The organism is Gordonia sp. DT219 (assembly GCF_049847065.1).
Taxonomy (GTDB): Bacteria; Actinomycetota; Actinomycetes; order Mycobacteriales; family Mycobacteriaceae; genus Gordonia.
The window spans coordinates 56,210-113,733 of the sequence record NZ_JBNCNR010000007.1; the positions used below are offsets into that span (position 1 = coordinate 56,210).

49 protein-coding genes (2 of these 49 running past the window's edge) are annotated in these 57,524 nt (G+C 68.6%); 26 read left to right on the forward strand and 23 right to left on the reverse strand.

Going from position 1 to position 57,524, the window contains the following annotated elements; genetic code table 11:
• The 3 genes from ACPXB3_RS11040 to ACPXB3_RS11050 all read right to left on the reverse strand — a co-directional run.
• On the reverse strand, positions 1-314 hold the 5' portion of the coding sequence (locus tag ACPXB3_RS11040; protein ID WP_425705625.1) for an ABC transporter permease. Its footprint begins 442 nt before the window's first position; the window shows 314 of its 756 coding nt (coding positions 1-314); it begins with the start codon at positions 312-314; its stop codon lies beyond the left edge, outside the window.
• Positions 311-1,177, reverse strand: coding sequence for an ABC transporter ATP-binding protein (locus ACPXB3_RS11045; RefSeq protein WP_425705624.1), 867 nt, complete (start codon positions 1,175-1,177; stop codon positions 311-313). The genes ACPXB3_RS11040 and ACPXB3_RS11045 overlap by 4 nt, the downstream gene beginning before the upstream one ends.
• Before the next feature lie 234 nt (positions 1,178-1,411).
• Complete coding sequence (locus tag ACPXB3_RS11050) at positions 1,412-1,939, reverse strand: DUF6611 family protein (RefSeq protein ID WP_425705623.1); 528 nt, start codon at positions 1,937-1,939, stop codon at positions 1,412-1,414.
• Between the two features lie 403 nt (positions 1,940-2,342).
• Between ACPXB3_RS11050 and kdpF the strand changes: the two genes are divergently transcribed.
• From kdpF to ACPXB3_RS11085, 7 genes are all read left to right on the forward strand, one after another.
• The gene (gene kdpF / locus ACPXB3_RS11055) at positions 2,343-2,441 is read left to right on the forward strand and encodes a K(+)-transporting ATPase subunit F (protein ID WP_425705622.1); all 99 of its coding nucleotides are present in this window, start codon (positions 2,343-2,345) and stop codon (positions 2,439-2,441) included.
• A 4-nt stretch (positions 2,442-2,445) separates the two neighbouring features.
• Positions 2,446-4,308: a potassium-transporting ATPase subunit KdpA gene (gene kdpA / locus ACPXB3_RS11060; protein WP_425727616.1), complete on the forward strand. Its 1,863-nt coding sequence runs from the start codon at positions 2,446-2,448 to the stop codon at positions 4,306-4,308.
• An 8-nt stretch (positions 4,309-4,316) separates the two neighbouring features.
• A complete protein-coding gene (gene kdpB / locus ACPXB3_RS11065) occupies positions 4,317-6,455 on the forward strand; it encodes a potassium-transporting ATPase subunit KdpB (protein WP_425727698.1) in 2,139 nt (712 codons plus the stop codon).
• Between the two features lie 8 nt (positions 6,456-6,463).
• Positions 6,464-7,090, forward strand: a complete 627-nt coding sequence (locus ACPXB3_RS11070; RefSeq protein WP_425705620.1) for a potassium-transporting ATPase subunit C — start codon at positions 6,464-6,466, stop codon at positions 7,088-7,090.
• A gap of 42 nt (positions 7,091-7,132) precedes the next feature.
• Entirely contained in the window at positions 7,133-9,685 is a 2,553-nt protein-coding gene (locus ACPXB3_RS11075; protein ID WP_425727617.1) for a DUF4118 domain-containing protein, read from the forward strand.
• Positions 9,642-10,376, forward strand: coding sequence for a response regulator (locus tag ACPXB3_RS11080; RefSeq protein ID WP_425727618.1), 735 nt, complete (start codon positions 9,642-9,644; stop codon positions 10,374-10,376). Before ACPXB3_RS11075 ends, ACPXB3_RS11080 begins: the two co-directional genes overlap by 44 nt.
• Before the next feature lie 71 nt (positions 10,377-10,447).
• Positions 10,448-11,197 carry a maleate cis-trans isomerase family protein gene (locus ACPXB3_RS11085; RefSeq protein WP_425727619.1) on the forward strand — a complete coding sequence of 250 codons (750 nt, stop codon included), beginning with the start codon at positions 10,448-10,450 and terminating at the stop codon, positions 11,195-11,197.
• Positions 11,198-11,201: 4 nt separating this feature from the next.
• Here the strand turns inward: ACPXB3_RS11085 and ACPXB3_RS11090 are convergent, their stop codons facing one another.
• On the reverse strand, positions 11,202-11,984 hold the full coding sequence (locus ACPXB3_RS11090) for a maleate cis-trans isomerase family protein (RefSeq protein WP_425727620.1): 783 nt from the start codon (positions 11,982-11,984) through the stop codon (positions 11,202-11,204).
• 58 nt (positions 11,985-12,042) lie between these two features.
• Between ACPXB3_RS11090 and ACPXB3_RS11095 the strand changes: the two genes are divergently transcribed.
• The 4 genes from ACPXB3_RS11095 to ACPXB3_RS11110 all read left to right on the forward strand — a co-directional run bounded on the left by ACPXB3_RS11095 (position 12,043) and on the right by ACPXB3_RS11110 (position 16,207).
• The gene (locus ACPXB3_RS11095; protein ID WP_425727621.1) at positions 12,043-13,485 is read left to right on the forward strand and encodes an amidase; all 1,443 of its coding nucleotides are present in this window, start codon (positions 12,043-12,045) and stop codon (positions 13,483-13,485) included.
• The gene (locus ACPXB3_RS11100; protein WP_425727622.1) at positions 13,482-13,985 is read left to right on the forward strand and encodes a DUF3830 family protein; all 504 of its coding nucleotides are present in this window, start codon (positions 13,482-13,484) and stop codon (positions 13,983-13,985) included. The genes ACPXB3_RS11095 and ACPXB3_RS11100 overlap by 4 nt, the downstream gene beginning before the upstream one ends.
• A 13-nt stretch (positions 13,986-13,998) precedes the next feature.
• Complete coding sequence (locus tag ACPXB3_RS11105; protein ID WP_425727623.1) at positions 13,999-14,745, forward strand: GntR family transcriptional regulator; 747 nt, start codon at positions 13,999-14,001, stop codon at positions 14,743-14,745.
• 64 nt (positions 14,746-14,809) lie between these two features.
• Positions 14,810-16,207 (forward strand): MFS transporter, encoded by a 1,398-nt coding sequence (locus ACPXB3_RS11110; protein WP_425705612.1) that lies wholly within the window; start codon positions 14,810-14,812, stop codon positions 16,205-16,207.
• Between the two features lie 152 nt (positions 16,208-16,359).
• Here the strand turns inward: ACPXB3_RS11110 and ACPXB3_RS11115 are convergent, their stop codons facing one another.
• The 8 genes from ACPXB3_RS11115 to ACPXB3_RS11150 form a co-directional block, all read right to left on the reverse strand.
• Positions 16,360-17,100 (reverse strand): hypothetical protein, encoded by a 741-nt coding sequence (locus ACPXB3_RS11115; protein ID WP_425705611.1) that lies wholly within the window; start codon positions 17,098-17,100, stop codon positions 16,360-16,362.
• A 123-nt stretch (positions 17,101-17,223) separates the two neighbouring features.
• Positions 17,224-18,414, reverse strand: coding sequence for a M20 family metallopeptidase (locus tag ACPXB3_RS11120; RefSeq protein ID WP_425727624.1), 1,191 nt, complete (start codon positions 18,412-18,414; stop codon positions 17,224-17,226).
• The gene (locus ACPXB3_RS11125) at positions 18,411-19,628 is read right to left on the reverse strand and encodes a PLP-dependent aminotransferase family protein (protein ID WP_425705609.1); all 1,218 of its coding nucleotides are present in this window, start codon (positions 19,626-19,628) and stop codon (positions 18,411-18,413) included. The genes ACPXB3_RS11120 and ACPXB3_RS11125 overlap by 4 nt, the downstream gene beginning before the upstream one ends.
• A 47-nt stretch (positions 19,629-19,675) precedes the next feature.
• Positions 19,676-20,869, reverse strand: coding sequence for a M24 family metallopeptidase (locus ACPXB3_RS11130; RefSeq protein WP_425727625.1), 1,194 nt, complete (start codon positions 20,867-20,869; stop codon positions 19,676-19,678).
• 29 nt (positions 20,870-20,898) lie between these two features.
• Complete coding sequence (locus tag ACPXB3_RS11135) at positions 20,899-22,392, reverse strand: NAD-dependent succinate-semialdehyde dehydrogenase (RefSeq protein ID WP_425727626.1); 1,494 nt, start codon at positions 22,390-22,392, stop codon at positions 20,899-20,901.
• Entirely contained in the window at positions 22,389-25,379 is a 2,991-nt protein-coding gene (locus ACPXB3_RS11140) for an FAD-binding and (Fe-S)-binding domain-containing protein (RefSeq protein WP_425727627.1), read from the reverse strand. Before ACPXB3_RS11140 ends, ACPXB3_RS11135 begins: the two co-directional genes overlap by 4 nt.
• Positions 25,380-25,386: 7 nt before the next feature.
• The gene (locus ACPXB3_RS11145) at positions 25,387-26,682 is read right to left on the reverse strand and encodes an aspartate aminotransferase family protein (protein WP_425727628.1); all 1,296 of its coding nucleotides are present in this window, start codon (positions 26,680-26,682) and stop codon (positions 25,387-25,389) included.
• Between the two features lie 194 nt (positions 26,683-26,876).
• Positions 26,877-27,437: a GtrA family protein gene (locus tag ACPXB3_RS11150; protein WP_425705604.1), complete on the reverse strand. Its 561-nt coding sequence runs from the start codon at positions 27,435-27,437 to the stop codon at positions 26,877-26,879.
• A 116-nt stretch (positions 27,438-27,553) separates the two neighbouring features.
• Here ACPXB3_RS11150 and ACPXB3_RS11155 point away from each other — a divergent pair, with 116 nt between their 5' ends.
• The 4 genes from ACPXB3_RS11155 to ACPXB3_RS11170 all read left to right on the forward strand — a co-directional run bounded on the left by ACPXB3_RS11155 (position 27,554) and on the right by ACPXB3_RS11170 (position 31,059).
• Positions 27,554-28,579: a D-2-hydroxyacid dehydrogenase gene (locus tag ACPXB3_RS11155; protein WP_425727629.1), complete on the forward strand. Its 1,026-nt coding sequence runs from the start codon at positions 27,554-27,556 to the stop codon at positions 28,577-28,579.
• Positions 28,580-28,595: 16 nt separating this feature from the next.
• Positions 28,596-29,714: a hypothetical protein gene (locus tag ACPXB3_RS11160; RefSeq protein WP_425727630.1), complete on the forward strand. Its 1,119-nt coding sequence runs from the start codon at positions 28,596-28,598 to the stop codon at positions 29,712-29,714.
• Between the two features lie 82 nt (positions 29,715-29,796).
• On the forward strand, positions 29,797-30,366 hold the full coding sequence (pyrE, locus tag ACPXB3_RS11165) for an orotate phosphoribosyltransferase (RefSeq protein ID WP_425705601.1): 570 nt from the start codon (positions 29,797-29,799) through the stop codon (positions 30,364-30,366).
• A 3-nt stretch (positions 30,367-30,369) separates the two neighbouring features.
• Positions 30,370-31,059: a TrmH family RNA methyltransferase gene (locus tag ACPXB3_RS11170; protein WP_425727631.1), complete on the forward strand. Its 690-nt coding sequence runs from the start codon at positions 30,370-30,372 to the stop codon at positions 31,057-31,059.
• Between the two features lie 27 nt (positions 31,060-31,086).
• Here the strand turns inward: ACPXB3_RS11170 and ACPXB3_RS11175 are convergent, their stop codons facing one another.
• Positions 31,087-31,830: a DedA family protein gene (locus ACPXB3_RS11175; protein WP_425727632.1), complete on the reverse strand. Its 744-nt coding sequence runs from the start codon at positions 31,828-31,830 to the stop codon at positions 31,087-31,089.
• A gap of 244 nt (positions 31,831-32,074) precedes the next feature.
• Between ACPXB3_RS11175 and fbaA the strand changes: the two genes are divergently transcribed.
• On the forward strand, positions 32,075-33,109 hold the full coding sequence (gene fbaA / locus ACPXB3_RS11180) for a class II fructose-bisphosphate aldolase (RefSeq protein WP_425705598.1): 1,035 nt from the start codon (positions 32,075-32,077) through the stop codon (positions 33,107-33,109).
• A gap of 626 nt (positions 33,110-33,735) precedes the next feature.
• Here fbaA and ACPXB3_RS11185 read toward each other — a convergent pair.
• Positions 33,736-35,829: a hypothetical protein gene (locus ACPXB3_RS11185; protein ID WP_425727633.1), complete on the reverse strand. Its 2,094-nt coding sequence runs from the start codon at positions 35,827-35,829 to the stop codon at positions 33,736-33,738.
• A 252-nt stretch (positions 35,830-36,081) separates the two neighbouring features.
• Here ACPXB3_RS11185 and ACPXB3_RS11190 point away from each other — a divergent pair, with 252 nt between their 5' ends.
• From ACPXB3_RS11190 to ACPXB3_RS11200, 3 genes are read left to right on the forward strand one after another with little or no spacing between them, the layout of a single operon-like run.
• On the forward strand, positions 36,082-36,525 hold the full coding sequence (locus ACPXB3_RS11190; RefSeq protein ID WP_425705596.1) for a DUF3151 domain-containing protein: 444 nt from the start codon (positions 36,082-36,084) through the stop codon (positions 36,523-36,525).
• 47 nt (positions 36,526-36,572) lie between these two features.
• Complete coding sequence (locus ACPXB3_RS11195) at positions 36,573-37,673, forward strand: FUSC family protein (protein ID WP_425727699.1); 1,101 nt, start codon at positions 36,573-36,575, stop codon at positions 37,671-37,673.
• Positions 37,674-37,725: 52 nt separating this feature from the next.
• Positions 37,726-38,649, forward strand: coding sequence for a cation diffusion facilitator family transporter (locus ACPXB3_RS11200; RefSeq protein ID WP_425705595.1), 924 nt, complete (start codon positions 37,726-37,728; stop codon positions 38,647-38,649).
• A 28-nt stretch (positions 38,650-38,677) separates the two neighbouring features.
• Here ACPXB3_RS11200 and ACPXB3_RS11205 read toward each other — a convergent pair whose 3' ends face one another.
• Entirely contained in the window at positions 38,678-39,523 is an 846-nt protein-coding gene (locus ACPXB3_RS11205) for a site-2 protease family protein (protein ID WP_425727634.1), read from the reverse strand.
• Complete coding sequence (locus tag ACPXB3_RS11210) at positions 39,520-40,221, reverse strand: hypothetical protein (protein WP_425727635.1); 702 nt, start codon at positions 40,219-40,221, stop codon at positions 39,520-39,522. Before ACPXB3_RS11210 ends, ACPXB3_RS11205 begins: the two co-directional genes overlap by 4 nt.
• 74 nt (positions 40,222-40,295) lie before the next feature.
• Here ACPXB3_RS11210 and ACPXB3_RS11215 point away from each other — a divergent pair, with 74 nt between their 5' ends.
• Both ACPXB3_RS11215 and ACPXB3_RS11220 read left to right on the forward strand, forming a co-directional pair.
• A complete protein-coding gene (locus ACPXB3_RS11215) occupies positions 40,296-41,582 on the forward strand; it encodes an adenylosuccinate synthase (RefSeq protein ID WP_425727636.1) in 1,287 nt (428 codons plus the stop codon).
• A 33-nt stretch (positions 41,583-41,615) separates the two neighbouring features.
• Entirely contained in the window at positions 41,616-42,959 is a 1,344-nt protein-coding gene (locus ACPXB3_RS11220) for an NAD-dependent succinate-semialdehyde dehydrogenase (protein WP_425727637.1), read from the forward strand.
• 34 nt (positions 42,960-42,993) lie between these two features.
• Here ACPXB3_RS11220 and ACPXB3_RS11225 read toward each other — a convergent pair whose 3' ends face one another.
• From ACPXB3_RS11225 to ACPXB3_RS11235, 3 genes are all read right to left on the reverse strand, one after another.
• Positions 42,994-44,391, reverse strand: coding sequence for a carotenoid oxygenase family protein (locus tag ACPXB3_RS11225; RefSeq protein ID WP_425727638.1), 1,398 nt, complete (start codon positions 44,389-44,391; stop codon positions 42,994-42,996).
• 63 nt (positions 44,392-44,454) lie between these two features.
• On the reverse strand, positions 44,455-45,069 hold the full coding sequence (locus ACPXB3_RS11230) for a hypothetical protein (RefSeq protein WP_425727639.1): 615 nt from the start codon (positions 45,067-45,069) through the stop codon (positions 44,455-44,457).
• A gap of 109 nt (positions 45,070-45,178) precedes the next feature.
• Positions 45,179-47,923, reverse strand: a complete 2,745-nt coding sequence (locus ACPXB3_RS11235; protein WP_425727640.1) for a LuxR C-terminal-related transcriptional regulator — start codon at positions 47,921-47,923, stop codon at positions 45,179-45,181.
• 59 nt (positions 47,924-47,982) lie between these two features.
• Between ACPXB3_RS11235 and ACPXB3_RS11240 the strand changes: the two genes are divergently transcribed.
• The gene (locus ACPXB3_RS11240) at positions 47,983-49,611 is read left to right on the forward strand and encodes an adenylate/guanylate cyclase domain-containing protein (protein ID WP_425727641.1); all 1,629 of its coding nucleotides are present in this window, start codon (positions 47,983-47,985) and stop codon (positions 49,609-49,611) included.
• Here ACPXB3_RS11240 and ACPXB3_RS11245 read toward each other — a convergent pair.
• Entirely contained in the window at positions 49,589-51,184 is a 1,596-nt protein-coding gene (locus tag ACPXB3_RS11245) for a Na+/H+ antiporter (RefSeq protein WP_425727642.1), read from the reverse strand. The two genes, ACPXB3_RS11240 and ACPXB3_RS11245, sit on opposite strands and share 23 nt — an antisense overlap.
• 47 nt (positions 51,185-51,231) lie before the next feature.
• On the opposite strand from ACPXB3_RS11245, the gene ACPXB3_RS11250 reads away from it, so the two are divergent.
• From ACPXB3_RS11250 to ACPXB3_RS11260, 3 genes are all read left to right on the forward strand, one after another.
• The gene (locus ACPXB3_RS11250; protein ID WP_425705584.1) at positions 51,232-51,588 is read left to right on the forward strand and encodes a UBP-type zinc finger domain-containing protein; all 357 of its coding nucleotides are present in this window, start codon (positions 51,232-51,234) and stop codon (positions 51,586-51,588) included.
• Between the two features lie 107 nt (positions 51,589-51,695).
• Positions 51,696-53,486 (forward strand): formate-dependent phosphoribosylglycinamide formyltransferase, encoded by a 1,791-nt coding sequence (purT, locus tag ACPXB3_RS11255; protein ID WP_425727643.1) that lies wholly within the window; start codon positions 51,696-51,698, stop codon positions 53,484-53,486.
• A 12-nt stretch (positions 53,487-53,498) separates the two neighbouring features.
• Positions 53,499-53,978, forward strand: a complete 480-nt coding sequence (locus ACPXB3_RS11260) for a DUF456 domain-containing protein (RefSeq protein WP_425705582.1) — start codon at positions 53,499-53,501, stop codon at positions 53,976-53,978.
• A 17-nt stretch (positions 53,979-53,995) separates the two neighbouring features.
• Here the strand turns inward: ACPXB3_RS11260 and ACPXB3_RS11265 are convergent, their stop codons facing one another.
• Genes ACPXB3_RS11265 through ACPXB3_RS11275 form a run of 3 tightly spaced genes read right to left on the reverse strand, consistent with a single transcriptional unit; the run spans position 53,996 to position 57,059 of the window.
• Positions 53,996-54,808, reverse strand: a complete 813-nt coding sequence (locus ACPXB3_RS11265) for an ABC transporter ATP-binding protein (protein WP_425727644.1) — start codon at positions 54,806-54,808, stop codon at positions 53,996-53,998.
• Entirely contained in the window at positions 54,805-56,028 is a 1,224-nt protein-coding gene (locus ACPXB3_RS11270; protein ID WP_425727645.1) for a FecCD family ABC transporter permease, read from the reverse strand. Before ACPXB3_RS11270 ends, ACPXB3_RS11265 begins: the two co-directional genes overlap by 4 nt.
• A complete protein-coding gene (locus tag ACPXB3_RS11275; RefSeq protein WP_425705579.1) occupies positions 56,025-57,059 on the reverse strand; it encodes a FecCD family ABC transporter permease in 1,035 nt (344 codons plus the stop codon). The genes ACPXB3_RS11270 and ACPXB3_RS11275 overlap by 4 nt, the downstream gene beginning before the upstream one ends.
• Before the next feature lie 256 nt (positions 57,060-57,315).
• Here ACPXB3_RS11275 and ACPXB3_RS11280 point away from each other — a divergent pair, with 256 nt between their 5' ends.
• A protein-coding gene (locus ACPXB3_RS11280) for a hypothetical protein (RefSeq protein WP_425705578.1) crosses the window boundary here: on the forward strand, positions 57,316-57,524 show its start. The gene runs 328 nt beyond the window's last position; 209 of the gene's 537 nt are visible here — the first part of the coding sequence; it begins with the start codon at positions 57,316-57,318; its stop codon lies off the right edge, out of view.

A 57,524-nucleotide genomic window follows, 5' to 3' on the forward strand; every position in this document is an offset into this window, starting at 1 on the left:
ATGGCGTTGAGAAGTGCTGCCAGACGGTCGAATCCGGGACGCAGGACCGGAATGATGAGGCCCAGTGCGGCTCCGATGACCGCGACGACCGCGCCCAGGACGAAGCCCTTGGCAGCGGAGGTCAGCGTGTCGATGGCGTTGCTGCGGATCAGTTTCCATCCCGGTTTCGAGAAGGCGTAGTCGACGATCTCCGACAGCGGCGGCCACGCCTTTCCTGCGACCTGTGTCTTCCCGACGATCTCGACCGCCGCCAGCAACAGCACACAGCCGGCGATGGAGTAGAGCAGCCGAATGGCAGATCTGCTCGCGATCACGCCGTGGTCGCCTTCACTTTTCCATGTGCTGGATCGACCGGGTCGCCGTCGAGCATCGTCGTCAATTCGTCGACGAGCTCATGGAATTCGGCGCTGCGGGTGATGGACTTGTCGCGCGGACGATCGAAGTCGATCTGTTGGATCGCCCGGATCGAGCCCGGCCGTTTGCTCATGACCACGATGCGGTCGGCGAGCAACAGGGCTTCGTCGACGTCGTGCGTGATGAGGACGGTGGTGATGCGTTCTTCGGCCCAGATCCGGGCCAGCTCGGCGTTCATGCGTCGGCGCGTGACCGCGTCGAGCGCGCCGAAGGGCTCGTCGAGGAGGAGCAGATCGGGGCTCAGGGCGAGTGCCCGGGCAATCGAGACCCGTTGGCGCATACCGCCGGAAAGCTGTTTGGGACGGGCCTTCTCGAAGCCTTCCAGGCCGACGAGTTCGATCAGCGAGTCGACGCGGGCGTCGTCGACCTTGCGGCCGGCGACCTTGTACGGCAGCGCGATGTTGCTGCGGACCGAAGCCCATGGCAGCAACGCATGCTCCTGGAAGGCGACTCCCAACCGATGTTGCGCCGCGAGTTTGCGTGGTTGTGCCCCGAAGATCTCGATTGTGCCGGCGGTGGGGGAATCCAGACCGGCCAACAGGCGCAGCAGGGTCGATTTGCCGCAGCCCGACGGGCCGATCACCGCGATGAATTCGCCCTTGGCAACACTGAGGTCGATGGGGGAGAGGGCCGACAGGGTTTTACCGCGACCCATCGAGAACGATTTCTCGACGCCGGTGATGGTGACCGCGCTGTCGCCGCCAGAGGCGGGAGGTACACAGTCGATCTCCGCCGACCGTGAAAAGTCAAGCGTAGTAGACATTGCCAACTCCATTTCGAGGGATGGTGGCCATTCGTCAACTGTCCACAGGGGCCGCGCTGCCACCCGAGTTGAACTAACCAGTTCAAAAGGTAGGGCCGTTGTGTTTCCAGCGCGTGACGCCATGGTGCAATGGCGTTACGTTCCATCCGCGGGAGGAGATCACCTATGTCGAACGCCGCCCGAATTGGCGAACGCCGCTGGTACACCAGCGGCGTTCACCAATTCAGGCAGCGTTTACCGGGTCGGCTGCCGACGCACGGGTCGGCGGAGTAGCTCGGCCATCTCGGCGTGACAGCCGGCCCAGATCACCTCGTAGCGCACCTCGTCGATGCGGCCGTCGTGCAGGTCGGCGTCGGCCTGGCGTAGCCGGCCGGAGATGCGTCGGATCATCGCGATGTTCGCCAGCGAGGCGGGGTCGGCGTCGGGGCCGGTCCAGCCCTCGGTCATGACCGACGCGTGCCGCACCCGGCGGGTGCGCTCGGCGACGACGACCGCCAGCGCCACCGAGAGGGCGATCGCCACCGCGAATGCGACGACGAGGGCCGAACCCAGGTAGCCGCCGACGAAGGCGGTGATCAAGAAGATCGCCGCCACCACCGCGGGCAGCCACCGCCACATGCGCATCCACCGGCGCTGCTCGAGCGAGGTGCCGGGTGGGTAGAGCACCATCCGGTCGCGCACCCACTGGCGTGCGTAGCCGACCTGTACATAGCCCCATCGATGCTCGCCCGCGACGATCCGCCGGGCCGGTGTGTTGATCATGACCTCGGTGTAGCCCCGGCGAGGCACCCGGCGTAAGGGGTTCTCACGCGATCTCGACGCCGCGACCGGCGATTTTGACGGGGCCTTGACGCGCCCATGACATGGACTTCTGCCTGGCCGCCGGAAGCTCACCGGCAAGCGGCGAGAAAGTCTCGTCAACATCGGCGCCTGCGGCGTATGGAACGCGTTAAGGAGCTTCGCAGGGGGCCCACATCGAGCGCAGAGTGGTTCTGCGCACCGGCTGCCGGCCGGTGTATGCCGGGGCGCCAACCGTATTGGCCGCCTTGGCCGAGGTTCTCGATGAGGAGTGAAGAGTGGCTGATTTCCTGTACGTCCTCGCGGTGCTCGTGGGGTTCGCCCTCTGCGTGCTCGCGGTGCGCGCGGTCGACGTGCGGACGCGGCGATGACCGCCGACGGGACGATCAACATCGTCCTGCTGGCGCTGGCGGTACTGACCGTCGGATATCTGATGTACGCGCTGATCTTCCCGGAAAGGTTCTGACTCGATGAACCCCGCCCTGGCGGCCACCCTGCAGGTGGCCCTCCTCCTCGTCGTCCTGGGCCTGGCGTACGTGCCGCTCGGCGACTACATGGCCGGCGTCTATCGCAGCGAACGCGACCTCGCGCCCGAACGCCTGCTGTACCGCATCGCCCGCATCGACCCCAAACGGCAGCAGACGTGGACCGGTTATGCGCTTGCGGTACTGGCCTTCTCGACGGTCAGCGTGCTGTTCCTCTACCTGCTGCAACGCATTCAGGGACTGCTGCCGTGGGCCGACCACAAACCGGGGATGAACCCGGCGACCGCGTTCAACACGGCGGTCTCCTTTGTCTCCAACACCAACTGGCAGTCGTACTCACCCGAGGCGGTGATCAGCAACCTCACCCAGATGCTCGGCCTCGCGGTGCAGAACTTCGCGTCGGCGGCCGTGGGTCTCGCGGTCGCGGTCGCCCTGATCCGCGGGCTGGTGAATCGCCGCGGCAACGGGCAGATCGGCAACTTCTGGGTGGATCTGATTCGTGGAAACCTGCGAATCCTGTTGCCGCTCAGCATTGTCGTCGGCATCATCCTGATCACCCAGGGCGCGGTCCAGTCGTTCCGGACCGGCTTCGACTTCACGACCCTCGGCGGTACATCGGCGCACAGCCCCGTCGGACCCTTCGCGTCGCAGGAGGCGATCAAGGAACTCGGCACCAACGGTGGTGGCACCCTCGCGGCCAACTCGGCGCATCCGTTCTCGAATCCGACGCCGCTGAGCAACATCGTGGAAATCATTGCGCTGCTGATCATCCCGGTCTGCCTGACCCGCACATACGGCACGCTGGTCGGCGACCGCCGACAGGGCTACACGCTGCTCGGCGTGATGGCGTCGCTGTGGGGCATCATCCTGGCCGTCACCTGGTACTTCGAGTCGCACACCAACGGAATCGCCGCGCAGGCGGCCGGCGCCATGATGGAGGGCAAGGAACAACGCTTCGGCATTCCGGCGTCGGTGCTGTTCGCGGTGTCCACGACGGGCACCTCGACCGGTGCGGTCAATGCCGCGCACGACAGCCTCTCCGCCGGCGGCGGCGGTGCGGTGCTGTGGAACATGCTGCTCGGCGAGGTCGCACCCGGCGGCGTCGGATCGGGGCTCTACGGCATCCTGATGATGGCCGTGGTGACCGTCTTCGTCGGCGGCCTGCTGGTCGGCCGGTCCCCGGAATTCCTGCGAAAGAAGATCGGGCAGAACGAGATCACCATGGCCGCCCTGTACGTGCTGGTGATGCCGGCGCTCGTGCTCATCGGCGCGGGTATCACGGTGATCCTTTCCTCGACACTCGACGCGCAGGGTAACAGCGGCCCCGCGGGCAGCGCCGGCTCCATCCACGGATTCAGCGAGGTGCTCTACGCCTTCGCATCGGCGGCCAACAACAACGGCAGTGCCTTCGGCGGACTCACCGTCACCAGCGACTGGTTCCAGACGGCACTGGGCTTCGCGATGCTCCTCGGCAGGTTCCTGCCGATCGTGTTCGTGCTGGCGCTCGCCGGCCTGCTGGCGCGGCAACGCCCGCGCGGCCTCACCGCCGACGACACCGCGCCGCTCGGTGACGTGGCATCGACGACGGCGGCCCTCGGGTCGGGACCGACACCGGCCCAAGGGGTCTCGGCGTCGACCGCGGGCGGCGGACGTACCGCGACCGCGGTGAAGGAGCCGGTGCGGGCTGATACCGGCGCGACAGACGCCGCACCGGCCGATACTGCCTCGACCCTGCCGACGCACGGACTTCTGTTCGGGGCGTTGCTGTTCGGAACCGTCCTGCTGGTCGCGGGACTCACCTTCTTCCCGGCGATGGCGCTGGGACCGATTGCGGAGGCTGCTCTGTGAGTGTGGACATGATCGACCGGACCGACGGGACACAGCAGCCCGCGCACGAGCCGGAGGAGACACCGGAACTGGTGTCGGGCGGCGCATTCGACGTACGCACCCTCCTCACCTCGCTGCCGCAGGCCGTGCGGAAACTGAATCCGCGCGATCAGGCCCGTAACCCGGTGATGTGCGTGGTGTTCGGCGGCGCGATCGTGACGACCGTCCTCGCGATCTGGCGGCCCTCGTGGTTCGCGTGGCTGATCGCCGCCTGGCTGTGGTTCACCGTCGTATTCGCGAACCTCGCCGAGGCTGTCGCCGAGGGCCGCGGCCGCGCGCAGGCCGACAGCCTGCGAAAGGTCAAGCGCGACACCATGGCCCGCCGGATCGAACCGGGCGGCTCGATCGTCGAGATACCCGGCGGCGACCTGAAGGTGGGCGACCGCATCGTCGTCGAGGCGGGTGAGGTGATCGCCGGTGACGGCGACGTCATCGAGGGTATCGCCACCGTCGACGAGTCGGCGATCACCGGCGAATCCGCCCCGGTGGTGCGCGAATCCGGCGGTGACCGGTGCGCGGTCACCGGGGGCACGGTGGTGCTCTCCGACCGCATCGTCGTCGGCATCACCACCGCACCGGGAGAGACCTTCGTCGACCGGATGATCGCCCTCGTCGAGGGCGCCGCCCGCAAGAAGACCCCCAACGAGATCGCACTGGACATCCTGCTCGCGAGCCTGACGGTGATCTTCCTGCTCGCGGTGGTCGCGGTCGGCCCGATGCAGCAGTACGCCGGGCAGACACCCGACCCGATCAAGCTGATCGCACTGCTGGTCTGCCTGATCCCGACAACCATCGGGGCGCTGTTGTCATCGATCGGCATCGCCGGAATGGACCGCCTCGTGCAGCGCAATGTGCTGGCCATGTCCGGGCGTGCCGTCGAGGCCGCCGGCGACATCGACACCCTGCTGATGGACAAGACCGGCACCATCACCTTCGGCAACCGCCGGGCCACCGAGATCTTCCCCGGCCCCGACACCACCACCGCCGAACTCGCGGTGGCCGCCTACCGGTGCAGCCTGGCCGACGACACCCCGGAGGGTCGCAGCATCGTGGACCTGTGCCGGACCGACCACCAGGTGGCGCCGATCGCCGCCGGCGACGCCACATCCGGTGATGCGCCGAGGTTCGACGACGCCGGCGCGCGCATCGAGGTGGTGCCGTTTACTGCCGAAACACGCATGAGCGGAATCGATCTCGACGAGGGCCCCACCCGCACCGCCTACCGCAAGGGCGCCGCCGACGCGGTCGCCCGCTGGGTCGCCGGACTGGGCGGCTCGGTACCGGAGATCGTCACCGCGCGCGTCGCCGAGATCTCGCAGGGCGGCGGCACGCCGTTGCTGGTCGCCGTCGACGACCGCGACGGCGCACGGGTGCTGGGCACCATCCAGCTCTCCGACGTCGTCAAACCCGGCATGAGCGCCCGGTTCGCGCAACTGCGTGCGATGGGCATCCGCACGGTGATGGTCACCGGCGACAACCCGCTGACCGCGCAGGCGATCGCCGCCGAGGCCGGTGTCGACGACTTCGTCGCCGAGGCCACCCCGGAGGACAAGCTGGCCTTGATCCGCTCCGAGCAGTCGGGCGGGCGGCTGGTCGCGATGACCGGCGACGGCACCAACGACGCCCCGGCGCTCGCCCAGGCCGACGTCGGCCTGGCGATGAACACCGGCACGTCGGCGGCCAAGGAGGCCGGCAACATGGTCGATCTGGATTCGGACCCGACCAAACTGATCGAGGTCGTCGCGATCGGCAAGCAACTGCTGATCACCCGCGGTGCGCTGACCACGTTCTCGCTGGCCAACGATCTCGCGAAGTATTTCGCGATCCTGCCGGCCATGTTCGCGGTCATCTACCCGCAGCTCGGCGTGCTCAACATCATGCACCTGCATTCGGCGCAGTCGGCGATCGTCTCCGCGATCGTCTTCAACGCCCTGATCATCGTCGCGCTCATCCCGTTGTCGTTGCGCGGCGTCAAATACCGGCCCAGCTCCGCGTCGCGGCTGCTCGGCCGCAACCTCCTGATCTACGGTGCCGGCGGCGTCATCGCGCCGTTCCTCGGCATCTGGCTGATCGATCTCGTGGTCCGTTTCCTTCCGGGAATGGGGTAAGGAATCCGATGAACACCGTCCTCTCCACCTTCGCGCGGCAATGCGTCGCCGCGATCGGTGTGCTCCTCGCGCTGACCGTGATACTCGGCGGCGCCTACCCGGCGGTCGTGTGGGCGGCCTCCCGCCTGGACACCCACGCCGCCGAGGGCACGCAGGCGATCGACCAGCGGGGCTGCGCGGCCGGGTCGTCGAATATTGGGATCGACCCGAAACCCGCGGCCGGACAGCCCGATTCGTTCCTGCACGCCCGCGTACTCGGCTCCGACGACGATCCGATGGCGCCCGGCGACCCGTCGGCGTCGGCGGCCTCGAATCAGGGGCCGGGCAGCGAGTCCCTGGCCACCGAGATCGACGCGCGCCGCAAGGTGATCGCTTCGCGCGAAGGGGTGGCGCCGGCGGCGGTGCCCGTCGACGCGGTCACCGGCTCCGGGTCGGGGCTCGACCCCGACATCAGTCCGGCGTACGCGCACCTGCAGGTGCCGCGCATCGCGGCCAACAGCGGCCGTACCCCCGCGCAGGTGCAGGCGGTCATCGACGAGCACACCGACGGGCGGCAGTGGGGTTTCCTCGGGCAGCCAAGGGTCAACGTGCTCGAGGTCAATCTCGCTCTGGGCCACACGGTGTGCCACTCGTGACGGTGCGCCGGGTGACCGGCACCGGCGGATAGACTCGGGTCCATGGTTTCTGCTGCCGACGCCCGGGGCACGCTCGAGGTCTTCCTCGGCTGCGCCCCGGGCGTGGGCAAGACCTATGAGATGCTCGCCCATGCGCACGATCTGGTCGCCGAGGGCGCCGACGTGGTGATCGCCGTGGTCGAGTCGCACGGGCGCAGCGCGACGGCAGGTCTGGTCGAGGGCATCGAGGAGATCCCGCGCCGGAGCGCGGTGCATCGCGGAACACACCTCGAGGAGATGGATCTCGACGCCGTCCTCGCCCGCCGCCCGCAGGTCGCGCTCGTCGACGAGCTGGCCCATTCCAACGTGCCGGGATCGCGGAATGCCAAGCGGTGGCAGGACATCGACGAGCTGCGCGACGCCGGGATCGACGTGCTCACCACCGTCAACATCCAGCATCTGGAGAGCCTCAACGACGTCGTCGCGCAGATCACCGGCGTCACCCAACGCGAGACCGTCCCCGACGCGGTGGTGCGCGCCGCCGATCAGATCGAGCTCGTCGACATCGCCCCGCAGGCGCTGCGGCAACGGTTGTCGGCGGGCAAGGTGTACCCCAGTGGCCGGATCGACGGGGCACTGTCGAACTACTTTCGCCAGGGCAACCTCACCGCACTGCGGGAACTGGCGTTGCTGTGGCTGGCCGACCGGGTGGACGACAGCCTCGCCGATTACCGTGCCGCACATGCCATCACCGCCACGTGGGAGGCACGCGAGCGGGTGGTGGTGGCGGTCACCGGCGGCCCCGAGTCGCCGACCCTGGTCCGGCGCGCCGGGCGGATTGCGTCGCGCTCGAGCGCCGAGCTGATCGTCGTACACGTGGTCCGCGGCGACGGGCTGGCCGATCGTTCGACCGGCGACCTCGGCGAACTCACCGAGCTCGCCGCAGGCATCGGCGCCCGGGTGCACACCGTCGTCGGCGACGACATCCCCGCCACGCTCCTGGAGTTCGCGCGCGGCGTCAACGCCACCCAACTGGTGCTCGGCACCTCCCGGCGCCCCCGCTGGAAGCGGATCTTCGACGAGGGCGTCGGCGCCACCGTGGTGGCCAGCAGCGGGCGCATCGACGTCCACATGGTCACCCATGAGGAGACCGCCAGACGCAACCGGCTCGACATCCGCGACACCCGCTTCCACCGGCCGCTGAGCTGGGTGCTGGCCGTCGTCGTGCCGCTCGTGGTGACCGGGATCCTCGCGATCCTCGACCGCTGGCTGGGCTTCGCCAGTGAGACGGCGCTGTTTTTTGTGACGGTGCTGGCGATCTCGATGCTCGGCGGTGTCGCACCGGCGGCGCTGTCAGCGGTGGTGTCGGGTCTGCTGCTGAACTACTTCTTCACCGCACCGCGCTTCACCCTGACCATCAACGAGCCGGACAATCTGATCACCATCCTCGTCATGCTGGTCATCGCGATAGCGGTTGCCGCGCTGGTCGATTCGGCCACCGTGCGGCGCGTGCAGGCGCAGCGGGCCACCCGGGAGGCGGAGCTGCTGGCGGTGTTCAGCGACGCCGTCCTCGGTGGCGCCGACGTGCCGGGCCTCCTCGGACGTGTGCTCGAGACCTACGATCAGCGCGCGGTGTCGGTGGTGCGACGGCACACCGATAGCACCGTCGAGGTGGCCGCAGCAGTGGGCGACGGGCCACCGCAACGCGATTCCGACGCCGACGCCGTGTTCCCGGCCCGCGGGGACGAATACGAGCTGCTGCTGATCGGGCCGCGGCCGCAGGCCCAGGACCGGCGGGTGCTCACCGCCGTCGCCACGCAGGCGGCCGCGGCCCTCGAACGCGCCGGCCTCGAGGCGGACGCGGCCGCCGCCCGCGCCCTTGCACAGACCGACGAACTGCGGCGCGCGTTGCTCTCGGCGGTCAGTCACGACCTGCGCACGCCCCTGGCCGCGGCCAAGGCGGCGGTGTCGAGTCTGCGCAGCGAGGAGGTCACGTTCTCACCGGAGGACACCGCCGAATTGCTCGCCACCATCGAGGAATCCGCCGATCAGCTCACTGCGCTCGTCGGTAACCTCCTGGACTCCTCGCGGCTCGAGGCCGGAGCGATCCGCCCCAACATGTCCCGCACCTACCTCGTCGAGGTGGTACATCGGGCGGCCAACCGCAGCGGTCCGGTCGCCGCGGAGATCGGGTTCCGCTTCGGGCACGTGTGGGCCTGGACCGACGGCGGACTGCTCGAGCGCGTGCTGGCCAACCTGATCGACAACGCCGTCCGCCACGGTGGCGGACAGGTCGAGGTCACCACCTCGCTCGACGAGACCGACCCGGCGACGCCACGTACGATCATCGAGGTGATCGACCACGGCCCCGGCATCCCGATCGCCCGACGCGAGCAGATCTTCGACGACTTCCGCCAGGGCTTCGACCGCAACGGCTCCGACGGCGGTGTGGGACTGGGTCTTTCGGTGGCGCGCGGATTCACCTCGACCCTCGGTGGGCACCTGGCCGTCGTCGACACCCCGGGCGGCGGCACGACGATGGTGGTCGATCTGCCGGCGGCCGAACCGGACGATGCGGCCCCGGCTCCGAGCGAGGAGGGGATGGCGCGTGGGTGAGCGGGCGCGGGTCCTCGTCGTCGACGACGAGCCACAACTGTTGCGCGCGTTGCGAATCAACCTGAAGGCACGGGGCTTCGAGGTCACCACCGCGGCGACCGGCGCCTCGGCGCTGGCCGCGGCCGCCAAGACCAATCCGCAAGCGGTGGTGCTGGATCTGGGGCTGCCCGACATCGACGGGTTCGAGGTTCTCGCCGGTCTGCGCGGCTGGACCAACGTGCCGGTGATCGTGCTCTCGGCGCGCGGCGAGGCCGTCGACAAGGTGGCCGCGCTCGACGCGGGCGCCGACGACTACGTGACCAAGCCCTTCGGGATGGAGGAATTCGTCGCCCGGCTGCGTGCGGCGATCCGGCGTGGCGCGGGATCGACCGGGGAGACGGCCGACAATCCGGTGATCGACGCGGGCGCGTTCACCGTCGACCTCGGCGCGAAGGAAGTCCTGCGCAACGGGCAGCGGGTGCACCTGACGCCCACCGAGTGGGGCGTGCTGGAGATGCTGGTGCGCAACGAGGGCAAACTGGTCGGCCAGCGGGAGATCCTCACCGGGGTGTGGGGACCGACGTACACCGCGCAGTCGAACTATCTGCGGGTGTACCTGGCCAGTCTGCGCCGCAAACTCGAAGAGGATCCGGCCCACCCGACGCATCTGATCACCGAGGCGGGGATGGGATATCGGTTTGTGCGGGACTGACCGGACCGTGTAACCCAAAAGTCACACGGCACCGGATTGTCGACAATCCAACAACGTGCCATCATGCCTGCATGACGGTGCAATTCTCCGTACCCGGCGAGGGACGAGCGGATCAGATCGGTATCGGGATGGTCTGCCCGTTCGACATGGCCCTCGACCGCGAACTGTGGCGCTGGATGCCCGATGCCGTCTCGCTGCATTTCACCCGCACCGGCTATCTCGACCGGCCCGTCGACGTGGACATGTGCCGACAACTCAACGACCACGAGCAGATCGCGTCGGCCGTCCGCTCGTTGTGCGCGATCCGCCCGGTCGCATTCGGATACGCCTGTGCCTCGGGCAGTTTCGTCGACGGAATCGGCGGCGCCGTGGCGTTGCGCGACTGCATGCTGGCCGCCGGCGCGCGCCGGGCGGTCACCACCTCGGAAGCACTGCTGCGCGCGCTGGACCTGATGTCGATCGGGCGCATCGCGGTCGCCACCCCGTACACCACCGACCTGACCGGACTGCTGTGCGCATTTCTCGCCGAGTCCGGACGGACGGTGGTCGCCCAGTCCGGTCTGGGCCGCGATCACGACATCTGGACCATCCCGTATTCGGTGACCCGCGAGCTGATCCGGGCCGCCGACCATCCCGACGCCGACGCGATCTTCGTCTCGTGCACCAACCTGTGGACCTACGAGATCCTCGCCGCGATGGAGGCCGAACTCGGCAAGCCGGTGCTCTCGGCGAATCAGGTCACCGCATGGGCGACGCTCGTCGACGCGGGCGTGCTCGCCGAGGGTGCGCCCGGGCAGTCGCTGTTCGCCAGGGCCGCTTGACCATTCAGGAGTGGACGGCCACACCCGTGAACAGGGAGCCGAGCGGCGCCGACGGGATCGGCACGCCGGCCAGCCGCAAGCCCTGCCATACGGTGACCTGATTGGCCGTGAGAACCGGTATCCCGCAATCGGTTTCGAGGTCGGCCAGCCACGCTGTGGTGTGCAGGGCGGTGTCGGGGACGAGGATCGCGTCGGCGTCGGGACGGACTCCGGCGCGCACCATGGCGAAGAGCTGATCGCCGTCGAGTTCACCGGCCTCGGTCGCGGTCTCGATGTGATGAGAACGCCACGCCGCCACCGTGATCCCGGCGTCGCCGAGGAAGTCGACGAAGCCCGCCGCCACCTCGGGCGGATAGGAGGCGACCACACTGACCGTCGTCGCGCCGAGATGTGCGCAGGCCGCGGCGAAGGCCAGCGACGTCGACGACGCCGGGACGCCGCAGGCCTGCGCGAGAGCGTCGGCCTGACGGTGCGCGCCCGCCCAGCCGTAGAGGAAGCTCCCCGAGGTGCAGGCCCACATCACCGCATCCGCCGACAACGCCGCGGCACGGCGTGCTCCCTGCGCCAGACGATCGGCCTCGCCGACGGCACGCATCGCCTCGACCGTGTGCTCGTCGGAGTCGATGTCGGTGATGATCACCGGTAGCCGTACCGTTGCGACGCTTGCTTCCTCGGCTGCCTGCCCGGTTGCGGTCATCCCGCCCAGGGCCGACTCGATGAGCGGATAGTCGTTCTCGGCGGCATGGCCCGGATAGAGCACGGCCACGGTGTGTGTTTCTGTTGTCACCACTGAACCTCCCAGGTAGATTGTCAACAATCTAACAATGTCTCGACCGGGAGGTGCGATGACGGATTCCGTGCGTTGGATGTCGGCGACCGATCTCGCATCGGCCTACGCCGACGGGACGTTGTCACCGGTGACGGTGGCCGACGAGTTGCTGGCGACGATCGGCGACGTGGACCGCCGGCTCAACGCGTTCTGCCTGATCGACGCGGATACGACGATGGCCGCCGCCCGCGCGTCGCAGGCGCGGCATCGGACCGGTAAAGCCCTCGGCCCGCTCGACGGGGTGCCGGTGACCATCAAGGACCTGCTGCTCACGGCCGGCTGGCCCACCCTGCGCGGCTCGTTGTCGATCGCTCCCGACTCGTCTGAGTGGACCGAGGACGCACCGGCCGTCGCTCGGCTACGGGAGGCCGGGGCGGTGCTGTTGGGCAAGGTCACCACCCCGGAGTTCGGCTGGAAGGGCGTCACCGACAGCCCGCGGACCGGGATCACCCGCAACCCGTGGGACACCGACCGCGCCGCCGGCGGATCGAGTGGTGGCGGGGCCGCGGCGGTGGCCGCCGGGCTGGGTCCGCTCTCGGTGGGCACCGACGGCGGCGGCTCCATCCGCATCCCGGCCGCCTTCTGTGGGATCGTCGGGTTCAAGCCGACACTCGGGCGGGTGCCGATGTATCCGGCGAGCCCGTTCGCGCCGGTGGCGCACGTCGGGCCGATGGCCCGCACCGTCGCCGACGTGGCCGCACTGCTCGACGTCATCGGCCGGCCCGACCCGCGGGACTGGGCCGCCCTGCCTGCCCCGACGGAGAGCTTCGCCGCCGCGGTCGCCGGCGCGCCGACGAGCTTGGCGGGGATTCGCGTCGCCTACAGTCCCGATCTGTCGTTCGCAGCCAATGACCCAGCGGTGCAATCGAATACCGACGCGTGTGCCGAGGTGCTGCGTGGTCTGGGGGCGGTGGTCGACAAGGTGGATCTCGGCTGGGACGACCCGGTGTGGGCGTATCACGTCATCTGGTTCGCCGGCGCGGCCAAGGTTGTCGGCGCGCTCGACCCGCCCGCCCGCGAGCGCGTCGATCCCGGGCTGCTGGCCGCGTTGGAGCGGCACCGGGACTTCAGCGCTGCCGACTACGTCGACGCCACGGCCCTGCGCATGGATCTGGGTCGGCAGATGGGCGTGCTGCACCAGGACTACGACGTGCTGCTGACACCGGCCATGCCGACCCCGGCGATCGAGGCCGGTGTCGACGTGCCGCGCGGCTCGGCGTCCCCGGACTGGGCATCCCAAGACTGGACATCATGGACGCCCTACACCTACCCGTTCAACCTGACCGGGCAGCCTGCGGTCACGGTGCCCAGTGGGCTCGCCGCCGACGACGGTGCGGTGTTGCCGACCGGGGTGCAGTTCGTCGGTGCCCGGCACGCCGATACGACCGTCCTGCAGGTGGCGGCGGCGTACGAGGCCGCCGCGGCATTCGAGGGACTCGACCAGAGGGGAATGCGGTGAGCGACCGATTCATCACGATCACGCTGCACAAACGCGGTGTCAGCGCCAGGGCGCGTCTGCTCGACGACGAGGCCCCGCGGACTGCCGAAGCGATCTGGGCTGCGCTGCCGTTGGGCGATCAGGTCTTTCACGGCAAGTTTGCACGCAACGAGATCTATACGCTGACCCCGGCGTTTGCCGAGGTGGAGCCCGGTCCGGAGAACACCACGGTCACACCCATTCCCGGTGATCTGTGTTACTTCACGTTCGACGGTATTCTCGACAACCCCGCCTACGGGTACGAGATGGATTCCGCGCCGGCGCAACACCGGCTGCTCATCGACCTCGCAGTCTTCTACGGGCGCAACAACCTGCTGGTCAACGGCGATGTGGGTTGGGTGCCCGGCAACGTGTTCGGGACGATCGTCGACGGACTCGACGAGTTCGCGGCGGCCTGTAACGACATCTGGATGGGCGGAGCGCGCGGTGAAAAGCTGACATTCACCCGTGCCGACGAGTAAGAAGGAGACCGATATGGTCGATGCACAACCGCGAACACCGGACGGGTCGGTGGCCGAACGCAAACGCGTGCTGGCTCCGATCGTGCAGGAATCGACACCTGCGATCATCGCCCGGAAGTTGCATCAGGCCATCGCCGACGGTAGTTTTCCGCCTGGTGCGCAGTTGACGGAATCGGGTTTGGCCGCCGACCTGGGGGTCAGCCGGGGTCCGTTGCGCGAGGCGATGCAACGTCTCACCGCGGAGGGTCTGCTGGTGAGTCATCGCAACCGAGGTCTGTTCGTCGTCCTGATGGCCGATGAGGACATCCGGGACATGTACATAGCGCGCACCGCGGTCGAGCGGGCGGCAATCGAGCAGATCATCGGCAACGATGACCCGGAATCGGTTGCGGCGCTGAACGACGCGGTGACCACGATGCGTGGGTGCGTCGGGGATCCGAACGGCGAAGCCATGGCCGACGCGGATATGCGGTTTCATCAAACCTTGGTGGAAGCCGCAGGTAGTCAGCGTCTTTCGCGCCTACACGAGACGATTCGCGTCGAGACGCGGATGTGTCTGAGGGCGATGCGGGGAACGTATTCCTCGGGAAAGGAACGAATCGACGAACACCAGGCATTGGTGGACGCCATTGCGGCACGGGATGCGCAGGCGGCCGACGCGCTGATGATCGAACACATGAGGGATGGGCTGAACCGTTTGATCGGTGACGCCGCGGGCGGGCAGGAGGGGTCCGAGTCCGCGGCGAACATCGCCCTCTAGATCATCGCCCACCGATGTGAGTCAGTCCGACGACACTGGCCCCGACTTCACCAGGAAGGCACAGATGGCTACGGAAAACTCCTCGTCAACATATGAGGAGCTCGCGCCCGATCCGGATTCGCGAGCAGGGAAAGCGGTATTGCGCAAGGCGATCGCCGCATCGGCGATCGGTAACGCCACCGAGTGGTACGACTACGGCGTCTACGCCTCGACCACCACCTATCTCACCCACGCATTCTTTCCCGGACACCTCGGCACCATCGGCACGATGCTCGGCTTTGCCATCTCATTCGTGTTGCGTCCGCTCGGCGGCATGGTCTGGGGACCGATCGGTGACCGCATCGGGCGAAAGTCCGTGCTGGCGATGACGATCCTGCTCATCTCCGGTGCCACCGCGTTGATCGGTGTACTGCCCACCCACGCCGTCGCCGGTGTGTGGGCACCGATCCTGCTGATCACGCTGCGCGTCATCCAAGGCTTTTCCACCGGCGGCGAATACGGCGGTGCGGCAACGTTCATGGCGGAGTACGCGCCCGACAACAAACGTGGACGGTTCGGCTCGTTCCTCGAATTCGGTACGCTCGCCGGATTTTCCGGCGGTACCGCGATCGTCCTGCTGCTCGAACTGTTGCTGAACGACGAGCAGATGCAGACCTGGGGCTGGCGCATCCCGTTCCTGCTGGCGCTGCCCCTGGGCCTGATCGGTCTCTACCTCCGCACGCAGATGGAGGACACCCCGGTCTTCCAGGAGCTCGAGCAAGAGGACGAGATCACCGGCACGCCATGGACCCGGTTCAAGGATCTGATCCTGAACTACTGGCAGCCCATCCTGATCATGTTCGGCATGGTGATCGCGCTGAACGTCGCCAACTACACGTTGTTGGCATATCAGCCGACCTATCTGAAGAACACGATCGGGCTCTCGGAGTCGTCGGGCTCGACGGTCGTGCTGATCGGCCAGCTCGTCATGATGGCGACGATCCCGTTCTTCGGCGCGTGGTCGGACAAGACGGGCCGAAAACCGATGTGGTGGGGATCGCTGATCGGCATGTTCGTGCTGGCGTTGCCCCTCTACTGGTTGATGGGACGCGGATTCGGTTGGGCCATCGTTGGATTCGTGATATTGGGGCTGCTCTACATTCCGCAGCTGGCCACCATCTCGGCGACGTTCCCGGCGATGTTCCCGACCCAGGTGCGTTACGCGGGATTCGCCATCTCCTACAACGTGGCGACCGCGGCGTTCGGCGGTACCGCGCCACTGGTCAACGACGCCGTCGTCGACAACACCGGTTGGCTGCTGTTCCCGGCGATGTATCTGATGGGTGCGTGTGCCATCGGCATGATCGCGATGGTCTTCCTCAAGGAGACCGCGGGCGCTTCCATCCGCGGCACCGAGATCCCGGCCCGCACCGAGGATTTCGCGGTCGCCGACGTCAAGAAGGCGGCGGCGTCGTCGTCCTGAGCGCTGCTGCACATCGGTAACGCCGTCCGAATTTGCGAACGCGGCTGGTACACCGGCCGCGTTCGCCAATTCGGTCAGCGGGATGTGCGTCTTCTTTTCTCGCATCACCGCGGTGGCCGGCGACTCGCCGGGGCGGAGGTACTTCTGGTACTTCACCATTCCGTCGAACTCGCCGACGAGGCGCCCGCCCAGTCGAAGTCGGTGCGGGCCACGAATTCTCCGTCGTCGTCGAAGAATTCGTGTTGCTGACGCGGCGTCGGTAGTCCCGCCTCGATCATGAGTGCGCAACTCCATGCCTCGCCGGGACTCTCGCACGCGCCGGTGGCATGATGCAGGGCCCGGCGCGCGACTGCGACGCCGCGGCGCTTGGTCCGCAACATCTCCGTCATCCGTGCCCGGTCCGCACCGAGACGGAGAGCCGAGTCGAGGACCGTGAACGCACCGGTGAAACCCATCGGCGTCGTGCATGCGACGTCGACCGCGGTGCGTTCGATGGCCGGTAGGTCGATGCCGTCGATCGTCGTCATGTCGTCCGGCCTGATCGTGCCCACGTGATCGTGGCGGGTCGCCGTGCGTGTGCCACTGTCGGATTTGCCGAGGGTGGTGTGTATCCGGCGGAAGTTCGGCTTCAACAGGGACAGACCGTGCAGGGTGGCCGCCGACTGGTGGCTGGGGACGGCAGTGCCGAACCGGCCGAGCCGATGTGCGGCGATGACCGAGAGTCGGTGCAGTTCCTCCGGCTTGCGGGGGGTTGCGTCGACGAATGCGCCCCGGACCAGGGGAACGATGGTCCCGGCGCGGCGCGCCTTGCGGAGTTCGTCGTCGGTGAACCCGGCCCGCACGCATACGTTGCGGTAGATGATGTCGTGTTCATCGGTGGGAAATGTCGTCATACGGGATTGGACGCACCGGACGGTCGATCGGCTCCATCGACTTGTCGCGGCCTGAACTGGTGAACGCCCGCGGTGCACCGGCCGCGTTCACCAACTCGGACCGCGGTCACGGACTGAGCCGGTTCAGGAGGTCGGGCCGAGGAGCTGCAAGGCCATGCGGGTGTAAAGCCGTGCCGCGGTGAGCAGGTCGTCGATGCGGACGGATTCGTCGGGTTGGTGAGCCGCGGTGTTGATGTCGCCAGGGCCGAGGACGATCGCCGGGATGCCGAGATCGCGGCTGATGAAGCCGCCGTCGCAGGCGGCGCTCCACCCGCCGACCGACGGCTCGACGCCGAGGCCGGTGAGTGCGTCGGCCGCAGTGGCGACGAGGCGGTGGTCGGCAGGCGTCTCGAATCCCGGCATCTCCATGGTGACCCGCACGTCGACGCTGATGCCGTCGGAATCGATTCCGGCACCGGCTATCCGGGAGCGCAGCCAGGCGGCGACGGTGTGCGCGTCCTCGTCGGGCATGAGTCGCCGATCGATGCCGAGTGCGGCCATCGGCGCCACCACCGAGATGCCCTGCCCGCCCGAGATGGTGCCGACATTCCAAGTGCCGGAACCGAGTAGGCCGCCGGCCGCGTCCGTCATGGCGACGTGGTCGGCGCGGATGAGGTCGACGATCGCGGCCGCGGCGTAGATGGCGCTGCGGCCGTCGTCGGGCCGTCCGGAGTGGGCGGCGCGGCCGGTCACGTCGACGTCGATGTACGACGCACCGCGGCACCCGCGGACGATCCGCAGATCGGTGGGTTCGGCCACCACGCACCCCAGGAACTCGCCCGGGTGATCGCGCACCAGGTCGCGGACGCCGGTGCCGTGTTCCTCCTCGTCGACGGTGCACACCAGCTGCACCGGGCCGGACAGTTCGACGCCGGAGGTGGCGAGCGAGGACATGGCCGCCACGATCGCGGCCAGCCCGCCTTTCATGTCGGTGGACCCGCGGCCGGTGATGGTGCCGTCGGCGACGCGCGCGACGTACGGGTCACCGGTCCAGCCGGGCCCTGCGGGTACCACGTCGGAGTGGCCGAGGAACATCAGGCCCGGTCCGTCACCGCCCGGCAGGGTCGCCACGAGATTGGGTCGTCCGGGCGCCACCTCATGGGTCTCGACGACGAAACCCGCTTTCTGACAAGCCGTTTGAAGTACCGCAACCGCACCGGCCTCGGTGCCGCCGGGATTCTCGCTGGCGGCCTGCACCAGCGCCACCGTCAGGTCGGTGATCTCGTCGGCATCAGGGAGCGGGCCGTCGATGGTCGTGGAGTCCTCGCCGTTCACCCCGCCATCTTCTCAAGACTGCCGGTCAGGCGCGCGATGCCCTCCTCGATCCGCTCCGGGGTGCTCGACGCGAAGCACAGCCGCAGGGCGTTGCGGAACCGGCCGCCCGGCGACAACGCGGGTCCCGGGATGAACGCGACACCGTCGGCGAGCGCCACGTCGAACAGCTCGCGGGTGTCGATCTCGGCGAATTCGCCCTGCAGCGTGACCCAGAGGAAAAAGCCGCCCTCGGGGTCGGTCGTGGTCACCCGGTCGCCCAGATGGCGGGCGATGGAGTCGATCATCGCGTCCTTGCGGGTGCGGTACAGGTCGCCCAGCGACGTCAGATGGTCGGCGAGACCGCCGCGCGCGATGTATTCGGCGACGATGTGCTGATTGGGCACGTTGGTGCAGGTGTCCATGGCCTGTTTGCCGTTGATGAGCAGCTGCCGCAGCGAGGGGTCGGCGTCGACCCAGCCGACGCGCCAGCCCGGCGCCAGGATCTTGGAGAAGGTGCGCACCGAGAAGACCAGCGGGTCGCCGGGCGAGAGCCGCTGGAAGGTCGGGATGTCCTCGCCGGCGAATCGCAGCAGGCCGTACGGGTCGTCGTCGATGATCACCGAACCCCACTGATGCGCCAGGCGCAGCAGTTCCCGGCGGCGTTCCTCGCTCATCGTTACGCCGGACGGATTCTGGAACGTCGGGATGGTGTAGATCGCCTTCGGGGTGCGGCGCGTGCGGGCCACCAGGTCGACGAGGGTGTCGATCTGCATGCCGTCGGCGTCGACGGGGACCTCGAGCAGCTGCGCGCCGTACGAGAGCGCGGTGGCGCTGCCGTTGGTGTAGGTGGGGGATTCGACGACGACCAGATCACCCGGGTCGACGAAGAGCTTGTTGGCCAGGTCGAGGCCCTGCATGCCGCCGGTGGTGATGACCAGCCGGTCGTGGCTCGACGGGTCGGCGGTGGTGGCCAGGAAGTCGACGAGCAGCTGCAGCAGGCGTGGCTCGCCCTCGGTGGCGCCATAGGTGAACGAACTGTTGTCGAGGATCTGCCCGGCGATCTCGCGGAACTCGTCGGCGGGGACGGCCTCGTCGGCGGGGGACCCCATCGCGAACCGCACGATGTCGTGGGTCTGGGCGGCGAGCAGCGACGTCGACGAGTCGATCATCGAACCCACCAGGTCCTTGGCGCGACCGGCGAGCGGGATCGTGGGTGCGGTCGGTGTGGTGGTCATGTGCGTCACCTCGCTTCTGTGTTGAGGGGCTTCTGTGTTGAGAGGGCCTACTTCTGGATCAGTTCGCGCGGGAAACTCGTGAAGGTCTCGACCCCGGTGGGGCTGACGCGCACCGACTCCGAGAGCTCGAAACCGTAGTTGTCCATCCACATTCCGCAGATGATGTGGAAGGTCATGTTGGTCTCCATGATGGTCTCGTCCTCGGTGCGGATGCTGATGGTGCGCTCACCCCAGTCCGGCGGATAGCCGATTCCGATGGAATAGCCCAGCCGCGAAGGCTTTTCGAGCCCGTACTTGGCCAGCGTCCAGTTCCAGGTGGAGGCCAGTTCGCGGGTCGGTACGCCCGGCCGGATTACGTCGAGCACGTTGTTGAGACCCTCCGCGGTGGCCTGGGCGACATAGTCGAGATCGTTGGAGGGCTTGCCCAGCGCGACGGTACGTGCCAGCGGGCAGTGATAGCGGTTGTGCACCCCGGTCAATTCGATGACCACGGCCTCGTTCGCGGCGAAAGTTCCTTGATGCCAGGTGAGATGCGGGGTGTCGGCGGCGGCGCCGGTCGGCATCATCGGCACGATGGCCGGATAGTCACCACCGAAGTCCGACGTGCCGGTGATCTGTGCCTGCGAGATCACCGCCGCCGCATCACATTGCCGCACACCGACATCGATGGTGTCGATCGCCGCCCGCATCGCCTCCGAACACACCATGCCCGCCTGCCGCATCAGCTGGATCTCGGCGTCGGATTTGACCGAACGTGCCCAGTTGACCAGTTCGAAGCCGTCGACGAGCTTCCACTCGGGGATCGCGTTGTGCAGGGCCCGATAGGCTTTCGGGGTGAAGTAGTGCGAGTCCATCTCCAGCCCCACCGAACCGCCCTTGGAGGCGGGCGCGATGAGGTGGCGTTGCCGCAACGCCCATGCCACCCAGTCGAAGGGGTGCACGTGCGGGCGATGGACGTAGCTCTCCGGGTAGCCGACGATCTGCTCCGGCGGCAGCCAGGTGGTGCGATGCGCGCCATGGGCATCCATCTCGCGGGCGAAGAACAACAACTCGCCCTCGATGGGCACGAACAGCATCTGCGGGGTGTAGAACGACCACGCGTTATAGCCGATGAGATAGAACAGATTTGCCGGTTCGGTGACGATGAGCGCCGAAAGACCTTGCAGCTCCATGGCTTCGCGCACGCGGGTCAACCGCTGATCGTACTCGCTGTCGGTGAACAGCTGCGCGCCGAGGTACATTCGTCGTCCCCTTCGTCATCGGTGACCGGTCACCGGCGCCGGACGGGCGTCGCGGTGTATTTGACGTCGAGGAACTCCTCGATGCCGAGCCGCCCGCCCTCCCGGCCGAGGCCGGATTGCTTGATCCCGCCGAACGGTGCCGCCGGGTTGGACACCAAACCGGTGTTCACACCCACCATCCCGACCTCGAGGCCATCGGCGATGTCGGCGAGCCGATCGGCGTTCTCACTGCAAACGTAACCGACAAGTCCCCATGGTGTGCGGTTCGCGAGCGCGAGCACCTCGTCGTCGGCGGCGGTGCCCTGGCCGCCGAACGGGATCAGAGCCGCGACCGGCCCGAAGATCTCGGTGTGCACGAGGTCGGCGCCGGGATCGACGTCGGTGAGCACGGTGGGCAGGTAGAAGTGGCCCGGACCGTCGATGCGACGGCCTCCACAGCGCACCCGGCCACCGCGCGCGACCGCGTCGGCGACCAGACGCTCGACCTTGGCGACGGCCTTGGCCTCCACGAGCGGGCCGATTTCCGTGCCGGGGTCGGCACCGTCGCCGACCGACAGCGCGCTCATCCGTGCGGTGAGGGCATCGGCAAAGGCGTCGAAGATGTTGCGATGGACGAAGACCCGGTTGGCTGCGGTACAGGCCTGACCGGTGTTGCGCAGTTTGGCGACCATCAGCGCGTCGACCGCTCGGTCGACGTCGGCATCCTCGCACACGATGAACGGCGCGTTGCCGCCCAACTCCATCGACGTGCGCATGACGTGCTCGGCGGCCTGGGCGATCAGCAGTTTGCCGACCTCGGTCGATCCGGTGAAACTGACCTTGCGGGCCAGGCCCGAACTCATCCAGGCGCCCACCACCGCACCCGGATCGGAGGTGGTGACGACGTTGAGGACGCCGTCGGGCAATCCGGCCTCGCGCAGCACATCGGCCAGCAGCAGAGACGTCAGGGGAGTCAGTTCGGCGGGCTTGAACACCATCGTGCAGCCGGCGGCAATGGCCGGGCCGATCTTGCGGGTACCCATGGCGAGCGGGAAATTCCACGGGGTGATCAGCACGCACGGGCCGACGGGGCGCCGGGTCACGACGATCCGGGTGCCGCCGTCGCCGGTGGTGGTCGCATCGCCACTGATCCGCACGGACTCCTCGGCGAACCAGCGAAAGAACTCCGCGCCGTAGGCGACCTCACCGCGTGCCTCGGCGAGCGGTTTGCCCATCTCGGCGGTCATCACCGCGGCGAACTCGTCGGCGCGTTCGGTGATGAGTTGGTAAGCACGGTAGAGGATTTCGCTGCGGCTGCGTGGGCTGGTCGCGGCCCAGGCGCTCTGGTGGCCGGCCGCGACACGCAGCGCCGCGAGCGCATCGTCGGCGTCGGCGTCGGCCACCGAGGCGAGAACCCCGCCGGTGGCCGGGTTCTCGACATCGAAGCGCCGGCCGGAGCGCGCCGGCGTCGGCCGGCCGTCGATGAGCAGATCGGTGGTGATGTGCTCGAAGGACGGGACCGGGCGTGATTCGGTGGTGGTCATCGGGTACCTCCGTGAGTGTCGGGTGCGGGCGCGAGCAACTCGGCAAGATGGATGCCGGTGGCATTGACGAGGGGATCGGTGGCGTCGAGGTGGTCGACGCTCATCGCGCAACTGAAGCCGTCGGTGACGACCGGCCGGTCGGGATGAGTGCGCAGGGCGGGGGCCAGCGCCTGCTCGGCGACCGCGCGGCTGACCTCGTAGTGACCGGATTCGAAGCCGAAATTGCCTGCCACGCCGCAGCATCCGTCGGCGCTGTGAACCTCGACGCCGAGTCGGGTGAGCGCCGACGTCCCGGTGCCGGCGCCGAAGGTGGCGTACTCGTGGCAGTGCGTTTGCAGGGTCACCGATTCCGGCAGCGCGGGTGGCTCGTAGCCGGCGTCGAGGAGTCGGGGCACGAATGCTGCCACGCTGAGTACGCGTGCGGCAACCCGGCGGGCCGCAGGCGAATCCACCAGTTCGGGGAGGTCCTTGTGTAGCGCGGCGGCGCAACTGGGTTCCGGGACGACGATCGGCCGATCGGTGCCGTCGTCGAGCAGTTCCGCGGTGCGCGCCAAGGTCTTTCGGGCGCGGGTGAGCTGTCCGGTGGAGATCCAGGTGAGCCCGCAGCACACGTCGGCACGGCAGCCGAGCTGCTCGCCGGTCGCGCCCAGCAGGCGGGCGGTCGCGGTCGCGACGTGCGGACGGAAGGCGCGGGTGAAGGTGTCGACGACGAGGATGGTGTCGGAGCGGGCGCCGGTATGGGGCGCGGGCAGGGCGTCGAGGTGGCTGCGGACCTGGCGTCGGGTGGCGAAGGCGGGCATCGCACGGCGCCGGTCGATTCCGCCGAGCCGGGCGGCCAGGCGGCGCAACGGCTCTGCCCGCAGGGCGCGGTTGATCACCGGTGCGGTCGCGGTGGCCATCGGCAACCACATCGGCATCCAGCCCAGCGAGTAGTGCGACGCCGGTCGGACGCGCCCCCGGTAGTGATGGTGCAGGAACTCGGATTTGTAGGACGCCATGTCGACGCCCGTGGGGCAGTCAGACGAACACGCCTTGCACGACAGGCACAGGTCGAGGGCCTCGGCGACATCGGCTGACCGCCAACCGGATTCGAGGTCCGGTGCCGTGCGCACCATATCCTGAAGGACGCGCGCCCGGCCGCGGGTGGAATCCTTCTCGTCTCGGGTTGCCCGGTAGCTGGGGCACATGACGCCGCCGGTGGAACTGCGGCAGCGGCCGACACCGATACAGCCCTGCACCGCGTGGATGAATCCGTCGAGCGAATCGCTGCCGCTCCCGGCCCACGGGCGATTCGGGACGTCGGCGAGCGCGAGGTCGGCGGTGATCGGTGCCGGGGCGACGATGGCTGTCGGGTTGAGGAGTCCGTCCCGATCCCAGATCCGCTTGAACTCGTCGAAGGCGCGCAGCATCTCCGGCGAGTACATGATCGGCAGGAGTTCGGAGCGCGCCCGCCCGTCACCGTGCTCACCGGACAGCGAACCGCCGTGTGCGACGACGAGCCGGGCTGCGGCGGTGCAGAATTCGCGCATGATGGCCCGCCCGTCGGCGCTACGCAGATCGAAGGTGATCCGCACGTGCATGCAGCCGGCGCCGAAGTGGCCGTACATGACCCCGGTGAGCCCGAACTCGTCGAGCAACGCCTCGAAGTCGACGAGGTAATCGGCGAGCCGCTCGGGTGCGACGGCCGCGTCCTCCCAGCCCGGCCACGACTCGTGCAGCGGCCCATTGCCGGCCGCGGTGATCCCGGCGTCCGGGGCCAGCCGGGCCGACAGTCCGGCGCCGTCTTCGCGTACGCGCCACAACGACTTCCGGGTGGCCAGGTCATCGACGACGGTCGCGTCCACCATCCGTCCCTGTTCGCCGAGTTCGGTCCGCAGACGGGCGATGACCGACCGCACATCCGGCTCGGATTGTGCGGCGGCACTGTGCTCGTCGAGGTCGATGAACAGCCACGCGTCGCCGGCGGGCAGGCCGGCGACGGTGTCGGGGCCACGGCGGGCGGCCATCGTGGTCACGATCTTGCCGTCGATGCCCTCGATGGCCGACGGCGCGAACGGCAAGATGGCGGGCACGTCGCGGGCCGCGTCGGCGATCGAGCGGTAGCCCACGCACAGCAGGAGCTGCGATGTCGGCGCGGGCACCAACCTGACCGTCGCCGACACGACGATCGCGCAGCCGCCCTCACTGCCGACCAGGGCGCGCGCCACGTCGAAACCGTTCTCCGGCAACAGGTGCGCCAGATGGTAGCCCGACACCTGCCGCGGGATCGTCTCGAGGTCGGTGCGCAGGATGGCGAGGTTGCGGGCGGCGAGATCGCGCATCGCCGAGCTCAGTTCGTGCGCGCGTAGTGCGGCGTGGGCGTCGGCGGGGTCGGTGGCCGCGAGCCCCGTTCGGGTGGCGGTGAGCCGTAGTCCGTCGGCGGTGACGAGATCCAGGGATTCGACATGATCGCTGGTACGGCCATGGCGCACCGAATGATTGCCGCACGCATCATTGCCGATCGCGCCGCCGAGGGTGGCGCGTGACGCCGACGATGGGTCGGGGGCAAAGGTGAGCCGGCCGTCGGTGCGTGCCTGTACCTGTGCGGCGAGTTCGGTGAGGATCACGCCGGCCTCGGCGGTGACGACGCGCCGCTGGGCGTCGAGGGCGCCGACCCGCCGCATGTGCCGGGACAGATCGATGACGATTCCGCGGCCGATCGCGTTGCCCGCCATCGAGGTTCCGCCGCCGCGCGCGATGATCGGTACGCAGTGCCGGTGGCAGAGGCGGGCGGTGGCCGCGACGTCGTCGGCATCGCGGGGAAACACCACGGCCAACGGTGGAATGCGGTAATTGGATGCGTCGTAAGAGTATTCGGATCGCCGACGGGTCGAGCCGTCGACCTCGAGGTCCGCGGCGGCGAGTTCGGCGAGCAGTGCGGTGTGCGAGGCGACGACCCGATCCGGCACAGCGGTTTCCGTCTCGCCGGGTGGAGACGTCGCGGTCATTGTCGGATCATCCGCCGAGAACCGACCGCAACGCAACGCCGAAACGCTCGATCCCGAGGCTGATCTCGTCGGCGGTGACGGTCAACGCCGGAATGAGGCGGACGACGTTGCCGGCCGGACCACAGGTCAGGGTGAGCAGGCCATGGGCGGTGGTGGCGCGCTGCACCGCGAGCGCGGTGTCGGCGTCGGGTCGCCGGGTGGCGCCCTCGCCGGTGACGAACTCGATTCCGATCATCAGCCCGATTCCACGCACATCGCCGACCGCGTCGAAACCGGTGGTCACCTCGCGGATGCCGACGAGGAGCTGCTCGCCACGGACCGCGGCGTTCTCCACCAGGTTTTCCTCGGCGATGACGTCGAGGGTGGCGATCGCGGCGGCTGCGGCGACGGCGTTGCCGCCGTAGGTGCCGCCCTGCGAACCGGGCCAGGCCTTGCTCATCAGCGCGGTCGGCGCGGCCATCGCGGAGATCGGGAAGCCCGATGCGAGACCCTTGGCGGTGATGATGATGTCGGGGATCAGGCCGTCGGTGTGCTGGTGACCCCAGAAGCGTCCGGTACGTCCGAAGCCGGCCTGGACCTCGTCGAGGATCAGCAGGATGCCGTGGCGGTCGGCGCGTTCGCGCAGTCCGGCGAGAAAGCGCGGGGGAGCGGGCAGATAGCCGCCGTCACCGAGGACGGGCTCGATGAGGAAGGCGGCGGTGTCGTTCGGTGCGACACGCGAGGTCAACAGGTAGTCGAGTTCGGCCAGCGCGAAGTCGACAGCGGTGTCGGTATCCCACCCGTACCGGAAGGCGTAGGGGAATGGTGCCATGTGGACGCCGCCCATCAGTGGCGAGAATCCGGCCGAGAATCGGGTGCCGGCGGTGGTGAGGCTGGCCGCGGCCACGGTGCGACCGTGGAAGCCGCCCTGGAACACCACGATGTTGGGTCGTTCGGTGGCCATGCGCGCGAGCCGGATCGCGGCCTCGACGGCCTCCGAGCCCGAGTTCGCGTAGAAGACCGAGTCGAGTCCGGCGGGCAGCACACCGCCGAGTTTCGCGGTGAGTTCGAGCAGCGGCGGATGCATGACCGTCGTGTACTGGGCGTGAATGATCTTGGTGCACTGCTCCTGCGCCGCCGCGACCACGCGCGGATGACAGTGCCCGGTACTGGTGACACCGATGCCGGTGGTGAAGTCGAGGTAGGCGTTGCCGTCGGTGCCGTGGATCCATGAGCCGAGGGCGTGGTCGACGATCACCGGGGTCGCCTGCTTGAGGATCGGGGAGAGCGTGGCGGTCTGCGTGGCGGGTTCGACGGCGGTCATGGCACCACGGTGACGCCCTATCGTCGGATTGTCAACAATTGGACAGCGCAGCAAGGCGCGGAGAGGGGTGTAGAGCAGTGAATGGCGGTCTGTCGGAATATGGATTGCGGCTATGGCGACGGTCGAGCCGATTATCGTCGTGGCCGTCGCTATGGCCGCAACCTATATTCGCTTGCGCCGGAGCGGGCCGGTCGTCAGTCGATGATTCGGGCGGACTCCACGGGCGAGCGGACCGCCCGGAAGGTCCACAGCTTGTTCACGATGAAATTGATCGGCATCGTGATGACGATCGTGATGATCTGGGCCCAATACTCGCGTGAATGCAATCCGGCGCCTTCATGGAAGAAGGACGACGAGAGATACAACGGCGAGGTCGGGTTGGTGAAGCCCACCTTGAGGAACAGGCCGACGATCGCCGCGACGCTACCCACCGCGAGGAACGGCCAGAACTCCGACCACCAGGTCGCGTGCTGGGAACTCTTGAACGTCCACGACCGGTTGAGCTGGAAGTTGACGAAATTCGCGACGAGGAACCCGACGATCCACACCAGGACCGTGAAACGCACGTTGTAATGGCTGCCGGGAATGTGCCAGACCACGTCGAAGGCGTTGGCGGTGCCGCCATGGGCCTTGTTCATCAGGACCGCGACGATCATGTTGACGACCACGCCAGAAGCGCCCACGATGCCGAACCGGACAAATTGTCCGAGGTTACGAACGTGGGTGGCGTACCGGTCATCAAGGGTCACGATCACTGTGCGCAATATACGCTACGACCGGGCTGCGACTCGCAGGCAACCGTTCATCATCGCCGGTGTTGCGGAATTCGGCAACCGGGCGGGGCACTCCCGGGTTCGGTAATTTGAACCACATGGCTACCGGCAGTACGACCAGATCCCGACCGGTGGTGGCCCTGCTGGGATCACCCGAGGCGCCGCCACCGGTGCACCTGGCCGAACTCGAGGACATCGCCGATATCCGGCACACCACCGCCGACGAGCTGGGGACGGTGCTGCCCGGAGCGGATGCGCTGGTGGTCTGGGACTTCTTCTCCCGCGCACTGCACGACAATTGGCGGGCGGCCGATTCGCTGCGCTGGGTGCACGTGTGCGCGGCCGGGGTCGATTCCTTGCTGTTCGACGAACTCGTCGCCTCCGATGTGGTGGTCACCAACGCGCACGGGGTGTTCGACCGCCCGATCGCCGAGTTCGTGCTGGCCTCGATCCTGGCTCGCGACAAGCGTTTACACGAGTCGATGGCCCTGCAATCGCAGCGGGTCTGGAAGTGGCGCGAGACCCGATCGACCACCGGGACGTCGGCGCTGGTGATCGGCACCGGCGGGATCGGCCGCGAGATAGCCCGCCTGCTGAGCGCGGTCGGCATCCAGGTCACCGGCGCGGGCCGGCGCGCCCGCGACCATGATCCGGACTTCGGCGTCGTGCGCGAGACCGCCGGGCTGAGCGAGTTCGTCGGCGACTTCGACACCGTCATCGCGATCGCGCCGTTGACCGCCGAGACCGAGCACATGATCGGTGCCGACGTCCTGGCGGCGATGCGTGCCGACGCGCACTTCATCAATGTCGGGCGCGGTGCCCTCGTCGACGAGCCCGCCCTGATCGAAGCCCTGCAGGCCGGCCGGATCGGGGCGGCATCCCTCGATGTGGTCGCCACCGAACCGCTGCCCGCCGACAGTCCGCTGTGGGCCATGGACAACGTCGCGATCTCTGCGCACCTGAGCGGCGACGTCGTCGGGTGGCGCGATGTCTTGAGCGCGCAACTGCTCGATAACCTGCGCAGATACGCCGATGCCGGACCCGGAGACCTCGAGCGGCACCTCGTCAACGTGGTCGACAAGGCGCGTGGATACGTCGTGCGGCGCGACCCGCGGCCGGCCTGACGTAGTCTGTAGCGCGATGACCATCGTCTATTTCGTGATCGCCGCCATCGCATTGGCCGGGGCGGTGGCACTGCTGTGGCTCGACCGCCGTCGCTCCTCGGGCACGCGGCACCAACGCGCAATCTGGGGCGACGAACACGACTTCAAGTTCCGTGAGGCCGACACCAAACTCCGTACGGTATTCGGCCGCGCGACCATGAACGCTCCCGACACCGTCGCGGTGGAAAACGTCGCCTACGGCCACTACGGGGGTGTCGAGGTGATCGTCTTCGACATGTCGGAGACCGCAACGGTGATCGCCGTTCGCCGCTCGTCACCGTCCGCGGTGGTCGTGGACCTGCGCCATGAGGACGTCCTCGCGCCGGCGGAGGACGACGTCGAGCTTCTCGGGGCAATGGGGCCGCGCGTCATGTTCTCCAACAACCTCGACGCGGCCCGCCGGGTGTGCGATCGGCGCATGGTGTCGCTGGCCACCAAGGCGCCGGCCTATGTCGAGGTGCTGTGGAACGAGGGCAATTGGGCGCTCGGGTCGTTGCCGCTGACCGACGACGCCACCGAGCTCGACACCGGCCTGGAGGTCGTACGGCGCTTCGCCGACCTGCTGCGCGTGCTTCCGCCGTTGCGGGAGCCGCAGGATGCGCCCGACCCGCGCGATCCGCACGGTCCCACGCGCGCCGAGCTGGCCGACGAGAAGACCGAGAACATGCGCGACAAGAATCGGCGAGCCCGCATGGAGGCCGCTGCGCGCGATGGCGCTCCCCGCGATGGCGCTCCCCCCACCGCCGCGGCGCCGACGGCGCTGCGGCGTCCGGCCGAGGCGCCGCCGCGTCCCCGGCGTGCGTCCGCCGCCCCGGCCGAAGGCCGCCCTGCTGCACCGGCCGAAGGCCGCCCTGCTGCACCGGCCACGGGCCGCTCTGGGGTCCCGGCCGAAGGCCGCTCCAGTACGCCGACCACAGGTCGGCGGATGTCGCCGATGCCGGTGCGCGGCAAGCAGTCTCGGCCGGCGAGTGCACCCGATGATCTCGACCGTGTCGACGATCTCGACTACGACGACGACATCGCACCGCCGTCGCGGCAGGCACGCAGTGGTCCGAGTGAGATGCCCTCGTCCCGCAACCGGCACCACCGAAACTGACCGCAATCCACATGCATGCTGCCCGGTCGTATGAACGCGCATCCGCGTGTTCCGGCCACGTCGCCAGAGAGTGAGCTCATCAGTGTCTGCATCAATTCCGTCCTCGCCCATCGTCGACACCGGCGACCGTGATGTGCTCGCCGAACTGGTCACCGAGTTGTCGGTGGTACACGGCAAGGTGACGTTGTCCTCCGGCAAGGAGGCCGACTACTACGTCGACCTGCGCCGCGCGACGCTGCACCATCAGGCGTCGCCACTGATCGGCATGCTCATGCGGCAGTTGACCGCGGATTGGGAGTTCGACGCGGTCGGCGGTCTGACACTGGGCGCCGACCCGGTGGCGACGTCGATCATGCATGCCGCCGGCCGCGCCCTCGATGTATTCGTCGTACGCAAGGCGGCCAAGACGCACGGGATGCAACGCCGGATCGAGGGGCCCGACATCGCCGGGCGCCGCGTGCTGGTGGTCGAGGACACCTCCACCACCGGTGCGTCGCCCTCGGCGGCGGTGGAGGCCGCTCGCGAGGCGGGGGCGACGGTGGTCGGGGTGGCGACCGTCGTCGACCGGGCCACCGGCGCCGACAAGGTCATCGAAGCCCTGGGTGTGCCCTACCGCTCGTTGCTGTCGCTGGCCGACCTCGGCCTGGCCTGAGGCGTGTCGCGCGACGATTCGGACGGGTCGGCGCTGCCCGGCCCGACCGAATGGCAGTCGACGTCGGCGCCGCTGGTGGGCGTGGGGCCGTGGGACACCGAACACGATGGCCCCGCCCCGGCCGACCCGCGCTACGACCCCGAACTGCTGGCCGGCGGGGACACCCGCAATGTGGTTGACGCGTACCGGTATTGGACGCGGGACGCGATCATCGCCGACATCGACACCCGCAGGCATCCGCTACATGTGGCGATCGAGAACTTCACCCACGACGCGAACATCGGAACCGTGGTGCGTACCGCCAATGCGTTTGCCGTCGCCGCGGTGCACATCGTCGGGCGGCGACGCTGGAATCGCCGCGGCGCCATGGTCACCGACCGCTATCAGCACCTCGAACACCACGACACCGTGGCCGATCTGATCGCGTGGGCGCGCGAGCGGGGCCTCGCGGTCGTGGCCGTCGACAACACGCCGGGTGCGCAGCCGCTGGAGACGGTGACGCTGCCGCGGGAGTGCGTCCTGTTGTTCGGTCAGGAGGGTCCGGGGGTCAGCGCCGACGCACAATCGCACGCGGACCTGACAGTGTCGATCGCCCAGTTCGGCTCCACCCGCAGCATCAATGCCGGTGTCGCGGCGGGCATCGCCATGCACGCCTGGATTCGTCAGCACGCGGATCTGGCGCAGGCCTGGTAGCCGCGCCGGCCGCGGAGTGCGGTCGGCTCAGACGGTGTCGGAACGCCGATCATCGGCTCTCGGCGCGGGTGCGTCCGCCACGGCGGTCGGCTCGGCCGGGTTCCGCTTGGCGACTCGCCGACGGCGATACCACTCGATGAACATCGGGGCGATCGAGAGCACGACGATCACGATGAAGATCGGTTCGATGAGTTTCTGCACGATCTCGAAGCCGCCCAGCCAGTAGCCGAGCAGGGTGATGCCCACGCCCCAGATGATCGCGCCGATGATGTTGTAGACGGCGAACACCGGCCACTTCATCCGTGCCGCACCGGCCACGATGGGCGCGAGGGTGCGCACGATCGGTACGAAGCGGGCCAGGAAGATGGTGATCGGGCCATGCTTCTCGAAGAACGCATTGGCCTCGATGAGGTAGCGCTCCTTGAGGAAGCGGGCGTCGGGCTTGAACATCTCGGTGCCGACGAACCGTCCGATCCAGTAGCCGATCTGGCCGCCGATGATCGCGGCGACCGGAATGAATATGAGTAGCTGCCACAGCGAGGCGAACTTGTCGATGCCGTCCTTACCGCCTGCGGCGACGACCATGCCGGCCACGAACAGCAGCGAGTCACCCGGCAGCACCGGGAACAACACACCCGATTCGATGAGGATGACCAGGAGCAGGCCCCAGAATGCCCAGGCGCCGAACCAGCCGAGCACGTTGATGGGGTCGAGGATGCCCGGCAGCGCGACCGCGGTCGTGGTGGCCTGGGCAAGAGCGGAGTCGATCACGGGTCACCAGGCTACGCGGCGAACCTGAAGGTTTGCCAGGAGCATGTCCCGGCCGTCGGCGATGCCGATCGGCGGGCTCGCCTTTGCGCCGAGCGCGCTCGCCAACGCGCCGAGCGCGCTCACACGCGCGCTGTCGACGAACTGAGCGGCTCGGATGCCGGTGCACACGGCCGCGGTGACCTTGCCATACTGAACGGGAGTGATCGACTCGAAGCGTGAACCTTATCCGGTTGGAGGACGTGAAATGCCCATAGCAACGCCCGAGCAGTACGCCGAGATGTTCCAGAAGGCAAAGGAGGGCGGCTACGCGTTCCCGGCCATCAACTGCACGTCGTCGTCGACGATCAATGCGGCCATCAAGGGCTTCGCGGATGCGGGTAGTGACGGCATCATCCAGTTCTCCACCGGCGGTGCGGAGTTCGGCTCGGGCCTCGGCGTCAAGGACATGGTGACCGGTGCGGTCGCGCTCGCCGAGTTCGCGCATGTCGTCGCCGCGAAGTACGACGTCACGATCGGTCTGCACACCGACCACTGCCCGAAGGACAAGCTCGATACCTACGTGCGGCCGCTGCTCGCGATCAGCCAGGAGCGCGTCGACGCGGGCCGCAATCCGTTGTTCCAGTCGCACATGTGGGACGGTTCGGCCGTGCCGATCGACGAGAACCTCGAGATCGCGCAGGAGCTGCTGGCCAAGGCGGCAGCCGCGAAGATCATCCTCGAGATCGAGATCGGCGTCGTCGGCGGTGAAGAGGACGGTGTGGAAGCCGCCATCGACGACAAGTTGTTCACCACGCCCGAGGACTTCGAGAAAACCCTCGCGGCGCTGGGCGTCGGGGAGAAGGGTGTGTACCTGCTCGCCGCGACGTTCGGCAATGTGCACGGGGTGTACAAGCCCGGCAACGTCAAGCTGCGCCCCGATGTGCTCAACACCGGCCAGGAAGTGGCGACCAAGAAGCTGGGACTGCCCGACGGATCCAAGCCGTTCGACTTCGTCTTCCACGGTGGCTCCGGCTCGCTGAAGAGCGAGATCGACGAAGCGCTGAGCTATGGCGTCGTCAAGATGAACGTCGACACCGACACCCAGTACGCCTACACGCGACCGGTCGCCGGCCACATGTTCGGCAACTACGACGGCGTGCTGAAGATCGACGGGGACGTGGGCAACAAGAAGGCCTACGATCCGCGCGGGTGGAGCAAGAAGGCCGAGACCTCCATGAGCGAGCGCGTCGTCGAGGCGTGTACCGACCTCAAGTCGGTGGGCAAGTCGATCAGCGCCTGACCACCTCGGCGACAGCGCTCTTCAAACGCCGCTCTACAAACGCCGACATCGCTTACCCAAGCGCTGTCGGCGTTTTTGTGGGGCGCCCTCGGCGTAACTGTGGGTTCAGAGAGTCAGGATGCCGACGAGGACAGCGATCGCCAGGAGAACCATCACGATCGCGGCGCCGATGACCATCGGGTCGGCGCGGCGGCGATGGCGTCGCGATGGCGTCGTCGAGCGGGGTGCGGATTTCGGGCGGGTGCCCGGCGCAGGCCGGGAGATAGGCGGCTGCGGTGGCGGCCCTTGCTGTGGTGCGGGCCGAGGCGCCGGGGTGTGCCACCGATCGGGTGGCGCCGGGGCGTCGCGCGGTGGCCTCGGCGGCGGTGGTCCCCAACCGGCCGACTGATTCCCGCTCGGACGCGAATCATGTTGCGGTGACCGCGGTTTCGGTGGGTTGACGTGGTGCGCGCCCGGAGTGGTCGGGCGGCCGTACGGAACGTCGGGGCGCACGCCCATCGGTAGTGGTGGGCGGTCGGGCGGCGGTGCCGGGCGCTGATGCCGGCCCGGACCGTCGATCGGAGTGGTGGGCACCGCGTTGTGGCCGGCGTTATCCGCCGGCGGCACACCCGCGGTCGGCTCACCGGTCACTGCTTGTCGCAGACCTTCCAGTTGTCGCCCTGCTTCTGCAGGTTGATGGCGACCCGCTGTGGCTTGTCGGGCGTACTCGTGTTGACTGCGGTCACCTCGACGAGAGCGGTGTCGCCGTCGACGCGAACCGCGTTCACCTTCTGCACCTGCACCAGCTCGTTGCGCGACTTCTGCGATTGGTAGAGCTTGGTCCAATCGCCGTCCTGCATCTTCTGGTAGTAGGTCAGCTTGTTGCCGCAGGTGACGTTGCGCAGGGTTTGCAGATCGCCGTCATATACGGCGTTGCCGTAGGTTTTCGCGGTGTCCGCGGCGGCGTCCTCGGGCGCGACCGGACGCGTCTGGAAGTACGCGAACACGCCGACCACGACGGCGACGATCACCACGACGGCCGCGATCGCGGAGAACAGGATGCCCTTGCGTCGGCGACTGCGGCCGGCCTTCTGGGGCTTGGATGGCAGCTGCTCTTTCTCGCCCGGAATGACCTGCGGCTGGTGCGCTGTCGTCGACCAGCCCTGGGTCGCTGCGGCACCGGCCGCCGCGGCACCGCCGGCGGCGACGCCCCCTGCGGCCGCGGCCGCGGGTCTGGTCAGGATCTGGGTCTTCGAGTCGTCGGCCGGTGGTTGGTCGGCCGGTGCTTGGGCCTCCGGGGCTTGGGCTTCGGGGGCTTGGGCTTCGGGGGCTTGGGCTTCGGGGGCTTGGGCCTGCGCTGGTTCTGCGTCAGCCGGTTCCGCCTCGGTCACCTGATCGGTGGCCGTCGCCACCGGTATCTTGGCGGTTTCGTCGTCGGCCGGGCCCTCCTCGGATTCGGCCTCTTCGGATTCGCCCGCGTCGGATTCGCCCGCGTCGGATTCGCCCGCGTCGGATTCGCCCTCGTCCGATCCGCTCTCGTCGGACACGGTCTCCGTGGCGTCCGCCTCTTCGGCGGTGGCCTCGTCGCTGCTTTCCTCGTCGCTGGTGTCCTCGTCGGTGACCGCCTCGTCGGCCTCATCCGCCTCGTCGGCTTCCGGCTCGGTGCTCTCGGCCTCAGCACCTTCGGTCTCAGCAGCCTCGGCCTCAGCATCTTCGGCCACGTCGGCTTCGGTCTCCGCAGCTTCGGGGTCGGCGCTTTCGGGCCCCGACTCGTCGGTCTCGGTGGGCCCCGTGTCGTCGGTCTCGGTGGGCCCCGACTCGTCGGTCTCGGTGGGCCCCGTGTCGTCGGTCTCGGTGGGCCCCGTGTCGTCCGAAACTTCTTGTTCCGCAGGTGTTTCGGCTGCCTCCTCGTCCGCGGTGTCATCGCCCGCGGTGGTGGCCTCGGCGTCGTCGACGTCCTCGGAAGCGCTGTCGGCGTCCTCTGCAGTGTCGTCGGCGTCTGCGGTGTCGTGGTCATCTGCGGCCGCGGCAGCGCCCGCCGCGGCTGCGCCGACGACGACTGCACTCGCAGCAACCGGCGCATCGGATCCGGTGGGAGCGCTGTCGTCCTCGGATGCCCTGTCGTCCTCGGATGCCCTGTCGTCCTCCTCGGATGCGCTGTCGTTCTCGGGAGCGCTGTCGGTATCAGATCGAGCGCTGTCGGCATCCTCGGGGGCACCGCCGTAGGCGTCGACATCCTCGAGGTCGTCGAGCTCCGCGGGGTCGGGCAGGCTGGACCGGCTGATGACCTTGGTGGCCGAATCGATCCCGCGTCCGCCGCGCGGCCTCGGATGATCGGTCACCGGGTCTCCTGTGGTCTCCGTAGAACTGTCGGTTTGGTGAGAACTGTCGGTGTGACCAGAATTATCGGCTGCGGCCGAATCATCGGTTCGGGGCGATTCGGTCTGGTCGGCGTCAGCCGCATTGTCTTCGGGTTGCGGCTTCGCCGGGGCCGTCGGTATCCGGAACGGCTTGGTCTCCGCGTCCATCGTCGAGGAGTGCGGCGGTCGCGAACTCGACTCGGCAGGCCGCCCGGACGGGCCGTTCTGGGACGGTTGGGGTGCGACGTTGCGCGACGCGGGTGGCCGGGGACCGGCCGGGCGCGGAGCCGGTCCGGCGTCGGACGTACGCGAATCCCGCATCTTGCGTAGCTTCGAGAACGCCTTGGTGACAGCGGACTTCCGATCGTCAGACTGCGCCATCGGTCATCACCACACCTTCCTCGAACAGCATGCTCGAAGTTTGCACACGAGAAGATCTCCCCCCGAAAAGACGGCATCGCACCTCACAACGCGACGAAGTGCGCCATTCACACTAGCGAACGGCCGCACTCGTCATCACCTCGGGAGAGTGGCTCATCCGGTCGGATGACGATTCGCCGACCTGCGGTGTTACCTCGGCGCCGCCGCACGTCTTCGTAGGCGTTGCGCAGACGGCGATGCTTGAATGGGGGAGTGACTTCCTTTGGAGATCTTCTCGGCCCACAGCCCGTCTTGTTGACCGGTGACGACGATGCCGAATCGGCGCTGCTCAACGGTGCCGAGCCCGCCCAGGTGGCGGCCGGTCATCCCACCGCATCGATCGCATGGGCGTACCTGGCCGAACGCGCTCTCGACGGCTCGACGACCGGTGGCGAGGGCGACGTCGTCAAGGTCATCGAGGCGTACGCCTACGCACGAACCGGGTATCACCGGGGACTCGACCAGCTGCGGCGACACGGCTGGAAAGGGTTCGGGCCGGTGCCGTGGAGCCACGAGCCCAATCAGGGCTTCCTGCGGTGTGTCGGCGCGCTCGCCCGCGCGGCGCAGGCGATCGGCGAAGAGGACGAGTACCTGCGATGCCTGGACCTGCTGAACGACAGCGATCCGACCGCCGCCGACCACCTCGGACTGCACTGAGCTCGGTGACCTCCTGGGCCCGGCGCCGCTACGAGGCGCTGCCGCGGATGTTGCGGGTGCGCATCCGGCGACTCTGGTTGTCGTTGGGCCCGATTCTGCAGTGCGCGATCGCCGCCGGTATCGGCTGGTGGTTCGCGCTGGATGTGCTCGGCCACCAACAGCCCTTCTTCGCCCCCATCGCCGCGATGATCTCGCTGGGCCTCTCACTCGGGCGACGGTGGCGCCGATCGGTCGAACTGGTCGGTGGCGTCACCATCGGAATCCTGATCGGCGATCTACTCATCACCGAAATCGGTAGCGGCACTTGGCAAATCGTCGTCGTGGTGGCGCTGGCGATGTCCGTCGCGGTCTTCCTCGACGACGGCCCGCTCATCCCGATGCAGGCCGCGTCGTCGGCTGTGCTCGTGGCCACCCTGCTGCCGCCCGGCGGGATCGGCGGATTCCACCGCGCCATCGACGCCCTGACCGGCGGCTTGATCGGCATCCTCGTGGGGGCGTTGCTGCCGGCCAATCCGGCGTCACGGGCACGTCGTGACGCCGCGTCGGTACTCGCGACGGCGCGTGATGCCGCCCGGCAACTCGCCGAGGGCATGCGCTCCGGGGATGAGCCGACGGTGTTCGCCGCGCTGGAGACGGTGCGCGGCACCCAGGGCGCGATCAACACGATGCGCCAGGATATGAGCGGTGGCCGCGAGATCAGCACGATCTCCCCGCTGTACTGGGGTTCGCGCATGCGGCTGCAGCGCCTCTCGGCGACCGCCGACCCCATCGACAACGGGGTACGCAACTTCCGCATCATCGCCCGGCGGGCACTGGGCATCACCCAGCGCGGCGAGACGATCCGGCCCGAACTCGTCGAGATCATCGGTGATCTCGGCGGGGCGTTCGAGGTGCTGCGGGAGATGATGCTCGCCGATCCCGGCAAGTCGCCGGACGCCGCCGATGCCGCGCGCGTGCTGCGCACGATCGCACGCAAGGCGAAGATCGAACTGGCCGAGGAGCGCGGGATGTCGGAGACGGCGTTGCTCGCCGAGATCCGGTCGCTGCTCGTCGACCTCTTGATGGTGGCCGGATTGCGGCGGTCCTCGGCCATCGCGACGCTGCGGTGGCCGAATGGCTCACCCGGCGACCAGCACGCAGCGGGTTAGGCGTACCTAAGGCTTGGCATATATGCGAGTCGACGCATATATTGGCAGGGTCATGGGCCATTCACATTCGCACTCCCACGGCCATTCGCCCGCCGACGCCACGAATGGCTCGCACCGTCGTATCTGGCCGATGGCGGTGGCGGTCGCGCTGATCGGCTCGTACTTCGCCGTCGAGCTCGGCGTGGGCGTCGCCGTCGATTCGCTGGCGCTGATCGCCGACGCGGGACACATGCTGACCGACGTGGTCGCGCTGGTCATGGGCCTGATCGCGCTGCTGTTGGCGCGTCACGGCAAGGCCACCGACACCCGGACGTTCGGCTGGCATCGGGCCGAGGTGTTCACCGCGGTGGCCAATGCGGTCCTGCTGATCGGGGTCGCGTGCTTCGTCGGATACGAGGCGATCGAACGGATCGGATCTGATCCGCACGTTCCGGGACTCACCCTCATCGTCGTCGCTCTGGTGGGACTGGCGGTGAACATGATGGTGATGTTGCTGCTGCGGGCCGACTCGAAGGGTTCCATCGCGGTACGCGGTGCGTATCTGGAGGTGCTCGCCGACGCGGTCGGCAGTGTCGGAGTGCTGGTCGCCGGTGTCGTCGCACTGACCACCGGATGGGGATACGCCGACATCATCGTGGCGGTCGGCATCGCGATCTGGGTCGTGCCGCGGGCACTGCGTCTGGCGATCGACGCGCTGCGCATCCTCAACCAGCAGGCACCCACCCACATCGACGTCGACGAGGTGCGCCGCGAACTCGCCGAGATCCCGTCGGTCACCGACGTCCACGATCTGCACGTCTGGTCGCTGACGACCGGCATGGACGTGGCGACGGTCCATCTCGGCAGCGACCGGCCCAACGCCGAGGTGCTGCCGGCCGCACAGGCGGTACTCGCCCGGCACGGACTTCCGCACGCCACGGTGCAGGTCGAACCGGCCGTCGACCAGCAGCGATGCCGTGAACACCTCAGTTGGTGAACACTGCAGTTGGTGAACACTGCTCGGTTCAGTGCCGCCAGAACAAGAAGGTGTTCCAGCCCCAGCCGGCCAGTCCGGACGGCACTCCCGACAGCTCGAACAGCCAGAAGATGAAGTCGAAGAACAGCTGGTTCAGCTGCGGGATGAACAGCAACGCGAAGATGATCAGGAATCCGTAGGGCGCGATCTTGGCGGCGCTCTGGCGGGTCTGCGGCGACAGGTACGGCTCGATGGCGCCGTAGCCGTCGAAGCCGGGCATCGGGATCAGGTTCAGCACCGCGGCGGTGATCTGTAGGAACGCGAGCATCGCGAGCCCGTCCCAGAGGTTGATGGAGTCGGGATCGGTCACGAACAACCCGATCGGGCTGTCCACGAACGGCCCGAACGCGCGGATCACCACCAGCAGCACGATGGCCAGCACGAGATTCACCGCGGGACCGGCCAACGAGACCGTGGTGCGTTGTGCCCGGGTGAAACCGCGCTCGTTCAGATACACCGCCCCACCGGGAAATCCGATGCCGCCCAACAGGATGATGAGCAGCGGCAGCCCCAGTGACAGCGCGGGATGGGTGTAGCGCAGGGGGTTGAGCGTGAGGTATCCGCGCAGCTGCGTGTCGCGGTCACCGAAGCGGTAGGCGGTCACCGCGTGCCCGAACTCGTGCAGACACAACGAGATCACCCAGCCGGCCAGCACCAGCAGGATGACGCCGAGAGTGGCCTGACCCGACGAGCGATCGGAGCCGGCGCGGGCGGCGAGCCACCCGCCGAGCACCGCGACCGCGACCAGGCCGAGGAAGACCGCACCCGGCTGTATCGCCCGCGCGATCTCGGTGACCGTCGGGTTGCGCCGCTTGCCGAAGGCCGGGCCGGTCATGGGAGCACCAGTTTCAGATCCACGTGGTGACGGTAGTAGGTGGACCGTTTGACCGCACGATCGCTTGCGATCCCCTCACGTTCGACGACGATGTTCGGGCCACCGGTCTGCACCGCGCGGCCGCGATGCCAGCTGCGGCGGCCGGTGAGCGCGGCGAGCGCACCGCCCTCGAGGCGGGCCCGCAGCCCCGGCTCCCCGGGTGTCGGCTCGATCCGGATTCCGCGCACCTCGCCGGTGAACAGGCGATGGCTGTCGACGTAGGTCTCCCCGTGCAGCTCGGCTCCCTCGGCGCCGAGATGGCGGGCGAGTCCGACGAGGACGGTCGCTGCATCGTCCCGGATCAACGGCACCGCGACGGCGTGGCCGCGTTCGGCGAGTTCGCGCGCGCCCGATCCGTGCGGCAGTCCGTAGGCGCGGGTGGCGGCGGTGGGCTCCTCGGCAACGTAGGCGACCTCGACGTCGAGTCGCTCGGTGAGCATCAATGCGGCGATGACCTGCGCGAGGTGAGCGTCGGGATGGGTCCGGGCGGTGCCGGTGTCACCGGGCTCGGTGTCGGAATCCGCGGGATCGGCGCCGGGTTCGACGATGAGTCGGGTGACGGCCGGGTCGGCGATCCGCTGGGCCACCGCGTCCCGAACCGCCCGGCGGGTGTTGGCAGACGCCGGCACCGGCGATGACGAAATGACCGCGAACGACATGGGAATAGGGTATCCAGCCTGCCGAACCAGTAGGGTTATCCCGGTTTCGACTTGTAGGAAGGGATGAACTGAGCATGGCCGCGATCGTGCTTATCGGCGCCCAGTGGGGCGACGAGGGCAAAGGAAAGGCCACCGATCTCCTCGGCGGCAAGCTGCAATGGGTCGTCCGCTATCAGGGCGGCAACAATGCGGGGCACACGGTGGTGCTGCCCAACGGCGAGTCCTTTGCGCTGCATCTCATCCCGTCGGGCATCCTCACGCCCGGCGTGCAGAATGTCATCGGCAACGGTGTCGTCGTCGACCCGGGGGTGCTGCTCAGCGAGCTGGGCGGGCTCGAGGACCGCGACGTCGACACCACCGGACTGCTGCTCTCGGCCGACGCACATCTGCTGATGCCGTACCACGTGGCGATCGACAAGGTCACCGAACGCTTCCTCGGCAACAAGAAGATCGGGACCACCGGCCGCGGTATCGGGCCGTGCTACCAGGACAAGATCGCGCGCGTCGGGGTGCGCGTCGCCGACGTCCTCGACGAGAAGATCCTGGCCCAGAAGGTCGAGGCGGCGCTCGAACTCAAGAACCAGATCCTGGTCAAGATCTACAACCGCCGGGCCCTCGACCCCGAGCAGGTCGTCGAGGAGGTGCTCACCCAGGCCGAGGGCTTCAAACATCGGATCGCCGACACGCGGCTGCTGCTCAACCAGGCCCTCGAACGCGGCGAGACCGTGCTGCTCGAGGGCTCGCAGGGCACGCTGCTCGACGTCGACCACGGCACGTATCCCTATGTGACGTCGTCGAATCCGACGGCCGGTGGCGCCGCGGTGGGGGCGGGTATCGGTCCCACCCGCATCACCACCGTGCTCGGCATCCTCAAGGCCTACACCACGCGCGTCGGGTCGGGGCCCTTCCCGACCGAACTCTTCGACGAATGGGGTACGTATCTGGCCAAGACCGGCGGCGAGGTCGGCGTGACCACCGGCCGTGCCCGCCGCTGCGGCTGGTTCGACGCCGTCGTCGCCCGGTACGCGACACGCGTCAACGGCATCACCGACTACTTCCTCACCAAACTCGACGTCCTGTCGAGCCTGGACACCGTGCCGATCTGCGTGGCCTACGAGGTCGACGGGCAACGCGTCGAGGACATGCCGATGACGCAGACCGGCTTCCACCACGCCAAGCCGATCTACGAGGAGATGCCGGGCTGGTGGGAGGACATCAGCAACTGCACGACCTTCGACGAGTTGCCACGCAACGCGCAGGACTACATCCTGCGGCTCGAGGAACTGTCCGGGGCGTTCATCTCCTGCATCGGCGTCGGGCCGGGACGCGAGCAGACCATCGTGCGGCGCGATATCGTCTGAGTTCGTCCGCAATTCCTGCCCGGAGGGACCTCGATGAGCCGATATGCAGTGGTCGACCCCGCCACCGGCGAGGTGGTCGAGGAGTATCCGACCGCCACCGACGAGCAGGTGGATGCGGCACTCGCCGCGGCACATGAGGCCTTCGGCTCGTGGTCGAGGGGCTCCGACGTCGCCGAGCGCGCCGACCTGATCCGCCGCGTTGCGCACCTGCACACCGAGCGCAAGAACGAGCTGGCGGCGATCATCGGGCGCGAGATGGGCAAACCGCTCGACCAATCGGTCGGGGAGGTCGAGTTCAGTGCCTCCATTTACGAGTACTACGCCGACAACGCCGAGACCTTCCTCGCCGACGAGCCGATCACGTTGCTCGACGGGCCGGGGTCGGCGTTCATCCGGCGCAGTGCGGTCGGGGTGCTGCTCGGCATCATGCCGTGGAACTATCCGTACTACCAGGTGGCCCGCTTCGCCGGCCCGAACCTGGTGCTGGGCAACACGATCGTGCTCAAGCATGCACCGCAGTGCCCGGAGTCGGCGGCCGCGCTGGCACAGATCTTCGCCGACGCGGGGTACCCGACCGGCGCGTATGTGAACGTCTACGCGACAGACGAACAGATCGCCGGCGCCATCGCCGACCCACGCGTGCAAGGGGTTTCGCTGACGGGTTCCGAACGTGCGGGCGCGGCGGTGGCCGAGGTCGCCGGGCGCAACCTGAAGAAGGTCGTCCTCGAACTCGGCGGATCCGACCCGTTCCTCGTGCTGTCCACCGACGACCTCGACGCCACCGTCGATGCCGCAGTGGAGGGCCGGTTCGAGAACACCGGTCAGTCCTGCAATGCCGCAAAGCGTTTCATCGTCGACGAGTCCCTCTATGACGCATTTCTCGAGAAGTTCACCGCGAAGGTGAAGGCCGCCGCGCCCGGCCTGGCGCCGCTGTCCTCGGTGGCCGCCGCGGACCGTCTGCAGGAGCAGGTCGACAACGCCCAGAGCGCCGGGGCCACACTGGATTCGGCGGGCGAGCGGTCTGGTGCACACTTCCCGCCCGGCGTGCTGACCGGCGTCGATCCGCGCTCGGCGGTCGCCAAAGAAGAGCTGTTCGGTCCGGTCGCCACCGTCTATCGGTGCTCCGGGGAGGACGAGGCGATCGCGCTCGCCAACGACGTCCCGTTCGGTCTCGGCTCCTACGTCTACACCACCGATCCCGAGCAGGCGCTGCGCGTCGCCGACCGGATCGAGGCGGGCATGGTCTTCATCAACGCGGTCGGTGCCGAGGGGGCCGAGTTGCCGTTCGGCGGCGTCAAACGCTCCGGCTTCGGACGCGAACTCGGCCGCTTCGGCATCGACGAGTTCGTCAACAAGAAGATGATCCGCGTCGGCTGAAACCTGCTGGGGTCCAGTCCGACTCGGCTGTGGCTCAGCTCGCGGGCACCCAGGTGCCGTGCAGTCCGGCGGGTACCCGGATCGGCAGGTCCACGGTGGCCAGCGGCCCGGCGGCCGGGTCCTGCGCCGACAATAGGTAGAAGCGGGACCGCAGATCGGTCGGGTCGGTGCCGATGGCGGCCCAGTAGTCGCCGTTGTCGCCGGGGAGGTAGATGGGCTCGCCGATGGCCACCCCCGGTGACCAGCACACCTCGGTCCCGCCGGCCGGATCGCTGAACCATAGGCTCTCGCAGTCACCGGAGTCGCCGGGCGCCGACCCGACCGAGGCGATCCACCGGTGATCGCGGGTCAACAGGCGGTCGTCGACGCGCGGGAACTCCACATTCACCGCGCGCTCGCCGACCGGGGTTCGGGTGATGCGGCCCGAAGCCGGATCACAGACGGCGCGTACGAGTTCCGAGCGCGGGGCCTCGGAGCCGGCCGAGAAGCCGCCCGGACGCGTCCACTCGACATAGTCGACGGTGACGGTGCCGTCCGGGTTGTCGAAGGCATTCGCGAAGTGCCACACCCAGAACGGCTCGGCAGTGATCCATCGGGTCGGGCCGCCGTCGCGGGGGATCAGCGCGATCGCCGTTCCGTCGTCGGGCTGCCAGCTCAGCAACGATCCGCCGGTCATCGCGGCCACCAGATCGAACCGCAGTGGGCAGGCGAACAGCACGATGTAGCGCGCCGTCAGCGCCATGTCGTGGATCATCGTGGGCGCAGGCAGGCCCGGCACCGGCGTGGGTTCGCGCACCGCGCTCCCGTCGGCACCCACCACCGACCAGGTCAGATACGGCGCCTCGAGCGTGTAGTTGAACAACACCATCTCACCGGTTGCCGGATCGATCTTCGGGTGTGCGGTGCTGCCGACGCGCATGGCGCCGGAGCAGTCGGTGAGGGCCAGCGTCGCCAGGTCGGCCGGATCGAGGAGATACGGACGGTCGGCCTCGGCCATCGCCATCAACCGTCCCGCATGCGAGACGACGTTGATGTCGGGAAGTTCGCGTACCGTCCCGGCCAGTTCCGGGCCCACCTCCTCGACGGGCGGCGTGTAGCCGTCGGTCAGTCCCGACCAGATCGCATGTCCGGCAGCCTCTTCGGCGCGCACCATCGGGGTCCGGACGAAGCGGTTGCGGTAGGAGACCCGGCCGTCGGCGATGCCGATCTCGTGGACCATGCCGTCGCCGTCGAGGGGATATACGTAGGAACCGATCGGGTCGAAGCGCGGGTTGGGGCCGTTGCGCAGATAGCTGCCGTGCAGGTCGGCCGGCAGTTGCCCGGTGACCGGCAGATCGTCGGCCGCGACCTCGCGTCGTTGCGGTGCGAAGACGCCGGACAGGTGGGTGTGGTGCAGATCGACCGGGGCGGGCCGGGAGTTCGTCGATGTCATTGTCGTTCTCCTGCGGTGACTTTGGCTGGGATATTGACCGGGGTGAGGATCGGGTCGGGTCGGCTAGCGGGCGCCGGCGGTCCGATTGGGGCCGGGATGCGCCGGGGCGTCGGCGATGGCCTTGGTCCGCTTGATAGCGAAGACGATGAGGGCGATGGGGGCCACCCAGTTGAGGAGGACGAGCAGCGGATGCGATCCGGCGGTGCCGGCGGTCGAGGCGAGAATCCCGGCGACGGTGTGGCAGCAGCCCATCAATGCCACTGCGAGCGCCCACACAAAGCTGATCTGACGGTTCTTCATGCGGAAGATCGGGCTGTGCCACAGCGACGGGTCGACGTCGGCGCGCGCGTACTGCTCGGTGAAAGGCACGGTGAGCGCCGAGATCGCCATGATCGCCGCCAGGATGTAGGCCGAGCCGCCACGTCCGAAGAACACGAGGGCGTGATCGACCGACGGACCGCCGACGGCACCGATCACGCCGATCACCCCGAACAGTCCCGCACCGGACAGGTCGAGGATCTTCCAGCCGCCGTGGAAACGGCCGTAGACGGCGAGCGCCAGCGCCACCACGCATGCGGCGAGCGCGGCTTCGGTGACGTGATCGGGGCCGAGTCGCTCGGCGACCCAGGCGAAGACGAACCACGGGGCGAGGCCCAGGATCATCGACCAGCTGTTCATGACGATTCCTTCTCGGGACGGGAGTTGATGGGTTCAACTCTTCGCCCCTGCCGAGTCGCGGTCGTCTGCCTGATGACGGAGATTCCGCTGCCAGTCACGCCGCAGCGCGTCACCCGCCGAGATCGGCCGCCGGGTGCCGGCGGGCCGCCACCTGCGCGGCGAGTTCGACGCGGGTCCGTAGTCCCAGCTTCGTGAGGGCGTGGGAGACGTGGGTCTGGACGGTGCGCGGCGAGATGTAGAGGCGCTCGGCGATCTCGGCGCCGCTCTGGCCGTCGCCGATCAGTTCGGCGACGGTGATCTCGGTGGCGGTCAGGCTGTCCCACCCGTGGGTCGGACGATGACGAACGGTGTTGGGGTCCATGCGTAGGCCGAGGGCACGCAGCCGGGTGGCCAGCCGGGCCGAGTCGGTGGTGGCGCCGGCGTCCTGGGTGATGGTCAGCGCGCGGATCGCCAGTTCGCGGGCAGTGCGCTTGTCGCCACGTGCCGCTGCCGCGCACGCCGTCTCTTCGCAGGCCGCTGCTTCTTCCAGGGCGTCGCCCAGTGCGTGTGCCGCGTCGGCGGCCGCGCAGCCGAGGGTCACGACCGTCTGTGGGTCTGCGTCATCGAGCGCCCTCGCGCACATCGCCGCCGCGAGATCGGCGAGCGTCGCGGCCGGTGGGAGCGGCCGGGGGATCTCGGCGATGTCGGACCGGAGTGCGTCGAGCAGGTCACGGTCATCCGCGCGGACCGCGATCCGTGTCAGCAGCAGGATGCGGCTAGGGAGCCAACCGTAGAGCCCCATCCGGTGGGCTTGGCGCCAGGCGCGCGCCGCCTCCTGCGCGGCGGGCCGGAGTCGGCGGCGCGACTCGAGCAGGTGGGCGCGGGTCGCGGTGATCAGCGGGATGCCGAACTGATCGGGCAGCCCGGCCGCCGAGAAATCGTCGAGCCGTGCTGCCGCGGCGGCGAAGTCGCCGCGCATGATGTCGATGGTGGCACGTCCGGAATGGGCCATCGAGGTCCACCCCATGTCGGCGGCGGCGACCCGCTCGAAGCCCGTGTCGAAACTCGCCGCCGAATCGTCGAGGCGTCCGAGCGCCAATTCGATTCCGCCCCTGGTGAAGTCGTGGTAGGCGGTCATCCAGTCGGCGCCGCGCGCGGTCCGCGTCCGGGCCGCACTCTCCAGCAGCGCCAGCGCGGCGCGGGGTCCGTGCGTGTGCTGTTCGATCAGCGGCGGCCACACGACGGCGGATGTGTGGGCGGCGGTGGGGCCGCTCTGTTCGCCCTCGCGTCGGGCCGCCTCGATCGCCAGGGCGAGTGCGTCGAACTTCTCGCCCCGCAGATACCGCCGAAGTGCTTCTGCGGCAATGCCCGTCACCGACCGGTCCGGTCCGGCCGCCGCGTCGTGAAAGGGCGCAGACGGAACGGGGCTGCGGCCCTCGAGGATGCCGAGATAGTCGCGTGAATCGGTCAGCGCGGCGCGGGCTTCGTCGTCGACCGGCAGCGCGAGCGTGTCCTCGATGAGCGCGCGCGCGTCGTCGGTACGGCCGCGGGCGATCAGCGCGAACATCTGAATCCGTAGCAGCGCAGCGAGTTCGGTGATGTCACCGGTGACCTCGACCCCCTCGGCCGCAACCTCCGACGCACGGGCAAGCTGACCGGTTCGCGCCAGCGCGGTCGCGAGCCCGAGGTGCCAGCCCGGAGCCGGCGGCGTTCCCGGAGCGCCGGCCCGCCCCACCGAGTCGAACAGGTCGATGGTGACGGCGGGGGTGTGGGCGAGCTCCTGTTCGGCGTTGCGCAATGCATCGAGGACGTCGGGACCTACGCGCCCGGCCGCGAGCAGGTGATGGGCGAGGAGGTGGTGATTCCCGCGGGCGCGGGCCTGCTCGGCGATCGCCTCGTGCAGGACCGTGCGCAGGGGTGCGGCGATCATCTGATAGCCGACGTCGCCGTAGAGATCATGGGTGAACGACAGCCGGCCCTCGCCGTCGATGGCGAGTATTCCGGCGTCGATGGCGGTCTGGGCGGCGGCCACCAGGCTCACCGGGCGGACCGACTCGATCGATGCCAGTTCCGGCAGGGTCGCCGGCGCCCCCCACACGGCGAGCTTGCCGGCGAGGTCGGCGGCCCGCGGGTCGAGCAGCGCCAGGTGCTCGGCGATCATCGTCTCGGTGTCGACGGCGACCGGACGCGCGACCCCGGTGGTCGCGACGCCGTCGACGATCGTCAGATCGCCGCTGTGCCGAAGATTGTCGAGCAGGGCGATCGCGTGCATCGGATTGCCGCCGGACGACTCGATCAGCGTGGCGAGGTGCTCGTCGACGGGTGCCCCGACGACGTCGCCGGTCAGGGCGGCGAGGTCGGCCGCGTCCATCGGGGGCAGCGCCCACTCCTGGGTCGACGCGCGCGCGACGATCCGCTCGAGTAGATCGCGGCGCGGCAACAGCCGCCGCCCGAGGAGCAGCGTCAACGGCAGGTCGGCGGTCGCGTCGGCCAGCCGCCCGAGCAGTTCCAGGCTGGCGGCGTCGGCGTGGTGGACGTCGTCGACGACGAGCAGTAGCGGCCCGGCCGAACACATTCCGTCCACCAGCCCGAGCAGGGTGTCACCGAATCCCGGCTCCGGTGCGGAGGTGACCTCGACTCCCAGTAGTGCCCCGGCGACCGCGTAGGGCAGCCGCCACGACAACTCGTCGGCGCACGTGAACCGCAGGTGGCCGGAGACGGCGCCCATGAGCCGGTGCAGCGTGTGGGTTTTGCCGATGCCCGGGCCGCCGCTCAGTACCGCCACCGAACTCGCCACCGGATCGTTCATGCCGCGCTCGATCGATGCCGCGATCTCGTCGACCGTGGAAAGCCTTCTCGTGGTCGGCCTGAGCATGAACGGAGTTTACCGGCGACTCGTTCCCCCCGGTGGCGTGTCGTGAGAAGGTGAGTGCCATGGGATCCATCCGGGGGAGGCGCGATTACGGCTCGATCCTGCTCGGGGCGGCCGGTGAGAGCGGGCTGAAACAGCGTCTGCGGATCCAGACGCTGCTGACCTCGTCGATCGTCGTCTCCAATCTCGTCGGGGCGATCATCGCGATCGCGCTGTCGTCGGTGGGCATTCCGGAACCCTCGGTCTTCCAGCCCGAGCTCTGGTGGGTCAACTTCCTTGCCGTGCCGCTCTATGTGGTGGCCGCATTTGTCATCGGAATCGGTTGGGGCACCATCGTTGTCGTTCGTGACCTGCAGTGGGCCATCCGGGATCGGCGGCCGACCGAACGCGATGCGCGCCGCGCGCGCCGGGCGCCGTGGCGGTTGGTGAGTATCCAGGCGGTCCTGTGGACCGGTGCGGTCATCATGTTCACCCTGTGTTACGGCATCCTCGACCCCGACCTCATCCCGAAGACGATCTTCGTCATCGGCCTCAGCGGTGTGGTGGTCGTGGCGGTCTCATATCTGCTCATCGAGTTCTCCTTGCGGCCGGTGGCCGCCGACCTCATCAGCGCTGGATACGGCTGGCGAAAGCGCAGCGGAGTGCGCAGCCGATCGGTCGTCTCGTGGCTCGTCGGTTCGGCCATCCCGGTCACCGGGATTCTGCTGGTGGTGCTGTTCGGGGCCTTTCGCGACGAGACCTCGAAGGTCGACATGTTCGTCGGCGTCGCCGTGCTGGCGGTCACGGCACTGGCCACCGGACTGATCCTGACCGTGCTGACGTCGCTGAGCGTCATCGGACCCATCCGTAGTGTGCGTATGGCGCTGCGGCGGGTGCAGTCCGGCGAACTCGACGACGTCGAGGTCGTCGTCTATGACGGCACCGAACTCGGTGATCTGCAGGCCGGTTTCAACCTCATGGTGGGCGGGCTGCGGGAACGTGAACACGTGCGAGATCTCTTCGGGCGCCACGTCGGGCGGGAGGTCGCCGAGGCGGCCTTGACCTCCGATCCGGAACTCGGCGGTTCCGAACGGGTGGTCGCGGCGGTCTTCGTCGACGTCATCGGGTCGACGACGCTGGCGGCCGAACGCTCACCGACCGAGGTGGTGAAGATCTTGAACCGCTTCTTCGGCGTGATCGTGGGTGCGGTGGAGGAGAACAAGGGGCTGGTCAACAAATTCGAGGGTGATGCGGTGCTCGCGGTGTTCGGGGCACCGATCGCACTCTCCGATTGTGCGACTGCGGCATTGGCCGCGGCGCGCACCATCGCGGTGCGGCTCGCGCAGGACGTACCGGAAGTCCGGGCCGGTATCGGGGTCAGCCACGGGACCGTCGTCGCCGGAAACGTCGGTGCCATCCAACGATTCGAGTACACGGTGATCGGCGACGCCGTCAACGAGAGTGCCCGCCTGTCCGAACTCGCCAAGCGTGATCCACGGCGCCCCTTGGCATCCGGCCGCGCCGTCGAGGCCGCCGGTGGTGATGAGCGGGACCATTGGCGTCGCGCCGAGACCGTCACGCTGCGCGGCCGCACCGAGGGCACCGTCGTCTACGAGTACGCCGATCTCGATGATGCAGATGCGTCCCCGCAGATGGCCGACGGGGCTGCCGGGGTCGGCGACGCGCCGGTCAATTCTCGTCGCGGTCGGTGAGTCCCTCGGCGAAGTCCAGGCGCCGCAAGGCTTTACGTAGGACCTCGTCGCCGATCCGGCCGGCCTCACGCTCGTCGATGAAGGTCTTGCGCTGAACTGCCAACAGCTTGGCCCGGATCCGATTGCCGGCCGCGTTGGGGCTCTCGCCGATCGCCTCCGGCCCACGGCCGAGGTCCTCCCAGGCGGTATTGCGTTGGGTGGTGAGCCATTTGCGTAGCAACCCGATCTGGTCGCGCCGGACGTCGCCGGGTCCCATCTCGGCTTCGATGTCGTCGAGCGCCTGCTCGGCGGCACGCGAGGCGCGGTCCTGTGCGCCGGCGAAGGCGAGCAGCTCCTCGGTGGTGTCGTCCTCGCCGACTCCCAGCCTGCGGATCATCCACGGCAGCGTCGTGCCCTGGACCAGCAGGGTGCCCACGACCACCACGAATGTGAGGAACAGGATCTCCGCGCGGGCCGGAAACGGTGCGCCCGAGTCGGTGTAGAGCGGGATCGAGAATGCCGCGGCCAACGACACGACACCGCGCATCCCAGCCCAGCCGAGGACGAAGACCGCACTCGGTTTCGGTGCCGGGTCGTTCGACCGGATCCGCCGGGAGAGCAGCCGGGGCAGATATGTCGCCGGGAACACCCAGACGAAGCGGACGGCGATCACCGTGGCCAGCACGATGATCGCGTCGATGGTGATGCGCGTCCAGGATTCGCCGGTGAGACCGCGGAGCAGCTCCGGCAGCTGTAAACCGATGAGCAGGAACACGAATGCCTCGAGAAGGGCATCGATGGACTTGCGGACCGCATCGTCCTGGATGCGGGTCGCGTAGCCGAGTCGTACCGAGCGCTGGCCCAGCAGCAGGCCCGCCGTCACCACCGCGATGACACCGGACGTATGTAACTCCTCGGCGACGAAGTAGGTGCCGAAGGGCACCATGATGCCGATGGCGGTCTCCATCGTCGGATCGGTGAGCCACGTGCGTATGCGCCCGGTCAGGTAGCCGATCGCCAGGCCGACCGCCACCCCGCCGACCGCGGCCAGCAGGAACGTCGAGATGCCGCTCCACACGGTGGTGGTGGCGCCGATGGCCGCCGCGAGTGCCACCCGCAGCGCCGTGAGCGAGGTCGCGTCGTTGAGCAGACTCTCCCCGCCGAGCAGTGTCATCATGCGGCGCGGCAGACCGACCCGGCGGCCGATCGCCTGTGCCGCGACGGCGTCGGGCGGGGCCACCACCGCGCCGAGTACCAGGGCCGCGGCCAGCGGGACATGCGGGATGCGGGCCCAGGCGACCAGACCCACCAGGATCGTCGAGAAGACGGGCAGCCCCACCGCGAGGAGCCCGATGGCCCGGCGGTTGGCGCGGATCTCGTGATACGAGCTCTCCTGGGCCGCCGAATACAACAGGGGCGGGAGGATCACGAACAGCACGAACTCGGGATCGAGTGCGACGTCGGGCAGGCCCGGGATCCAGCAGATGCCGAGCCCGACGGCCACCAGCACCAGCGGGGCAGACAGGCCGTAGTGGCGGCACAGGGCCGCGATCCCGAGTGACACCGCGGCAACCAGCAGGAGTGAGGCACTCACCCGCGTCAACCTACCGGCACGTCCGGGCGGGTGCGGATAATGGGCGCATGGCATTGTTCGGACGTCGTTCCCGCACCTCTGACCCGTCGTCGGCTCAGGAGGCCGCGGCGGCCCGGCCCGTCGCGGCCGGCCGGTGCCCGGACCTCGCGGCGGTGGGTGCGGACCCGGCCACCGATCCGCCGGCGGCCGCCCGCACCGACGAATGTGAGGACTGCGTGGCGCTCGGTGAGAACCACTGGTCACACCTGCGCAAGTGCCTCGGGTGCGGTCACGTGGGCTGCTGCGACTCGTCGCCGCGCAAGCATGCGACCGCCCATTTCCACTCATCGGGGCATCCCGTCATGCGTTCGGCCGAACCCGGCGAGGTGTGGCGCTGGTGCTACATCCACCAGGTGGTCGGCTGAGCCGCCGGTGAATCCGGCGTCCACGCAGGTCACAGCCTCATATCGAGTGATGGTCGGCGAGCGTGGTCTCCGGTACCCGGCGCGTCGGGGCCACGTAGAATCCGGGAATGACCTCGAACACCGAGAGCGCAGCTGCGCCGCAGGAGCCCTCGCGCCCCGAGGGGGAGCCGACCCCGCAGGCGCCCGTCGTCCAGGTCCCCCAACCCGGTGGCACCCAGACCGGTGGTTCCCAGCCGGGCGCAGATCGTAAGCCGCCCGGGGCGGTGTACCAGGCGCCGACGCAGGTGCAGGCAGCGCACCAGCCGGTGTCGTCGCCCGTCGGTCCGCCCGACGTCCTCGGCACCCCGCTCTCGCCGACCGCGACGCGGGTGATGATCCTCGGCGCCGGTGAGCTGGGCAAGGAACTCGTGATCGCGTTCCAGCGGCTGGGTGTGGAGGTCGTCGCGGTCGATCGGTACGAGAACGCGCCCGCGCATCAGGTCGCCCACCACGCCGCGGTCATCGACATGACCGACGGCGATGCGATCGTCGCCCTGATCGAGAAGTACCAGCCGCACTATGTGGTCCCGGAGATCGAGGCGATCGCCACCGAGGCACTCGAGGTCGTCGAGAAGCGGGGACTGGCCGAGGTCATCCCGACGGCGCGGGCGGTGGTCGCGACGATGAACCGGGAGGGAATCCGCCGGCTCGCCGACGAGGAACTCGGCTTGCCGACCTCGCCCTACCTGTTCGCCGGCTCGCGCGACGAGATGCGGGTGGCGGTCGAACAGGTCGGATATCCGTGTGTGGTCAAACCGGTGATGTCGTCGTCGGGCAAGGGCCAGACGGTCCTCAAGAGTGCCGCCGACATCGACGCCGCGTGGGACAGCGCGATCACCGGCGGCCGGGTGTCGTCCGAACGTGTGATCGTCGAGGGCTGGGTGGATTTCGATTACGAGATCACCTTGCTGACCGTGCGCGCCATCGACCCGGCGACCGGCCGGCTCGCAACCCACTTCTGCGCACCCATCGGCCATCAGCAGGTCGGCGGCGACTATGTCGAGAGCTGGCAGCCCCACGACATGAGCACCGACGCCCTGGGTGCGGCGACCTCGATCGCGGCGCGCGTCGCGACCGCGCTCGGCGACGGAAAGCTCGGGGGCCGAGGCATTTTCGGTGTCGAGTTGTTCGTGAAGGGCGACGACGTCTATTTCTCCGAGGTGAGCCCCCGACCGCACGACACCGGGCTGGTCACCCTCGCCACCCAGCGACTCAGCGAGTTCGAGATGCACGCCCGGGCAATCCTCGGGCTGCCGGTCGACGTCACCCTGGCCTCGCCGGGCGCGTCGGCGGTGATCTACGGACAGCTCGAGGAGAAGGCGATCGGCTTCGAGAACGTGGCCCGCGCGCTCGCGGTACCCGAGACCGACATCCGGCTGTTCGGTAAACCCGAGAGCTTCCACCGGCGTCGCGTCGGTGTGGTCACCGCGACCGCCGACGACATCACCACCGCGCGGGAACGTGCCGTGCGGGCCGCCTCGATCGTGGCACCGGTCTCCGGTAGGCCTGCGCGACGCGGTGCGCCCGCGCCGGTGCCGCCCGCTGGTCGGACCCGGCCCGCGGTGCCCGGGCGGGGCCCCCGTCCGCCCGCGCCCCCGGCCGGTGGACCGCAGGCGGGCAGGCCGCCGGCCGGCGGTCCGCCCCGGCCCGGTCGGCCGCCGGTCCCGCCCGGCGGCCCGGGCCGTCCACCCGGTCGGCCACCCGTCGGGGCACCGGTTCCGCCCGGTCCGCGCGGTGGTCCACAGGCCGGTCCACAGGCCGCCGGCCGGGGGCCGGTACCCGCGCAACGACCCCCCGCCGGACCGGGCGAGCCACGCCCGGAGGCCGCCGGTTCGGACTCGCCGGCCAAAGTCGACTGACCGGCGCCGATTTTGCCCATCTACGGCGAGGTCCTCGTCGGTCTGGGTATCGGTGTGGGCTTGCTCGCAATCGTGATCCCGGTGCTGCCCGGCAGCCTGGTGGTCGTCGCGTCGATCCTGGTGTGGGCGTGGGTGATCGGCGGTTACGCGTGGGCCGTGTTCGCGGTCGCGGCCGCGCTGATCGGGCTCGGCTGGATCGTCAAATACCTTGTGGCGGGGCGATTTCTGCGCGGCCATGAGATCCCCAATCGCACGATCGTCGTCGGCGGGGTGGTCGGCATCGTCGGCTTCTTCGTGTTGCCGGTCATCGGCCTGTTCGTCGGATTCGTCCTCGGCGCAATGGCTTCCGAACTGGTACGTACGCGAACCACCACCGCCGCCTGGCGTGGCACCCTCGCCGCGACCACGGCGTCGGCATACACGATCGGGATCGAACTGTCCGCGTCGCTGCTCGCCGCGGGGGTGTGGCTGACCGGCGCCCTGCTGTGGTGACCACGTGGTGGGTGCGGCTATCCGGAGACGGCCGGGACCGGCCGCGCGCTGTGGGTGCCGATCGGCACGATCATCGGGCCGCCGAACACCGGGTCGGCGACGACCTGCGCGCGAAGACCGAACGCGTGGGAGAGCAGATCGGTGGTGATCACCTCGTCCGGGCCGCCGTGGCAGACCAGCCGGCCGTCGTTCATCACGAACAGTGAATCACTGTAGCGCGCAGCCAGATTGAGGTCATGCAGCACCATCACGATGGTCTTGCCGTGTTCGGTCTTGAGTGAGTGCACCAGGTCGAGTACCTCGAGTGAGTGTGCGAGGTCGAGATAGGTGGTCGGCTCGTCGAGCAACAGCAGATCGGTGCCCTGCGCGAGGGCCAGGGCGATCCAGACGCGCTGGCGCTGCCCGCCGGAGAGCGCGTCGAGGGTCCGGTCGGCGAGCTCGGCCGTCGAGGTCATCTCGAGTGCCTCGGCGACCGCGGCCGCGTCGTCGGCGGAGGCCTGCTGATACCACTTCTGATACGGGTGGCGGCCCCGGCTGACCAGGTCCTCGACCGTGAGCCCTTCGGGCGCAACGGGATTCTGCGGCAGGATGCCCAACGTTCGGGCGACTTGCTTCGGTCTGATCTTCGTGATGTCGATGCCGTCGAGGCGCACCACGCCCGAGTGGGCAGGCAGCAGCCGGGCCAGGCAGCGCAGCAGCGTCGACTTGCCGCAGCCGTTGGGGCCGATGATCGTGGCGATCGCGGAGTCGGGGATGTCGATGTCGAGGCCGTCGATGACGATGCGCTCGTCGTAGCCGACGACGAGGTCGCGGGCGGAGAGTCGGCTCATACGGTCGCCTTTCGGGAGATCGAGATCATCAGGTAGATGAGGAACGGGCCACCGAGCGCGGCGGTGACGATGCCCACCGGCAGCCCGTCCGGAAGTAGTGTGCGGCAGCAGATGTCGCCGCCGACGACCAGGATCGCCCCGATCGCGCCGGATGCGACGGGTGTCGGGATCGCCGTGCCGGACAGGCGCATAGCGATTTGCGGGGCGAGCAGGGCGACGAAGGCGATCGGGCCGGCCGCGGACACGGCAAGTGCGGCGACGATCACCGCGATCAGCAGGACGGCACCGGACACCGCCATCGTCCGCACGCCCAGCGCCCGGGCGAGGTCGGTGCCCAGGCTCATCGCATCGATCTGGCGGGCCAGGACTCCGGTGGCGACGACGGCCGGCACGAGAGCGGCGGCGACCGGCCACACACTCGACCACGACGTGTTGGCCACCGACCCGACGAGCCAGGTCTGGGCGCGGCCGACATCGCGGATCTCGGCTCGCGTCAACAGATATGAGGTCGCGGCCTGCAGAACCCAGGTGATGCCGACGCCGATGAGTACCAGTCGTAGGGGGTTGATGGCGTGGTCGGACCGGCGCCGGGAGCGGAGCGAGCGGGCCGAATCGGACCGGCGCCGGGAGCGGAGCGAGCGGGCCGAATCGGACCGGCGCCGGGAGCGGAGCGAGCGGGCCGAATCGATACCGCGGCGGCCCGGCCAGGCGAGCAGATACATCACCGCCGCGGTGCCCAGTCCGCCGATCAGCGCGGCCACCGGGACTCCGAGGTCGGCGAGCCATGCACCCCAACTGGTGCCGAAGGCGATCGCGGTCACGGCCGCGGCCCCGGCGCCTGCGGTGATGCCGAGCATGTCGGGGGTGGCCAGCGGATTCTGTGCGATGAGTTGGGTGAGGGCGCCGGACATCCCGAGCCCGAAGCCGACCAGCACCGAGACGAGTGCACGCGGTACCGCGTCGTCGAGGATGACGACGTTCTCGATGCGGGTGCCGCCGCCGAGGATGATGCGCATGACGTCGATCGGGGTGACGGGGTAGTCGCTGATGGTGACGCTCGCGAGGAACAGCACGAATGCGATCACGAGCGAGATGGTGACCGAGATGAGCACCCGTGGACGCCACACCCACGACGTCGGGCCGAGGCGCACGATGCGTCGGGTAGTCGAGCGCAGCGGTCGCGCCGGGACGACGGGGGTGTCGGCGGTGTTGCTGCTCATACGCTCGTCAACTTCGTCCGTCGGACCATGGCGATCAGGAACGGCGCGCCGACGAAGGCCAGTACGACGCCGACCTGGATCTCACCGGGGCGCGCCACGACGCGGCCGATGACGTCGCACACCAGCAGCAGGGCCGCGCCGATGAGTGCGGAGTACGGGATGATCCAGCGGTAGTCGGGGCCGGTGAACGCACGCGCGATGTGGGGCACCACCAACCCGAGGAAGACGATGGGTCCGCAGGCCGCGGTCGCGGATCCGATCAGCAGGGTGATGCCGGCGATGCCCACCGCGCGGATCAGCAGGACCCGGCTGCCCAGCGCCGTGGTCATGTCGTCGCCGAGGCTGAGGATGTTCAGGAAGAAGCCGCTGGCCAACGCGAGAATCAGCCCGATACCGATGAACGGCAGTGCGGCCCAGAAGATATCGATGCTTCGGCCGGCCGTCGACCCGACGCTCCAGAAGCGCCAGGCATCGAGGGACGCGGTGTCGCTGAGCACGATCGCCGAGGTGATGGCGACGAGCATCGCCGATAGTCCGGTACCGGCGAGCACGAGCGTGACCGGGCCGGTGCCGGTCAGCGCCGCGACCCCGAACACCAGCGCCGAGGCGAGGACCGCACCCAGCAGACCGAATGCCATATAGGCCAGGGGGGAGGTGATGCCGAACAGGTAGACGCCGCTGACAACGGCGCAGGCGGCCCCGGCGTTGACGCCGAGCATCCCGGGATCGGCGATGGGGTTGCGGGTGTGTCCCTGGGTAATGGCCCCGGCCGCCCCGATCGCCAGGCCGACGACCAGGCCGAGGGCGGTGCGGGGCACGCGCAGGTGCCAGACGATTCCGCCGGTGTCGGTCGAGGTGTCGACATGAGGCAGGTGCAGCGTGATCAAGGCGCGCCAGATCTGGCCGCAGCCCGCGGCGAAGGCATCCCAGGACTGGGACAGGGGCATTTCTCGGGCGCCGATCAGAACCGATGCGATCGTCGCGAGGACGAGCACGGCCAGGATCGACACGAGACCGATGGAGCGGCGCACAACCGGGACACTACCCGATAGTTGGGTTGCCTTACCTAATCAGCATGCTGGTCTGATTGGTGGTACAGATGGCGCAGATGTGGCTTCTGTTGTGTAACGATTCGTGGCGACGTCTGTGAATCGCCTGAGGTACGAGTAACGATCGGACAAGGGTCGGGCGATAGACCGGTCAGAAGTCTCACTAAGATGGTTCGAACGTGCCGTTCAGGCTGGAAACAGCCCTGGTCGGTTGCCAAATGACACGGAGGAAAGTCCGATGAGGAAGTCTTTGAGGAACGCGGCCGTTGCCACGCTGGCAGCGGCGGGTATTGCCGGTGGTTCGCTGGTCTCGACCGGCCAGGCGCAGGCCGACGTGCCCAACCTGGTCCTGACCGGCGGGGTCAACTGCTCGTGGGGTTTCACTCCGGGCCAGCCGTGGACCGACGGCATCTGGCACATGAAGCGCTGGATGACCGTCACGGCGCG

Coding starts and splice junctions, on each gene's coding strand:
- ACPXB3_RS11045 (WP_425705624.1), bottom strand. CDS start 1,177: ATGTCTACTACGCTTGACTTTTCACGGTCGGCGGAGATCGACTGTGTA.
- ACPXB3_RS11050 (WP_425705623.1), bottom strand. CDS start 1,939: ATGATCAACACACCGGCCCGGCGGATCGTCGCGGGCGAGCATCGATGG.
- kdpF (WP_425705622.1), top strand. CDS start 2,343: ATGACCGCCGACGGGACGATCAACATCGTCCTGCTGGCGCTGGCGGTA.
- kdpA (WP_425727616.1), top strand. CDS start 2,446: ATGAACCCCGCCCTGGCGGCCACCCTGCAGGTGGCCCTCCTCCTCGTC.
- kdpB (WP_425727698.1), top strand. CDS start 4,317: ATGATCGACCGGACCGACGGGACACAGCAGCCCGCGCACGAGCCGGAG.
- ACPXB3_RS11070 (WP_425705620.1), top strand. CDS start 6,464: ATGAACACCGTCCTCTCCACCTTCGCGCGGCAATGCGTCGCCGCGATC.
- ACPXB3_RS11075 (WP_425727617.1), top strand. CDS start 7,133: ATGGTTTCTGCTGCCGACGCCCGGGGCACGCTCGAGGTCTTCCTCGGC.
- ACPXB3_RS11080 (WP_425727618.1), top strand. CDS start 9,642: ATGCGGCCCCGGCTCCGAGCGAGGAGGGGATGGCGCGTGGGTGAGCGG.
- ACPXB3_RS11085 (WP_425727619.1), top strand. CDS start 10,448: ATGACGGTGCAATTCTCCGTACCCGGCGAGGGACGAGCGGATCAGATC.
- ACPXB3_RS11095 (WP_425727621.1), top strand. CDS start 12,043: ATGACGGATTCCGTGCGTTGGATGTCGGCGACCGATCTCGCATCGGCC.
- ACPXB3_RS11105 (WP_425727623.1), top strand. CDS start 13,999: ATGGTCGATGCACAACCGCGAACACCGGACGGGTCGGTGGCCGAACGC.
- ACPXB3_RS11110 (WP_425705612.1), top strand. CDS start 14,810: ATGGCTACGGAAAACTCCTCGTCAACATATGAGGAGCTCGCGCCCGAT.
- ACPXB3_RS11115 (WP_425705611.1), bottom strand. CDS start 17,100: ATGACGACATTTCCCACCGATGAACACGACATCATCTACCGCAACGTA.
- ACPXB3_RS11125 (WP_425705609.1), bottom strand. CDS start 19,628: ATGACCACCACACCGACCGCACCCACGATCCCGCTCGCCGGTCGCGCC.
- ACPXB3_RS11130 (WP_425727625.1), bottom strand. CDS start 20,869: ATGTACCTCGGCGCGCAGCTGTTCACCGACAGCGAGTACGATCAGCGG.
- ACPXB3_RS11135 (WP_425727626.1), bottom strand. CDS start 22,392: ATGACCACCACCGAATCACGCCCGGTCCCGTCCTTCGAGCACATCACC.
- ACPXB3_RS11140 (WP_425727627.1), bottom strand. CDS start 25,379: ATGACCGCGACGTCTCCACCCGGCGAGACGGAAACCGCTGTGCCGGAT.
- ACPXB3_RS11145 (WP_425727628.1), bottom strand. CDS start 26,682: ATGACCGCCGTCGAACCCGCCACGCAGACCGCCACGCTCTCCCCGATC.
- ACPXB3_RS11155 (WP_425727629.1), top strand. CDS start 27,554: ATGGCTACCGGCAGTACGACCAGATCCCGACCGGTGGTGGCCCTGCTG.
- ACPXB3_RS11160 (WP_425727630.1), top strand. CDS start 28,596: ATGACCATCGTCTATTTCGTGATCGCCGCCATCGCATTGGCCGGGGCG.
- fbaA (WP_425705598.1), top strand. CDS start 32,075: ATGCCCATAGCAACGCCCGAGCAGTACGCCGAGATGTTCCAGAAGGCA.
- ACPXB3_RS11185 (WP_425727633.1), bottom strand. CDS start 35,829: ATGGCGCAGTCTGACGATCGGAAGTCCGCTGTCACCAAGGCGTTCTCG.
- ACPXB3_RS11195 (WP_425727699.1), top strand. CDS start 36,573: ATGTTGCGGGTGCGCATCCGGCGACTCTGGTTGTCGTTGGGCCCGATT.
- ACPXB3_RS11200 (WP_425705595.1), top strand. CDS start 37,726: ATGGGCCATTCACATTCGCACTCCCACGGCCATTCGCCCGCCGACGCC.
- ACPXB3_RS11205 (WP_425727634.1), bottom strand. CDS start 39,523: ATGACCGGCCCGGCCTTCGGCAAGCGGCGCAACCCGACGGTCACCGAG.
- ACPXB3_RS11210 (WP_425727635.1), bottom strand. CDS start 40,221: ATGTCGTTCGCGGTCATTTCGTCATCGCCGGTGCCGGCGTCTGCCAAC.
- ACPXB3_RS11215 (WP_425727636.1), top strand. CDS start 40,296: ATGGCCGCGATCGTGCTTATCGGCGCCCAGTGGGGCGACGAGGGCAAA.
- ACPXB3_RS11220 (WP_425727637.1), top strand. CDS start 41,616: ATGAGCCGATATGCAGTGGTCGACCCCGCCACCGGCGAGGTGGTCGAG.
- ACPXB3_RS11225 (WP_425727638.1), bottom strand. CDS start 44,391: ATGACATCGACGAACTCCCGGCCCGCCCCGGTCGATCTGCACCACACC.
- ACPXB3_RS11230 (WP_425727639.1), bottom strand. CDS start 45,069: ATGAACAGCTGGTCGATGATCCTGGGCCTCGCCCCGTGGTTCGTCTTC.
- ACPXB3_RS11235 (WP_425727640.1), bottom strand. CDS start 47,923: ATGCTCAGGCCGACCACGAGAAGGCTTTCCACGGTCGACGAGATCGCG.
- ACPXB3_RS11240 (WP_425727641.1), top strand. CDS start 47,983: ATGGGATCCATCCGGGGGAGGCGCGATTACGGCTCGATCCTGCTCGGG.
- ACPXB3_RS11250 (WP_425705584.1), top strand. CDS start 51,232: ATGGCATTGTTCGGACGTCGTTCCCGCACCTCTGACCCGTCGTCGGCT.
- purT (WP_425727643.1), top strand. CDS start 51,696: ATGACCTCGAACACCGAGAGCGCAGCTGCGCCGCAGGAGCCCTCGCGC.
- ACPXB3_RS11265 (WP_425727644.1), bottom strand. CDS start 54,808: ATGAGCCGACTCTCCGCCCGCGACCTCGTCGTCGGCTACGACGAGCGC.
- ACPXB3_RS11270 (WP_425727645.1), bottom strand. CDS start 56,028: ATGAGCAGCAACACCGCCGACACCCCCGTCGTCCCGGCGCGACCGCTG.